The 45,044-nt window shown below is 62.2% G+C and carries 38 protein-coding genes, 1 pseudogene and 1 riboswitch; of the genes and pseudogenes, 13 read left to right on the top strand and 26 right to left on the bottom strand.

Features of this window, described 5'->3' with window-relative positions:
- Positions 1-407 precede the first annotated feature (407 nt).
- Positions 408-1,613: a hypothetical protein gene (locus tag PG887_RS12915; protein WP_270821891.1), complete on the top strand. Its 1,206-nt coding sequence runs from the start codon at positions 408-410 to the stop codon at positions 1,611-1,613.
- A gap of 213 nt (positions 1,614-1,826) precedes the next feature.
- Here the strand turns inward: PG887_RS12915 and PG887_RS12910 are convergent, their stop codons facing one another.
- The 3 genes from PG887_RS12910 to PG887_RS12900 form a co-directional block, all read right to left on the bottom strand.
- Positions 1,827-4,220 carry a YgiQ family radical SAM protein gene (locus PG887_RS12910; protein WP_270821890.1) on the bottom strand — a complete coding sequence of 798 codons (2,394 nt, stop codon included), beginning with the start codon at positions 4,218-4,220 and terminating at the stop codon, positions 1,827-1,829.
- A gap of 196 nt (positions 4,221-4,416) precedes the next feature.
- Positions 4,417-7,563, bottom strand: a complete 3,147-nt coding sequence (locus PG887_RS12905; protein ID WP_270821889.1) for an efflux RND transporter permease subunit — start codon at positions 7,561-7,563, stop codon at positions 4,417-4,419.
- Positions 7,563-8,615: an efflux RND transporter periplasmic adaptor subunit gene (locus tag PG887_RS12900; RefSeq protein WP_270821888.1), complete on the bottom strand. Its 1,053-nt coding sequence runs from the start codon at positions 8,613-8,615 to the stop codon at positions 7,563-7,565. The genes PG887_RS12905 and PG887_RS12900 overlap by 1 nt, the downstream gene beginning before the upstream one ends.
- 210 nt (positions 8,616-8,825) lie before the next feature.
- Here PG887_RS12900 and PG887_RS12895 point away from each other — a divergent pair, with 210 nt between their 5' ends.
- Together PG887_RS12895 and rssA are read left to right on the top strand one after the other, a co-directional pair.
- Complete coding sequence (locus PG887_RS12895; protein WP_270821887.1) at positions 8,826-10,382, top strand: sensor domain-containing diguanylate cyclase; 1,557 nt, start codon at positions 8,826-8,828, stop codon at positions 10,380-10,382.
- A gap of 34 nt (positions 10,383-10,416) precedes the next feature.
- The gene (gene rssA, locus PG887_RS12890) at positions 10,417-11,286 is read left to right on the top strand and encodes a patatin-like phospholipase RssA (RefSeq protein ID WP_029313973.1); all 870 of its coding nucleotides are present in this window, start codon (positions 10,417-10,419) and stop codon (positions 11,284-11,286) included.
- 65 nt (positions 11,287-11,351) lie between these two features.
- Here the strand turns inward: rssA and PG887_RS12885 are convergent, their stop codons facing one another.
- Both PG887_RS12885 and PG887_RS12880 read right to left on the bottom strand, forming a co-directional pair.
- Positions 11,352-12,713 carry a sodium-dependent transporter gene (locus tag PG887_RS12885; protein ID WP_270821886.1) on the bottom strand — a complete coding sequence of 454 codons (1,362 nt, stop codon included), beginning with the start codon at positions 12,711-12,713 and terminating at the stop codon, positions 11,352-11,354.
- Positions 12,714-12,908: 195 nt separating this feature from the next.
- A complete protein-coding gene (locus tag PG887_RS12880) occupies positions 12,909-13,175 on the bottom strand; it encodes a helix-turn-helix domain-containing protein (RefSeq protein WP_010673503.1) in 267 nt (88 codons plus the stop codon).
- 258 nt (positions 13,176-13,433) lie between these two features.
- On the opposite strand from PG887_RS12880, the gene PG887_RS12875 reads away from it, so the two are divergent.
- From PG887_RS12875 to PG887_RS12860, 4 genes are all read left to right on the top strand, one after another.
- On the top strand, positions 13,434-14,021 hold the full coding sequence (locus tag PG887_RS12875) for a hypothetical protein (RefSeq protein ID WP_104454547.1): 588 nt from the start codon (positions 13,434-13,436) through the stop codon (positions 14,019-14,021).
- Between the two features lie 305 nt (positions 14,022-14,326).
- Positions 14,327-15,346, top strand: a complete 1,020-nt coding sequence (gene ompA / locus PG887_RS12870) for a porin OmpA (RefSeq protein WP_010673501.1) — start codon at positions 14,327-14,329, stop codon at positions 15,344-15,346.
- A 413-nt stretch (positions 15,347-15,759) separates the two neighbouring features.
- A complete protein-coding gene (ompA, locus tag PG887_RS12865) occupies positions 15,760-16,761 on the top strand; it encodes a porin OmpA (RefSeq protein ID WP_039039303.1) in 1,002 nt (333 codons plus the stop codon).
- Positions 16,762-16,980: 219 nt separating this feature from the next.
- Positions 16,981-18,039 carry an OmpA family protein gene (locus PG887_RS12860; protein ID WP_048208140.1) on the top strand — a complete coding sequence of 353 codons (1,059 nt, stop codon included), beginning with the start codon at positions 16,981-16,983 and terminating at the stop codon, positions 18,037-18,039.
- Between the two features lie 74 nt (positions 18,040-18,113).
- Here the strand turns inward: PG887_RS12860 and PG887_RS12855 are convergent, their stop codons facing one another.
- Entirely contained in the window at positions 18,114-19,808 is a 1,695-nt protein-coding gene (locus tag PG887_RS12855; protein ID WP_039039301.1) for an NAD-dependent malic enzyme, read from the bottom strand.
- 55 nt (positions 19,809-19,863) lie between these two features.
- Positions 19,864-20,721, bottom strand: coding sequence for a helix-turn-helix transcriptional regulator (locus tag PG887_RS12850; RefSeq protein WP_270821885.1), 858 nt, complete (start codon positions 20,719-20,721; stop codon positions 19,864-19,866).
- 120 nt (positions 20,722-20,841) lie between these two features.
- Here PG887_RS12850 and PG887_RS12845 point away from each other — a divergent pair, with 120 nt between their 5' ends.
- Both PG887_RS12845 and PG887_RS12840 read left to right on the top strand, forming a co-directional pair.
- A complete protein-coding gene (locus PG887_RS12845) occupies positions 20,842-22,221 on the top strand; it encodes an MATE family efflux transporter (RefSeq protein WP_270821883.1) in 1,380 nt (459 codons plus the stop codon).
- Between the two features lie 151 nt (positions 22,222-22,372).
- On the top strand, positions 22,373-22,621 hold the full coding sequence (locus tag PG887_RS12840; protein ID WP_010673495.1) for a YciN family protein: 249 nt from the start codon (positions 22,373-22,375) through the stop codon (positions 22,619-22,621).
- A gap of 30 nt (positions 22,622-22,651) precedes the next feature.
- Here PG887_RS12840 and PG887_RS12835 read toward each other — a convergent pair whose 3' ends face one another.
- Entirely contained in the window at positions 22,652-23,791 is a 1,140-nt protein-coding gene (locus tag PG887_RS12835) for a GGDEF domain-containing protein (protein WP_010673494.1), read from the bottom strand.
- A gap of 243 nt (positions 23,792-24,034) precedes the next feature.
- Here PG887_RS12835 and PG887_RS12830 point away from each other — a divergent pair, with 243 nt between their 5' ends.
- Positions 24,035-25,432: a nucleobase:cation symporter-2 family protein gene (locus PG887_RS12830; RefSeq protein WP_102948784.1), complete on the top strand. Its 1,398-nt coding sequence runs from the start codon at positions 24,035-24,037 to the stop codon at positions 25,430-25,432.
- Between the two features lie 100 nt (positions 25,433-25,532).
- The gene (locus PG887_RS12825) at positions 25,533-26,246 is read left to right on the top strand and encodes a lipoyl protein ligase domain-containing protein (RefSeq protein WP_270821880.1); all 714 of its coding nucleotides are present in this window, start codon (positions 25,533-25,535) and stop codon (positions 26,244-26,246) included.
- Positions 26,247-26,447: 201 nt separating this feature from the next.
- Here PG887_RS12825 and PG887_RS12820 read toward each other — a convergent pair whose 3' ends face one another.
- Positions 26,448-27,824: an alanine/glycine:cation symporter family protein gene (locus PG887_RS12820; RefSeq protein WP_045523510.1), complete on the bottom strand. Its 1,377-nt coding sequence runs from the start codon at positions 27,822-27,824 to the stop codon at positions 26,448-26,450.
- Between the two features lie 250 nt (positions 27,825-28,074).
- Positions 28,075-28,185: riboswitch (glycine riboswitch) on the bottom strand.
- Positions 28,186-28,691: 506 nt separating this feature from the next.
- Between PG887_RS12820 and PG887_RS12815 the strand changes: the two genes are divergently transcribed.
- Entirely contained in the window at positions 28,692-29,840 is a 1,149-nt protein-coding gene (locus PG887_RS12815; protein WP_010673490.1) for a type III PLP-dependent enzyme, read from the top strand.
- A gap of 65 nt (positions 29,841-29,905) precedes the next feature.
- On the opposite strand, the gene PG887_RS12810 is transcribed toward PG887_RS12815, so the two are convergent.
- The 3 genes from PG887_RS12810 to yfcD form a co-directional block, all read right to left on the bottom strand.
- The gene (locus tag PG887_RS12810) at positions 29,906-30,874 is read right to left on the bottom strand and encodes a calcium/sodium antiporter (RefSeq protein WP_010673489.1); all 969 of its coding nucleotides are present in this window, start codon (positions 30,872-30,874) and stop codon (positions 29,906-29,908) included.
- A gap of 124 nt (positions 30,875-30,998) precedes the next feature.
- Positions 30,999-31,469 carry a peroxiredoxin gene (locus PG887_RS12805; RefSeq protein WP_041213349.1) on the bottom strand — a complete coding sequence of 157 codons (471 nt, stop codon included), beginning with the start codon at positions 31,467-31,469 and terminating at the stop codon, positions 30,999-31,001.
- 112 nt (positions 31,470-31,581) lie between these two features.
- Entirely contained in the window at positions 31,582-32,112 is a 531-nt protein-coding gene (gene yfcD / locus PG887_RS12800; RefSeq protein WP_080767893.1) for an NUDIX hydrolase YfcD, read from the bottom strand.
- Positions 32,113-32,289: 177 nt separating this feature from the next.
- Between yfcD and PG887_RS12795 the strand changes: the two genes are divergently transcribed.
- Complete coding sequence (locus PG887_RS12795; protein ID WP_010673486.1) at positions 32,290-32,505, top strand: DUF1107 family protein; 216 nt, start codon at positions 32,290-32,292, stop codon at positions 32,503-32,505.
- 95 nt (positions 32,506-32,600) lie between these two features.
- On the opposite strand, the gene PG887_RS12790 is transcribed toward PG887_RS12795, so the two are convergent.
- From PG887_RS12790 to PG887_RS12725, 14 genes and pseudogenes are all read right to left on the bottom strand, one after another.
- On the bottom strand, positions 32,601-33,344 hold the full coding sequence (locus PG887_RS12790) for an amino acid ABC transporter ATP-binding protein (protein ID WP_010673485.1): 744 nt from the start codon (positions 33,342-33,344) through the stop codon (positions 32,601-32,603).
- Between the two features lie 13 nt (positions 33,345-33,357).
- On the bottom strand, positions 33,358-34,452 hold the full coding sequence (locus PG887_RS12785; RefSeq protein WP_010673484.1) for an amino acid ABC transporter permease: 1,095 nt from the start codon (positions 34,450-34,452) through the stop codon (positions 33,358-33,360).
- 9 nt (positions 34,453-34,461) lie between these two features.
- The gene (locus PG887_RS12780) at positions 34,462-35,649 is read right to left on the bottom strand and encodes an amino acid ABC transporter permease (RefSeq protein WP_241656683.1); all 1,188 of its coding nucleotides are present in this window, start codon (positions 35,647-35,649) and stop codon (positions 34,462-34,464) included.
- A 62-nt stretch (positions 35,650-35,711) separates the two neighbouring features.
- On the bottom strand, positions 35,712-36,731 hold the full coding sequence (locus PG887_RS12775; RefSeq protein ID WP_010673482.1) for an amino acid ABC transporter substrate-binding protein: 1,020 nt from the start codon (positions 36,729-36,731) through the stop codon (positions 35,712-35,714).
- Positions 36,732-37,191: 460 nt separating this feature from the next.
- The gene (locus PG887_RS12770) at positions 37,192-37,503 is read right to left on the bottom strand and encodes a DUF2845 domain-containing protein (RefSeq protein WP_029313965.1); all 312 of its coding nucleotides are present in this window, start codon (positions 37,501-37,503) and stop codon (positions 37,192-37,194) included.
- Positions 37,488-38,501, bottom strand: a complete 1,014-nt coding sequence (locus tag PG887_RS12765) for an ABC transporter permease (RefSeq protein ID WP_201922303.1) — start codon at positions 38,499-38,501, stop codon at positions 37,488-37,490. Before PG887_RS12765 ends, PG887_RS12770 begins: the two co-directional genes overlap by 16 nt.
- Positions 38,502-38,574: 73 nt before the next feature.
- A complete protein-coding gene (locus PG887_RS12760; RefSeq protein ID WP_270821878.1) occupies positions 38,575-39,456 on the bottom strand; it encodes an ABC transporter ATP-binding protein in 882 nt (293 codons plus the stop codon).
- A gap of 137 nt (positions 39,457-39,593) precedes the next feature.
- The gene (locus PG887_RS12755; protein WP_010673478.1) at positions 39,594-40,205 is read right to left on the bottom strand and encodes an FKBP-type peptidyl-prolyl cis-trans isomerase; all 612 of its coding nucleotides are present in this window, start codon (positions 40,203-40,205) and stop codon (positions 39,594-39,596) included.
- 200 nt (positions 40,206-40,405) lie between these two features.
- A pseudogene (locus PG887_RS12750) lies at positions 40,406-40,495 on the bottom strand (copper homeostasis protein CutC); the annotation flags it as partial.
- A gap of 38 nt (positions 40,496-40,533) precedes the next feature.
- On the bottom strand, positions 40,534-41,259 hold the full coding sequence (locus tag PG887_RS12745; RefSeq protein WP_049636301.1) for a copper homeostasis protein CutC: 726 nt from the start codon (positions 41,257-41,259) through the stop codon (positions 40,534-40,536).
- A 41-nt stretch (positions 41,260-41,300) separates the two neighbouring features.
- Positions 41,301-42,203: an ROK family protein gene (locus PG887_RS12740; protein ID WP_045523530.1), complete on the bottom strand. Its 903-nt coding sequence runs from the start codon at positions 42,201-42,203 to the stop codon at positions 41,301-41,303.
- Positions 42,204-42,312: 109 nt separating this feature from the next.
- On the bottom strand, positions 42,313-42,819 hold the full coding sequence (locus PG887_RS12735; RefSeq protein WP_102948792.1) for a GNAT family N-acetyltransferase: 507 nt from the start codon (positions 42,817-42,819) through the stop codon (positions 42,313-42,315).
- The gene (locus PG887_RS12730) at positions 42,807-43,622 is read right to left on the bottom strand and encodes a M48 family metallopeptidase (protein ID WP_010673474.1); all 816 of its coding nucleotides are present in this window, start codon (positions 43,620-43,622) and stop codon (positions 42,807-42,809) included. Before PG887_RS12730 ends, PG887_RS12735 begins: the two co-directional genes overlap by 13 nt.
- A 152-nt stretch (positions 43,623-43,774) precedes the next feature.
- Complete coding sequence (locus tag PG887_RS12725) at positions 43,775-44,749, bottom strand: PstS family phosphate ABC transporter substrate-binding protein (RefSeq protein ID WP_270821877.1); 975 nt, start codon at positions 44,747-44,749, stop codon at positions 43,775-43,777.
- Positions 44,750-45,044: the final 295 nt, after the last annotated feature.

The raw sequence follows: 45,044 nt of genomic DNA, 5'->3' as shown, positions 1-45,044 counted from the left end.
TTGGGGCATGCAGTCGTGGCAAGCCCTCCGATGCCATATCGGCTCTTGAAGCTGGCTGAGGGTCATGGGTAATCAGGAACTGATTTGACGTGAACGGGCAATGGTCATGGCTCACCCCCTGGGCAGTGACACCTCAAGCCAAGTACAGGGCTACGCCGCTGTCAAAAAGGTGGGGGTCCCAGATTTTTATTACGCCTCATACAAAAAGGTGGGTGTCCCAGATCTCGGTGTCCCAGATCTCTAACAGAGCCGCCCCCACCAAGCCGCTTTATCGTCCGCATGCAAGCGCTTTGATGACATGGCTCAAATAACGAAGATTTTCTGATAGTCGTATCAGATTGACTGCTAGCATAAGTGGTTTCATTTGTCTTACGCTACGTATCCAGTGCCTATAGAGAAGACGCTAAGTGTCAATATCCGCCTACAAAGACCACCCGATAAGAGCATCGTTATCTCGCATTCTTCAAATGCAAAGCGAGCCTGAATTCGCAGAGCCGAACATAGCAGAAAACGATCAGTTCGCGTTTGCGCGAGACAAGGTTTTTGCAATGAGCCACGCAATTGATGCTTTACTCCATCACACCCCAGCGGAGCTCACCAGCGTACAAGCACTTAGTCAACTTAACAGCAATATCCAAGCCCCTCTGAGTGAGCTGACTGCATTTCTTTCGAATAAGAATGCAGGTCACTTGATTAATGCAGCCACACAGTTCGAACAGAATATACTTCCCTATCTTTGGGGTTTTGTACCGCAGCTTCAGAGCCTGTCTCTGGACTCGCTCTCTAGTTTGCTCGAAGCTCAAGCTACTGTATCACGCGAATCCGTTAGGCAGCTCGCAGCACAGCGAGATCATCTAGCCAGCAAGCTTCAAGAACTTACTACCAAAACCGAAGAACAAGTGGTTCAGCTTGGTGCGCTTACTGAAGGGGCTGCCAAGGAACGAGCTGAAGCCGCCGCCACTGTTGCGAAGCTTGAGCAGCTTTTTGCTCAGAAGGAAACGGATCGAGCAACCATCTTTGAAACAGCCCTTACTGAACTGAAAAAGGAGTTCAAATCTTTCGAGGCTAACGCCAAAATTGAGAGCGATGCACTAATTGACTACCTAGAGAATCAGCGCAATCAAGCTGCTCGCCTTGTTCAAGTCGTCGGTAATATTGGCGTCACCGGAAACTATCAGCAAATTGCAAATACCGAAGCAACGCAAGCCAATTTCTGGCGCTGGGTTACTGTCGCAATATTTGGTGCCGGTGTTCTTGTCGCTGGCGCAACATTCATTAAATTTTGGGGACAACCTTTCTCGTCCGAAAACGCGTGGTCTGTTGCAATTCGCCTTCTATACGCTATCGCGATCACAGCTCCAGCCTGGTATACGGCTCGTGAATCAGCCCGCCATCGGACTAACTCCGACCGAGCGAGACAAACTGAACTCGAACTTGCATCAATTGGGCCTTTCATTGAACTCATGCCAGAAGATAAAAAGGTAAAAATTCGCGAGCAACTTACCCCCTCATACTTCGGAAAAGCCGTGGAGGCACATACTGCGGATAATCCTTTGGATGCTGCTGCGGTTAAAGACCTTGCTATCGAATTGGCGAAAGCATTAAAAAAATGAATTCATTGAGTTGATGCCCACTCACCATTTTCCTCGCTTGATGATCTTCACCTTCTAGCGAGCTTAATTGTTATGTACTTTCAGGGCAGAAAATGGGGGGACCCCACTTTCTGTGGGTAGACACAACATATCAAGATCAACCAGCAAACCAATAAAACAAAGGCGACCAGCCGGTCGCCTTTTTTATTTCTATCGCTTTCCAATCAGGAAATATTACCGCGCAGGTCGCTTGGCACCATTCCCTTTAGCCGCAGGCTTGCCGCCCTGAGCAGCGGGTTTGGCACCTGGCTTGGCAGAGCCGGCGCGAGTGGGCGCCTTGCCTTTGTGAGCGGGTTTCCCCTGCCCTGCCGGTTTGCCTTGAGCGGCGGACTTGCCGTTGCCCGAACCTTTCTGGAGCTGAGAGCCCAGCGGCTTGCCATTGCCCTTGCCGCTCTTGTTGGCGCTGCTGTTGGCGTGCTGGCCGTTGCTCTGGCCCGCAGCCTTGTTGCCAGCCCCATTGCCACGCTGATGTGTGATAGCGCTATGGCGAGTCAGGGCAGGCTTGAGGCCCTTGTTGCGACTGCGCTCGGCCTTGGCTTCGCCACGGCCTTCCGGCGGCACCAGGCAGTCGGGGCCGTTGCCGATGAGGTGGCCCTTGCCCATCTCCAGCAGGGCTTCGCGGATCATGGGCCAGCCGGCCGGATCGTGATAGCGCAGTAGCGCCTTGTGCAGGCGACGACGACGCTCCCCTTTCACCACGAACACGTCCCCGCCCTGGCGGCTCACCTTGTTGAGCGGGTTTTTCTCCGTGTAATACATGGTGGTGGCGTTGGCGAGCGGCGACGGGTAGAAGTTCTGCACCTGATCGAGCTTGAAGCGGTTGGATTTGATCCAGAGCGCCATGTTCACCATGTCTTCATCGGTCGTGCCCGGGTGGGCGGAGATGAAGTAGGGGATCAGGTACTGCTGCTTGCCCGCCTCTTTGGAGTACTTGTCGAACAGCTCCTTGAAGCTGTAGTAGCTGCCCATGCCCGGCTTCATCATCTTGGAGAGCGGGCCCTCCTCGGTGTGTTCCGGCGCGATCTTGAGGTAGCCGCCGACGTGGTACTTGGCCAGCTCCTTGATGTAGCGCGGATCTTCCACCGCGATGTCGTAACGCACGCCGGAGGCGATCAGGATCTTCTTGATGCCCTTGAGGTCGCGCGCCTTGCGATAGAGGTTGATGGTCGGGCTGTGGTCGGTATCCATGTGCGGGCAGATGGTCGGCCAGACGCAGGAGGCGCGCCGACAGGTCTGCTCGGCCTTGGGGCTCTTGCAGCGTAAGCGGTACATGTTGGCGGTAGGGCCGCCCAGATCCGAGATGACGCCGGTAAAGCCCGGCACCTTGTCGCGGATCTCTTCGATTTCTTTCAAGATCGACTCTTCCGAGCGGCTTTGGATGATGCGCCCCTCATGCTCGGTGATGGAGCAGAAGGAGCAGCCGCCAAAGCAGCCGCGCATGATGTTGACCGAGGTCTTGATCATGTCGTAGGCCGGGATCTTCTCGTTGCCATAGGCCGGGTGCGGCACCCGCTGGTAAGGCAGGCCGAACACCCCGTCCATCTCGTCGGTTTCGAGGGGGAAGGCAGGCGGGTTGACCCAGATGATGCGATCGCCGTGGGCCTGGGAGAGGGCGCGGGCGCAGCCCGGGTTGGTCTCGTGGTGCAGGATGCGGGACGCATGGGCGTAGAGCACCTTGTCCTCCTTCACCCGCTCGAACGCCGGCAGCTTGACGTAGGTCTTCTCCCACGGCTTTTGCTTGGGCGGCTGCACCAGGATGGGCTTGGCCTCCTGCTCCACCGGCGCAGTGCCCTCGTCATCAGAGCAGGGGGCCCCTTCCATATAGGGGTTGGGGATGGGATCGATGCGGCCAATCTGGTCGAGCTTGCTCGAATCCACCCCGCGCCAGCCCGGCAGCGGCTCCTTGCGGATGACGGCGGTGCCGCGAATGTCCTGCATGGTGTCGATGGTCTCGCCGCCTGCGATGCGGTGAGCCACTTCCACCAGGGGGCGCTCGGCGTTGCCGTAGATGAGGATGTCGGCCTTGGCGTCGATCAGGATGGAGCGGCGGATGGTCTCGGACCAGTAGTCGTAGTGGGCGATACGGCGCAGGGACGCCTCGATGCCGCCGATGACCACCGGCACCTCTTTATAGGCCTCCTTGCAGCGCTGGGTATAGACCAGGGTCGCGCGATCCGGCCGCTTGCCGCCCACATCCCCCGGGGTGTAGGCGTCGTCGTGGCGCAGCTTCTTGTCGGCGGTGTAGCGGTTGATCATGGAGTCCATGTTGCCTGCCGTCACCCCGTAGAAGAGGTTGGGCTTGCCCAGGCGCATGAAGTCATCTTTCGATGACCAGTCGGGCTGGGCGATGATGCCGACCCGAAAACCCTGGGATTCGAGCATGCGGCCAATGACCGCCATGCCGAAGCTCGGGTGATCCACGTAGGCATCGCCTGTCACCAGCACGATGTCGCAGCTGTCCCAGCCGAGCTTGTCCATCTCCGCGCGGGACATGGGCAGGAAGGGCGCCGTGCCATAGCACTCGGCCCAGTAACGGGGATAGGAGAAGAGGTTGGTAACCGGCTGCATTTTGACCACCTGGAACAATTCGGGTCGCGCATTATACCGGCAGAGCAAGGCGGGGGCGACGGCTTTTTGCCCCTACAGAACGCGAGGGGAAGGGGCGCCTTCGAGCGGGCGCGACAGGTTGGCGTGTCAGACTCGGATCTCATCAACAAGCAGGGCGCCCATTGGCGCCCTGCTTGCTGTCATCCGAGTCGGCACGCTAGGCCGCCGGTTTGTCACGCCCCTCGGAGGCCCCCGGCACCGGGGAGGGACTGGCCGGGGTTGCCGTGACCAGTACCTCGTCCACCAGTCGATCCCGCGCCCCCGTCATCCCCGCGCGTCTGGCGATCAGGTGATAGATGGCGGGCACCACCAGCAAGGTCACCAGGGTCGCCAAGGACAAGCCGAAGAAGACCACGGTCCCCACGGCCATCCGGCTCTCGTACCCCGCCCCCATGGAGAGCATCAGGGGCACGGCGCCGATGATGGCGGTGAGCGAGGTCATCAAGATGGGGCGCAGGCGGCGCACCGACCCCTTGATGATCGCCTCCTCGAACCCTTCACCCCGCTGGCGCAGCTGGTTGATGAACTCGACGATGAGGATGCCGTTCTTGGTCACCATGCCGATGAGCATGATCATGCCTATCTGGCTGTAAATGCTGAGCTCCTGCCCCGTGAGCCAGAGGCCGAGCAGGCCGCCGAAGATGCCGAGCGGCACCGTCATCATCACCACCGCCGGGGTCAGCAGGCTCTCGAACTGGGCCACCAGCACCAGATAGACCACCAGCAGGGCCAGGCCGAACACCAGTACCATCTCCCCCTGGTTGTCGCGATAGTCCTTGGACTCGCCGGCATAATCCACCGACATGCCGGTGGGCAGGTGATCTGCGGCCCAGCCATCCAGGAAGTCAAGCGCCTCCCCCAGGGTGTGGCCGGGGGCCACGTCCGCGGTGAGGGTGACCGCCTTCTGGCGCTGGTAGTGGTTGAGGCGCTGGGGACTCGCCACCTGGGTGACGGTCGCCAGGGTGGAGAGGCTCACCATCTCGCCGCTCGCGGCTTTCAAATAGATGCGGCTGATGTCGGAGATGCCGTTGAACTGGGTCTGGTTGGCGCGCAGGTAAACGTCATACTCTTCGCCCCTGTCCACATAGGTGGTCTGGCTGACGCCGCCGAGCAGGGCCTGCAGGGAGCTTGCGATGGTGGAGACCGGAATGCCGAGCTGGGTGGCTCGCTCCCGCTCTATGGTCACCTGCAGCTCCGGGGTCTTCTCGGCATAGTCGAGATCCGGGCTCTGCATCAGCCCGCTCCGGGCCGCCGCCTCCTTGAGTGCCAGCCCCTGCTGATTGAGCTCGCCGTAATCGGAGCCTTGCAGCACGAACTGTACCGCCGCGGTGGAGCCGCCTCTGAACCCCGGCTGGAAGGTGCGGATCATCACGTCGGGGATGCCGGCGAGGCGACCGCTCAGGGAGCGGCCAAACTCGGTGGCCGTTTCGTCTCGCACCGCCCAGTCACTGAGCTGGATGATGGCCATGCCGGTCTGATCGCCGCCGCGCCCGAAGGCCGGGGTGCTGAAGCTCATGGCCTGCACCACCCCCTTGCCGAGCAGCGGCAGGATGGCGGCCTCCACCTGCTGCATGTTGCGCTTCATCCGCTCGATGCTGGTGCCCTCCGCCCCTTTCACGAACACATAGAGCACGCCCCTGTCCTCGGTCGGAGTGAGGCTCGCGGGCAGCTTGCCAAAGAGGGCACCAATGCCGCCGAGGCAGAGCAGCAACACCAGGGGCATCCAGACGGCGCGGCGCAGCACGGCCCCCAGCACGCGGCGATAACGCTCCTCCACCCAGCCAAGTCCCTTGTCCAGGGTGGCGGTCAGGGCGTTGGGCTTGTCCACGGCACGCATCAGCCAGGAGCCCATGGCCGGGGTCAGGGTGAGCGCCACCAGGGAGGAGAAGAGCACGGCCAGGGAGAGCAGGATGGCGAACTCGGTGAAGAGGCGCCCCACCATGCCATCCATGAAGGCGATGGGCACGAACACCATCACCAGCACGGCGGTGGTGGCGATGACGGCAAAGCCCACCTCCCGGGTGCCGTGCCAGGCCGCCATCAAGGGGGACTCGCCCCGTTGCAGGTGGTGGTGGATGTTCTCTACCACCACGATGGCGTCATCCACCACCAGGCCGATGGCGAGGATGAGGGCCAGCAAGGTAATGAGGTTGATGGAAAAGCCCAGATACCAGGCACCGATGAAGGCCGAAATCAGGGAGACGGGCACCGTGATGGCGGGGATGAGCGTGGTGCGCCCCTGCCCGAGGAAGAGATAGAGCACGGCCACCACCAGCAGGGCGCAGATGGCGAGTGTCTCGTATACCTCATCGATGGCCTGCTTGATGAAAATGGTGGAGTCGTAGTCGACCTCAAGGGTGGCCCCCTCCGGCAGGAAGCGCTGCATCTCCACGAGCTTCTTCTCGATGCCCTGGGCCACCGCCAGGGGGTTGGCGGTGGACTGAGCGACGATGCCAATCCCCAGGCTCTCGCGGCCGTTGCGCTGATAGGCGCTGTCTTCGTTCTTGGCCCCCACCTCCACATCCGCAATGTCCGCCAGATAGATGCTCTGACCATTGGTGGCGGTTTTCACCGGCAGGGTGCGAAAATCTTCCGCACTGTGATAGAGCCGTGCGATCTGCACCGCCATGGTCATGGTGTTGTTGCGGATCTCGCCGCCCGGCAGCTCGATGTTCTCCCGCTTGAGGGCATCCTGCACGTCGGCCACCGTGATGCCGCGGGCCGCCATGTCGGCGGGGCGCAGCCGCACGTACATCACCTGGGTCAGGTCCCCGGAGAGGGAGACCTCGCTTACCCCGTCCACCAGGCTCAAGGGGTCCACCAGCATGCGATTGGCGTAATCCGTCATGGCGGTACGATCCATCTGGGTGCTGCTGAAGTTGAGCCAGATGGCCACATCCCCGTTGCCGTTGTCCTTGGTCACCATGGGCTCGTCCGCCCCGTCTGGCAGCTTGGGTCTGGCCCGGGAGATGGCGTCACGCACGTCGGAGGTGCCCTCCAGCATGTTCCAGCCGAGCTTGAACTCCACCGTGATGGAGGAGCGCCCCTTGCGGGTCACCGAGTTGATGTTCTTGATGCCGCTGATGCCGGAGAGCTGATCCTCGATGGGCTTGGTGACCTGGCTCTCCATCACCTCGGGGGCCGCCCCCTCATAGGTGGTGGTGATGGAGACGGACGGAGTCTGCACATCCGGCATCTCCCGCACGGTGAGTTTGCTGAAGGCCACCAGGCCGAACACGGTGAGCAGGGCGCTGATGACCACCGCCACCAGGGGACGGCGTACTGAGATATCGGAGAGCCACATCAGCCTTTCACCTCGCCCAGATCACGTACCTGGGCGCCGTCGCGCAGATTGACCAGCCCCTCCACCGCGATGCGATCGCCGACGTTCAACCCCTTGAGCACCCAGACGGCCTCGCCATGGGTGTCGCCAAGCTCCACCGGCACCCGCTTCACCCGTCCGTCCGCCTCCAGGCGATAGACGAAGCGCTGCTCGCCGGCATACTCCACCGACTGGGCGGGGATCAGGGTCATCTTCTGGGGTGGCAGAGAGAGATCCACGTTCATCAGCATGCCGGGACGCAGCTGGCCACCGGTGTTGGACAGGATGACGCGGGCCTTGATGTTCTGGGTGTCGCTGGAGATCCGGCTGTCGAGGGTCTCCAGCACGCCGGAAAAGGATTGATCCGGCCAGGCCGAGCTGGTTGCCGTCACCGCCATGCCGGGGCGCAGCAGGGAGAGGTAGCGCTCGGGCACCGCCAGATCGAGCCGCAGTTTTGCCAGCTCGTCCAGATGCAAGAGCACGTCGCCGCTGTTGACCAGGGCTCCTTCGCTGAGATCGATGAGGCTGACGGTGCCGTCGAAGGGGGCGGCCAGGGTGCGCAGGGAGAGCTCGTAACGGGCCGCATCGACCCGGGCCTGTGCCTGGGCAACAGTCGCCTCTTGCCCCTCCAGCTCCGAGGTGGTGACGGCGCCTCGCGCCACCAGCTTGCGCATGTCCCGCAGCTTGCGAGCCTCGTCGCGCACGCTGGCGCTCTGCTCGGCCAGCTCCGCCTGCTGCTTGCCCGCATCCAGGGCGATCAGGGTCTGCCCCTGTTTGACCTGCTGGCCGGAACTCACCGCGATGGTGGCAATTCGGCCGGTCACCTCGGGGCTGATGGCCACGGAGCGATTGGCCGCAAGCTTGCTCACCAGCTTGATGGAGGGCTCGGCCAGACTCTGCCTGACGGTTTCGGCCCTGATGTTGATCTCTCTTGGTGCTGGCTTGCTGGCGGGTTCAGCCTGCCGCAGATGCCAGGCGCCCGCCGCCAGCAATAGAAGAAGAGGGAAAAGCCACAGCCACACGCGCGTTTTCATCACAAGATCCATGCAGTCAAAGAGAGAGGAAGAAGAGATAGCTTCATCAAGAATGGCACCATGTTACCCCCTGACTATGCCGTGACTATGTATAAATGTGACAAAACGTAACAGTCCGGTGAGAAGATCATCAAAAACGCATCTTGTCGGCACGCGCGTCAGGGTTCTGCCTTACACTGATGCCGACTCTCGCCATCTTCCGGTACGCCCATGTCCATTCCCTCCCCCGCCTTTGCCAGATACCGATTGCAGTGGCTGCTGCTGGGCCTCGGCCTGCTGCTGCTGTTGCTCGCCCTGCAACATGCGTTTCGCCAGGTTACCGAGATCAACAAGCGTGACACCATCAACGCCGCGACCCAGCTCAGCAGCCAGCACCAGCGGATGGAGACCTTCCTTGAGGCCATGCGCGGCCAGGCGGAGGAGCGCCTGCGCAGCAATCCCCAGTCCGTGCTCTCTCGCCAGCTCTATCAGGCGCTGCAATCCGACGGGGAGCACGGCATCAATCTGGATCGCATCCCCGTCGATCTGCCCCCCGCCCTCATCGGCAACCTGACCGGGCAGGGCCCGCTGCCCCATGACGGCAGCGAGCGGCAAGCCAGAATACATCTCGCCCTCAGCCTCTCCCCCCTGCTCGCCACGGCCAGCAAGCTGCTGGACAGGGACGTGGCCTGGATCTACTTCACCGGTACGGACAATTTCATCTACCTCTATCCCTGGGTGCCATCCAGCCAGTTTCGCTTCGATCCCGTGATTTACAGCAAGGCCTACTGGCAGGAGGCGATGGCCAGGCATCCCCACCTGGAGCACGCCATGCTCTCGCGCCCCTACCAGGATTTTGCCGGACGGGGGCAGATGATCACCCTCTCCCAGCCCATTACCCAGGGCGGCCAGATCATTGGCCTGCTCAGCATCGACATCCAGACCGTCACGCTGGCGCAGACCCTGCACCGCCTCGCCCCCCGGATTGGCACCCTGTTCCTGCTCAACGCCCATCAGCAGATCCTCGCCAGCAGCCAGTCCGGTACCGCACCGCCCCCGGTCAGGACGGCGCAGTCAGCGGAATATGAGTGGCAACAGGGCGCCTTGCAGCTCGTCTACCCCATCCCGGAGACACCGCTCTCCCTCATCCATCGCATCCCGCTGCTGCCTCTGCTGCAGACGCTGTTGTGGCAATCGGCGACGGCGCTCATCACCATTCTCTGTCTGGTGGTGGCGACCGTCTCCAGCCTGCGTGCCCAGCGCCTCAACCGCCGCCTCAACTATCTGTCGCGCCACGATGCCCTGACCGGCGCCTTCAACCGCCACTACTTCGATGCCTTCGAACACCGCCAGGCCCTGGCAGGCCGCCAACGCATCGGCGCCATCATGTTTGACTGCGATCACTTCAAACAAGTCAACGACCGTTTCGGCCACGGGGTGGGCGATCAGGTCCTCATCCGTCTGGTGCAGCTCTGCCAGTCCCTGCTGACACGGGAGTGCCACCTGATCCGCTGGGGCGGCGAGGAGTTCCTGCTGCTCGTCGCCGATGAAGCGATCCCTCTGGCCCCCTTGGCCGAGCGGCTTCGTCTGTGCATAGCAGAGCATCCCTGGAGCGCCATCGCGGCCGAGCTGAAGGTGACCGTCAGCCTGGGCCACTGTCGCCAGTCACCGGCCATCTCCTTGCAGGAGGTGATCCGCCGCGCCGATATCGCCCTCTATCAGGCCAAGGCCAACGGCCGCAATCGCAGCGAAGCGTGGCAGGATGACGGGCAGGAGAAGCCGGAGTAAGCTGGACTCCCACTTCATGTCAGGAGACGCAACTGTGTCACGAAAACCCCGTCTGGGATTGGCCCTGGGCAGCGGTGCGGCCCGAGGATGGGCCCACATCGGCATCATCCGTGCCCTGGAGCGACTGGGCGTCAAGCCGGATCTGGTGGCTGGCTGCTCCATCGGCAGCTTTGTCGGCGCAGCCTATGCCGCTGGTGAACTGGACAAGCTGGAGAGCTGGGTGCGCGGCTTCAGCCGCCTGCAGGTCATGGGGCTGCTCGATCCTGCCCTCTCAGGCGGCCTGTTTCGCGGTGACAAGGTGTTTGGCATCGCCGCCGGCCATCTGGGGGATCCCGCCATCGAAAGCCTGCCGCTGCCCTTTGCCTGCGTCGCCACCGAACTCGATACCGGTCGCGAGATCTGGTTGCAGGAAGGGCCGCTTCGCCAGTGTGTGCGCGCCTCCTGCGGCATGCCCGGCCTGCTCACCCCGACCCGGGTGGAGGATCGCTGGCTGGTGGACGGGGCCGTGGTCAACCCGGTCCCCATCTCCCTGGCCCGCGCCATGGGAGCCGAGGTGGTGATCGCCGTCAACCTCAACACCGACATGCACCAGCCCTGGACCGACGAACCGGACGAGCCCGTGCAGGGGGGGCTGCTCAGCCAGTGGTTGAACCGGGGCGAGCGCGAACCCAGTACCCCCGGCATGTGGGGGGTGATGACGGGCTCCATCAACATCATGCAGGAGCGCATCACCCGTGCCCGGATGGCCGGGGATCCCCCCGAGATCCAGCTCTGCCCGCGCCTTGGCAACCTCTCCATCATGGATTTCCACCGCGCGAGCGACGCCATCAACGAGGGGGAAGCCTGTGTCGAGCGCAACCTGGAGCAGCTCAAGGAGGAGCTGTCACGACTCTGCCTGATATGAAGACATATCGGGGTAAAAGACAAAAAGAGCGCCAATAGGCGCTTTTTTGTTTCTGGCGACGCGGCTCAGAACAGCCCCAGCCCCTTGAGCATCACTACCAGGATCAGCAGCGGCGACACATAGCGGATGATGAAAAACAGGGGCCTGAGGATGGGCAGCGATAGCTTGCCTCCATTGGTCAGCGCCGTCGTCACCCGCTCGAATCCCCATACCCAGCCCACAAAGAGGCAGAGGAAGATGCCGCCAAGGGGCATCAGCACGTTGGAAGAGACGAAGTCGAACAGATCGAAGAAGGTTTTCCCGCCAACCTGCACATCCGCCAGCGTGCTGCTCGAGAGCGCACAGGTCGAGCCGACCGCCCCTAGTACCAGCAGGTTGATCAAGGTTGCCCTTATGCGGCTCATGTGAAAGCGCTCGGAGAGCACCGAGACCGGCACCTCCAGGATGGAGAGCATGGCCCCGGTGGCTGCGATGGCGGAGAGCACGAAGAAGAGCACCATGAAGAGGTGTCCAAACGGGATGCTGGCAAAGACCGCGGGTATGGTGATGAACAGCAGGGAGGGGCCTGCGCTCGGCTCGAAGCCAAAGGCAAACACCGCCGGGAAGATGGCGATCCCCGCCAGCATGGAGACGAAGAGATCCGCGCACATCACCCGTACCGTGGTGAGAGGGATGTGCTGATCGTCCCGAAAGTAGCTGCCATAGGTCATCATGCAGCCCATCCCGATGGAGAGCTTGAAGAACGCCAGCCCCATGGCCGTCAGCACGACGCCTGCGGTCACCTTGGAGAAATCCAGCGAGAACAGGAAATGCAGTCCTTCGCTCGCTCCGGGCAGAGTCAGGCTGCGCACGCCTATCACCAGCAGCAGGATGAAGAGCAGTGGCATCAACCGCTTGGTGACCGCTTCGATCCCCCTGGAGACCCCCATTAGCAAGATCCCCCCCATCAGGGCCAGCACCAGCCACTGCCAGAGCAGACTCTGCAAGGGATCCGTGATGAGCGAATTGAAGGCAGCCCCCGTGACGGCGGGATCGGTGGAGAGGATCTCGCCGCTGGCCGCCTTGAAGATGTAGGCAAACACCCAGGCCGCCACCTCGGAGTAGAACGACATGATGAGGAAGGCCGCGCTCACCCCCATGGCGGCGATCAGCCACCAGGGTTGCCCCTTCGGAGCCAGCTTGATGAGCCCGCTGACCGCATCCGTCCTGGCCTCGCGCCCCAGCATGATCTCGGAGATCATCACCGGCAATCCCACCAGCAGGGTGGCGATGACATAGACCAGCAGAAAACCGGCGCCACCGTTCTCACCGGTCAGATAGGGAAACTTCCAGATATTCCCGAGCCCGACGGCAGACCCCAGGGTCGCGGCCAGCACGCCAAAGATGCTGGTAAACCCATCTCTGGCTTTGGTAATGGATTGGCTCATCGTTGTCTCGCTGTGTGGATCACCGCCTGAATTAAAAGGGTCGGAGTGTTCCGTGGATTAATCCAGCCCGACAAGATGATTTAGTGAAAATCGCCGTTGACCGCACACAACGCATTATTTAATTGAATAATCATCCATTTTGATAAATAAAAAATGCCGCCTCGAGGGCGGCATTTTTATCAAGGTTGAACCGAATCAAGCCTTGGCAATATCGTCCGGACCGATCTGGCCGATTTCGGCGACTTTCTTGTCAGCCAGCAGCCAGAGGGTGAACTTGTGCAGATCGGGGTGGTGGGCCAGGGCAACCAGGAAGGCGCCTCCAACTTCACGGTAACCCAGTTCATAGTTCTTCAGGGTGGTTGGGGGGACGCCCAGCAGATCGGCAAACTTGGGACGGCTCAGGCCTACCGCTTCGCGGATCTGACGGATCTTCTTGCCAACAGTTACGATATTTGAATTCATGTGTTCCATACTCCGTTCGGCGGATTGACTCCACCTTTATTTTTCGCGACGACTCGTAGTCAAGTGTATCAGTTTTGAACGGACTCGTTATGGTCGAGCCTCTATCTATAATCAGCGTCTTTCGACGACAACCCTTCACAAACCTCGGGGATGGTAATCGCTGCGTCGCCTCAGGTAAACAGTCTCGAAAAGAAACCTTTCTTGTTGCCCGGCCATCCCTCGTATAATTCGCCGGTTATTTCCAAGAGAGTCATCAACATGGCATTTCCCGGCATCATTTCCCGTCTTCATTCCGACCCGGACTCCCTCCCCCGTCAGCTCGCCCAGGGTCTGCAGACCCGGGCCGAAGCGTTCTGGCTGCCTATGGCCATGCAGGGGGACGCTGCCACCGTGCTGGCGGCCCTCCCGGACAGCTGCAGCCTCTATCTTGAAGGCCAGACGACGCTTCCCCTGCGCAGCCACGACGGCGTCGTGGCAGAAAACGGCACCCTGGCACTGGGCAATGGTCACACGATGACGCTGGCCAGGGAGAAAGGCGATGGCGGCATCGTGCCGGAAGAAAGCCTCGCCGAGATGGCCCAATGGCTGGAAGCGGGTCATCGGCACTTCATCTGCTCCACTGCCGTCCAGCCCGTGGCGCGGGCCATCCTCAACATCTGGCCTCTCGATCCCTACCTCGCCCGTCACTTCTTGCTCAGTTTCACACCCTTGCTGTGCGAAGCAACCGAGGCGGACTATCTTGCGGTCCTCTCGGTCAGGGCGGGTGACGCCATCCCGCGGCACGCTTGGGCTGAGGCTTATATGAAGCTTGAGAAGAAACTGCATCGCGCCTACTTGGATCACTAATAAATCCCAAGAAACAGCCAGTTATCCCTACGACACAATTTGCCCCATCCCTTATCTGTGAGCTTGATCATGTTTTGAAATGGGCATAAAGTGCGCCACGTCATCGGAATGACGTCGGCTGTTCGTGGCGGAGTATGCATTGTCGACAGTGCAACCCGCACACTTGTGCACCCAGATACGTGCCTCCTGGATGGATCTAGGATCCCTGTTCGCACCAACGTCGTTGGTCGACAGAGCCAGCAGCTTACATAAATTACAAAGTGCGAAGCACGTGAACAACGTGCCATCTCAACGAGGATTATTTTATGATGAAAATGGCTCCTTCCCTGATCGCCATCGCTATGGCCACCATGGGTGCAACTGCAGCTCACGCCGCTGACGACATCTACTTCGGCGCCGGTGTTGGTGCAACTCACTTCAACGGTCTGAACAAGATCGAAGGCGTGAACGTTGGCGAAGAAGATGCGGCTGCTGCCAATGCCTTCGTTGGTTACAACTTCAACGAATACTTCGGTTCCGAGCTGGGCTACCAGTACACCGGCCGTGGCAACACCGACGGCAACCGTTACGAGAGCCAGGGTGCCACCCTGTCCGGTATCGCTCGTCTGCCGCTGGGCAACGATTTCTCCCTGTTCGGTGAAGCTGGCGCCTACTGGGGCCACACCGACGGTCTGGGTACCAGCGATACCAAAGTATCCCCGCTGGCCGGTGCCGGTGTGACCTACAAGGTCAACGACGCGCTGGATCTGCAAGCTCGCTACCGCTACATGTGGGACGTGGCTGACCTGCACGCCGACAACGTACGCTACAAGTCCAACCAGAGCGTTGCGACCCTGGAAGCCGTTTACCACCCGTTCCGTACTTCCTACGTAGCGCCTGCTCCGGCCCCGGTTGTTGAAGAAGCACCGGCCCCGGCTCCGCAAATCGTTGAGAAGAACTTTGCCCTGAACTCCGACGTGCTGTTCGCCTTTGGCAAAGACAGCCTGAAGGCCGAAGGTGTGCAAGCCCTGAACGCTCTGTACCAGCAAATCGTTGAGTTCCAGCCGAAAGACGGCAACGCCGTTGTTGTTGGTTACACCGACCGTATCGGTTCCGACGCTTACAACCAGAAGCTGTCTGAAGCTCGTGCCCGCACCGTTGCCAACTTCTTGGTCAGCAAGGGTATGGCTGCCAGCAAGGTTGCCATCGAAGGTCGCGGCGAAGCCAACCCGGTCACCGGCACCAAGTGTGACGGCGTCAAGGCCAAGGCTCAGCTGATCTCCTGCCTGGCTCCGGACCGTCGCGTAGAAGTTCGCGTATCCGGCGTACAAGAAGTTCAAAAGTAATCTGACTTCGCTCAGGTAACGTAAAAAAGGGGATGCCACGGCATCCCCTTTTGCTGTCTCTCTCCTCCCCCCAGCGACACTCTCTGTCTCACCTTTTCTCCCCTTTGCCCCCCGTATTGCGGCCCCGCGACACCGGTGTCGGCGCTGCATATCTGTGCAGAAACTTGATCACGCTGATTCAAAAGAATACAGTAGCAACGCTTGTAAGACATTGGATGAACTATTAAAAGTGCTCAGTGCCCGGTTAGTTGTCCATGGAGAAACAGCTTCATGAGAATCCAGGTTTCCATCCATTTTTTATTCAAGCCGTCCGTGATCCGCTCACGGTGTCGCACATGAAGTGTCATCTGCGACCGGTATAACAAAGAGTGCGCAGTACGCCCATAGCACGGCAACTCAACGAGGATAAAACGATGAAAATGAAAATGGCACCAACCCTGATTGCTCTGGCCATTGCAGCAATGGGAACCACCACCGCTCAAGCGGCCGACGACTGGTACACGGGTATGGGTGCAGGTTGGGCCTATGGCCACGACCTGGATACCTTCGGCCAGGATGCTGACAAGGACGCCACCGCGCTCTCCCTGTTCGGCGGTTACAACTTCACCGAGAACTTTGCCGCCGAGCTCGGCTATCTCTATGCCGGCAAGGCTGGCGTCGATGGCGTCGACTTCAAAACCCAGGGTGCCACCCTGTCCGGTATCGCACGCCTGCCCATGAATGACATCTTCTCCGTCTTCGCCGAAGGGGGTGCCTATTTCAACCACGTCAACGGCAATGGCCAGAGCGACAACGGGACCTCGCCGCTGGCGGGTCTGGGTCTGACTGCCAAGCTCTCCGACCTTATCGACCTGCAGGCCCGCTACCGCTACATGTGGGATCTGGGTGACGATCAGAAAACCTGGAAAACCGACATGAGCGTCGCCACCCTGGAACTGGTGATGCACCCGAACCGCACCACCTATGTGGCACCGGCCCCGGCACCGGCTCCCGAGCCGGTTCCCGAGCCCGTCATGGTCGACAAGAACTTCTCCCTGAGTTCGGACGTGCTGTTTGCCTTCGGCAAATCCACCCTGAAGCCGGAAGGGGCTGCTGCGCTCAACACCCTGTATCAGCAGATCGTCGACGTCCAGCCGAAAGATGGCAGCGCCGTGGTGGTGGGTTACACCGACCGCATCGGCTCCGATGCCTACAACCTGAAGCTGTCTGAAGCCCGTGCCCGCACCGTGGCCGACTTCCTGGTTGGCAAGGGTCTGCCGGCTGGCAAGGTTTCCATCGAAGGTCGTGGTGAAGCCAACCCGGTCACCGGCACCCAGTGTGACGGCATCAAGGCCAAGGCTCAGCTGATCGCCTGCCTGGCACCGGATCGCCGCGTCGAAGTGCGCGTCACCGGCGTACAGGAAGTGCAGCAATAAGGGGACAACCACCTGTTAAAAAAAGGGGCCATTCCGGCCCCTTTTTTAATGCCCGAACGGCACCGCCAGCGCGGGCAGCCCACCTGCCTGTCTCACCGATTTTCCATACAGATGCGTCACTTAAATGGTTAATGCGCTCACATCGCCTATACATAATGTTGGCTATACATAGCAAAGGGCTGGGAGCCCTATAACACCCAACATCGACGAGGATACGCGATGAACATAAGACTGAAACCTGTGTGGATTGCATTGGCATTGGCGACGAGTGCCGCCCAGGCGGCACCTGTTCACGACTGGTATGTGGGGGCTGGGGGTGGCTGGGCCTTTGCCCATGACATCGATGATTTCAGCCAGGACGTCGGCAAGGACGCAACCGCCATCAACGCCTTTGTCGGCTACAACTACAACGAGAATCTGGGGGCAGAGCTCGGCTACCTCTCCACCGGTGACTGGGATATTGCCGGCCAGGACTTCAACAGCAAGGGGGCCACCCTGTCGGTCATTGGCCGTTTGCCCCTGGGGGACATCTTCTCTGTCTTTGCCGAAGGGGGTGGTTATCTCTATCACGTCGACTCCGTCAACGGGGGAGATGACAACCTGGCTCCCCTGGCGGGTCTGGGACTGACCGCCAGACTGAGCGACTGGGTAGACATCCAGACCCGCTACCGCTACATGGTGCGAGTCGGGGACGATCCTGACAACGACAAGGTGGGCAGCGGCACCAAACGCTGGGTCAGCGACATCAGTACCGCCACCATCGAGCTGGTGCTTCACCCCAATCGCACCGTCGCCGCAGTGCCGGTGGCCGCGCCTCTGGTCGTGGCACCGCCGCCCCCGGCTCCCGAGCCGGTGGATCAGACCTTCAACCTGAGTTCGGATGTGCTGTTTGCCTTTGGCAAGGCGGAGCTCAAACCGGAGGGGATGCAGGCACTCGACGCCCTCTACCAGCAGATCGTCGACGTCAAACCCAAGGATGGCAACGCCATGGTGATGGGCTACACCGACCGCATCGGCTCGGATGCCAACAACCAGGCACTGTCGGAGGCCCGTGCAAGCACGGTCGCCAACTTCCTGATTGGCAAGGGGCTGCCCGCAGACAAGGTGAGCATCCAGGGCAATGGCGAGAGCAACCCGGTCACCGGCACCCAGTGTGATGCCATCAAAGCCAGGGCTGCCCTCATCGACTGCCTGGCCCCGGATCGCCGGGTCGAAATCCGGGTCACCGGTGTCAGCAATCCCGCCGAGCCCGCCCCCGCCGAGCAACCGGCACAATAACCTCCTCTTCCTTCACAGCCGTGCACAAAAAAGGGATGCCGAGGCATCCCTTCTGCGTGTCTGTCCCCTTGGGATCAGAAGGAAGTACGACGATAGCGGCGGTACTCGGGGCGCCAGAAGTTCGCCTCGATGGCCTGATCGATCACATCATCGGGGGTCTGCACCGCCTTGCCCTGCAACATGGCGGTCTTGGCCACCATCTTGGCGATGTAGCGGGAGACCTGATGGATGTCCGCCAGATCCGGCAGCAAGGAGCCCTCTTCCCCCTTCACCAGGGGTGAACAATCCGCCAGGGCACGGCTGGCCGACATCAGCATGGCATCGGTCACCCGGTTGGCACCGGAGGCGATCACCCCAAGGCCGATCCCCGGGAAGATGAAGGAGTTGTTGCACTGGGCGATGACGTAGCGCTTGCCCTTGTACTCCACCGGTGCGAACGGGCTGCCGGTGGCGACCAGCACCTGGCCGTCGGTCCAGCGAATGAGATCCGCCGGGGTGGCTTCCACCCGGGAAGTGGGGTTGGAGAGCGGGAAGATGATGGGACGGGCACAGTGCTTGTGCATGGTCTTGACCACCTCTTCGGTGAAGAGGCCGGGCTGGCCGGAGACCCCGATCAGGATGTCCGGGCGACCGTGCTCCATCACCTCCAGCAGGGAGATGTTGTCCCCCACCGGCCACTCCTTGATCCGCTCGACCGGCTGGGAGAGCTTGCGCTGGAAGTCGAGCTGGTTGGGGATCTTGTCGGTGATGAGACCGAATCGGTCCACCATGAAGACCCGGCCCCGCGCCTCGGCGTCGGTCAGCCCTTCGGCCTTCATCTGCGCCACGATCTGCTCGGCGATGCCACACCCGGCACTGCCCGCCCCGAGGAAGGCGACCCGCTTCTCGGAGAGCTTGGCACCGGAGGCCTTGCAGGCGGCGATGAGGCTGCCCAGGGTCACCGCGGCGGTCCCCTGAATGTCATCGTTGAAGCAGCACAGCTCATCCTTGTAGCGGTTGAGCAGTGGGGTGGCATTGCCCTGGGCGAAATCCTCGAACTGCAGCAGGATGTCCGGCCAGCGGCGCTTGACCGCCTGGATGAAGGCATCGACGAACTCGTCGTACTCTTCGCCGGAGATGCGCGGATGGCGCCACCCCATGTAGAAGGGGTCGTTCAGCAACTGCTGGTTGTTGGTGCCCACGTCCAGCACCACCGGCAGGCAGTAGGCCGGGGAGATGCCGCCACAGGCGGTGTAGAGGGAGAGCTTGCCGATGGGAATGCCCATGCCGCCGATGCCCTGATCCCCGAGGCCCAGGATGCGTTCGCCATCGGTGACCACGATCACCTTGACGTTCTGCTTGGTGGCGTTTTGCAGCATGTCATCGATCCTGTCCTTGTCCGGATAGGAGATGAAGAGGCCGCGAGCACGACGATAGATGTTGGAGAACTCCTCGCACGCCTTGCCGACCGTCGGGGTGTAGATGACCGGCAGCATTTCGGTGAGGTGGTTGTTCAGCAGGCGGTAGAACAACGTTTCGTTGGTATCCTGGATGTTGCGCAAATAGATGTGCTTGTCCATGTCGTTGCCAAACGCCATGAACTGGCGATAGGCACGCTCTGCCTGCTCTTCGATGGTTTCGATGTTCTGGGGCAGCAGACCCTCCAGATTGAAGCTGCTGCGTTCTTCGCTGGTGAAGGCGCTGCCCTTGTTGAGCAACGGCGTCTCCAGCAGGGCTGGACCTGCGTAGGGAATGTAGAGGGGACGTTTCTGATTATTATCTTCAAACATGGATCTGTACCTTGACTGTGTAGCCCGTCGATCCTATGGGCTTGAGCCAACAATTTCAAAGGGTTTGCACCTCCCTTGCGAAAGGTTTGCGACCCAGTCGACGAAAGGCCCCCGGAGTCTGACCCGTCAGGCGGCGAAAACGGTTGGCAAAGTTGGCGCCGTCGCTGTATCCGACCCGGGCCGCCAGCTCGGCCAGCGGCCAGTTGGTGTAGAGCAGCAACTGGCGCGCCTTGTTCATGCGAAGCCCGGTGAGCCAAGCCATGGGGCCCATGCCGAACACCTGCTGGCAGAGCCGGTGCAGATGGGGCACCGAGCAGGCCATCTGGTCGGCCAACAGGGCCACGCTCCAGGGCTCGTCCAGACGTGCCTCCACCCGCCGAAACAGCGCCTGCAGCCGCAGCTCCGGCGTGCCGCGCACCTCCCCCTGCAGGGTTCGCTCCAAGAGCGCCAGCAGCAGGCTCAGCAGCTGGGGCTGGAGTGGCGAACGTATTCCCTCCCCCTGCATCAGGCTGAGCAGATGGTAGAGCTGCTCCCCCTCCTCCCCCTGCCAGATGCGATGGCCAAGCCGGTGCAGATGCTGCCAGCGAGGCACGTCGTCCAGCAGGATCCAGCTGGTATGCCAGGCTTCCCCCACCAGCCTGAGGCCCCCCGGTACGGCGGCCGGGAGAAAGACCAGGGCTCCCGCCGGGATAGGCTGCTCCCCGCCATCGGTGAGCAGGGCGCCCCCCTCGTCATGGCTCACCATCAGGATGTGAAACTCCGGTCGGTTGCGGCGGATAAGGTAGTGCTCCCGTATCGTCGAGAGACCGGTCAGGAAGACGCCCGCCTCCCCAAGCAGGGGCAGCCCTTCGCGTCCCAGCATCCGCTCTTCGCAGGCCGGGGCGATTTCCAGACACTCGTTGGTAAATGGCATAGCACCTCAACAGGATATTTTTGCACAAGAAAGCCGAGAGGGGATCACAGTGAAGCCTCCCGATATCACCCCTATCATACCCACGACAAACCCTGATTTTCACCAACCAGGTTAACATAAATGAATTATTGGCAAGCGATTTTAAAACAAACCACCGATCGCGAGTTCATGACGCGACTGTGGCGACTGGCCCTGCCGGTTTCGCTGCAATCCATGATGTTCTCCCTGCTCGGCCTCATCGACATCATGATGGTGAGCCAGCTCGGCACCACGGCTGTGGCGGCGGTCGGCTTGGGCAACCGGGTCTTCTTCTTCAATCTGCTGGTGATAGCGGGGCTCTCGGGCGGGGTCTCGGTGTTGGCGGCACAATATTTCGGCCGTGGCGAGATGGCCGGGGTGCGCCGCTCCCTGGCCCTGGCCCTGGTGGGCGCCCTGGCGGTGAGCCTGCCCTTTGCCCTCGTCTATGTGCTCTCACCGGGCAGCGTGCTCGGCTTTGCCAGCCAGGAGCCCGCGCTGCGCGAGCTGGCCGACGAGTTCCTGATGATCACCGGCGCCACCATCCTCTGCACCGCCGTGGTGGTGCCCCTGGAGTCGGCCCTGCGCTCGGTGGGCAATGCCGCGGCGCCGATCCGCATCGGTATCATCGCCATCATCGCCAACGTCATCCTCAACTATGCCCTCATCTTCGGCCATTTCGGCGCCGAGGCCATGGGAGTAGCCGGCTCCGCCTGGGGCACCACCCTTTCGCGCCTGCTGCAGACCGCGCTGCTGCTTGCCTATGTGTGGCGTGCAGAGCCCCGTCTCATCCCGCGCAAGCAAGACTGGCTCGCCGCCTTCAGGCGCAAGGAGGTGGTGCGCTTCACCCTGATCGCCCTGCCGCTGTTGCTGCACGACGGGCTCTGGGCCTTCGGCATGCTGCTCTACGGCTTCCTCTACGCGCACCTCGGCACCGACGCCCTGGCCATCATGACCACCCTCGGCACGCTGGAGAGCATCCTCATCTCCCTCTTCTTCGGGCTGGCGGTGGCCTGCTCCACCCTGCTCGGCCACCGGCTCGGGGCAGAGGAGTATGACGAGGCCTGGCAGCACTCCCAGCTCTTCCTGCTGCTGGCCCCCGTCGGCGCCCTGCTGGTGGGGACCGCCGTCTGGCTGATGCAGGGCAGCCTGCTGCAATGGGTCGGCAACCTGCCGGGCGAGCTGATGACTGAGGCCGGCCAGGTGCTCGCCATCCTGTGTCTGGGCATGCTGCTCAAGGTGTTCAACATGGTGGGGATCGTCGGGGTGCTGCGCTCGGGGGGGGACGTCAACTACAGCATCTTCATCGACATCGTCGGCATGTGGTGCATCGGCCTGCCGCTGGCCTGGGTGGCGGTCAGCCTGCTGGGCTGGCCCCTCTCCTGGGTGGTGGCGGTGGTCCTGCTGGAGGAGCTCTCCAAGGTGCTGCTGGTGCAGCGCCGCATTCGCCAGCGGCGCTGGCTGCGCAATCTGGTGCTGGGATAAGGGAAGAGCGCAAAGCGGGAAAATGCGGGGTCATATCAATGACAGAAAATCCCGCTTTGCAGTATGCTGGCCCCCTCTTCAATCAGAGGCGGGGTGCGCCGGCCATGCCGACCCTTGTGCCCCTGCCCAGTAGTCGTTTAAGGAGACGAGCATGCAACCACAAAAAGAGCGGATCACCGAGACTGCCCTGCTGGAGATGGCCAACAAGATCATTCGTGAACACGAGGACTTCATCCACGGCATGCGCGCCGACTCGGTGGAGCAGAAGGGGGACATTCTGGTGTTCAAGGGGGAGTTCTTCCTGGCAGAGGACGGCACCCCGACCGGCAAGACCATGGCGGTGTTCAACATGTTCAAGCTGCTGGCCCAGCAGCTCTCCGGCAAATACACCCTGGCCTGACGCCAGCCCCGTCATCACCGGATGCCGCCCTCAGGCGGCATCCGTTTTTGTGCGCCCTGCATCGCCAGCGGGTTTGCCGGCCTCGGCCACCACGCAGTTGCGACCCGCCATCTTGGCCATGTAGAGGCACTCGTCCGCCCGGTTGAGCAGATCCTCCACCCCCTCGCCACGCTGGGCCAGGGTCAGACCGATGCTCACCGTCACCTCCAGCAGCTCGTCGGAGGTGGGGCTTTTCACCAACCTCGCTTCCACCGCGACCCGCAGCCGCTCCGCCACCCGCTTGGCTTGTGCCAGATCCGTGCAACCGGGCAACAGGATGGCAAACTCCTCCCCGCCGTAACGCCCGAGCACCATGCCGGGCTCCAGTTGTTCCGACAGGGTGGCCGCCACCTCCTTGAGCACCGCATCCCCCGCCAGATGGCCGAAGGTGTCGTTGATGCGCTTGAAGCGGTCCAGATCCAGCAGCAGCACCGCGAAGGGAGCCTGTTTGCGGATCATGGCGGCCCTCGCCTTCTCGAGCTGCTTCATCAGCAGGCGGCGGTTCATCATGCCGGTCAGCTCGTCCGTGGTGGATTCCCGATAGAGTTGCAGCAGCATGTTGAGCTGGCCGCACTGCACCCAGGCGCTGGCGATGGCAAAGAGCCCCAGCAGCCAGACCTGGTTGAGGGTCTGCACGCTCCAAAGAGGCTGGCCCACCAGCAACCAGTTGCCCGCCAGCATGGTGGCCAGAATGCCCCCCGCCAGTTGCAGGCTGAGGGAGAGGGGAATGGGGAAGATGGCGAACAGGCTGATGAGCAGATAGGGGAAGGCCATGTAGCCCGCCTGCATCTCCTGATCCGCGCCGAAGCTGTGCAGGCAGATGAGGGAGAAGAGCATCATCACCGCCATCAGGTAGCCCAGCGCCAGCTTCATGCGCTCGCGCTTGAAGTGGATGAGATAGGAGAGGGGGATGAGGGGCGAGAGGGCCAGCAGGCAGAAGATCCTGACTTGGAACAGCGCCTCGAACTGGATGGCTGGCAGGGTCAGCCAGTCCACCAGAGCCCAGCTCGGGAGCCCCGCCATCAGCAGACAGGTGAGCAGCCGCAGCCGCACCGTCATGAAGCCCATCCGGGTCAGGGTAAAATCTTCGGAGTGGGCGCGGGCACTCCAGAACTCCGACAGCTTCAGCATCCAGAGTCTCCATCTTCGAACCGAGGGCTCATTCTACACCGTCCCCATCCTGATGCATCAGCCTCCCTCCCCTTTGTGAGGGATCGGTCTCACACAAACCGGCGGATCTTAATCGCCACAGGAAAACGTTTCAACCCATCAGGAAATAAACGAGTTTGCGCTCAATTAGCGCTGGAAAGCGCGATGCCAATCACTAAAATAGCGCCCAATTTTCTCCCCTCCCCCCACACATTCGAGGTATTTATGGAACAGGCTGCCGCCCCAAGCGCCATCCGAGAGGCCCATCCCCCCAGGCGAGCCCACAGCGAACTGGTCTACGGCATCGAGGATGTCCCCCCCCTGCCCCAGACCCTGTTCGCCGCCCTGCAGCATATGCTCGCCATGTTTGTCGCCATCATCACCCCGCCCCTCATCATCGCCAATGCCCTCGGCCTCCCCGCCGACGACACCCGCTACATCGTCTCCATGTCCCTGGTCATGTCCGGCATCGCCTCCTTCATCCAGACCCGCCGTTTCGGCCCCCTCGGTTCCGGCCTGCTCTCGGTACAGGGCACCAGCTTCAACTTCCTCGGCCCCATCATCGCCTCCGGCCTCGCCCTCAAGCAGGCGGCCATGCCCACCGACGATCTGCTGGGCACCCTGTTCGGCACCATGCTGGCAGCGGCCCTCACCATCGTCGTCATGAGCCGCTTCCTGCACCTGGTCAAACGGATCATCACCCCGCTGGTGACCGGCATCGTGGTATTGCTCATCGGCCTGACCCTCATCAAGGTAGGGCTCATCAGCATGGGGGGCGGCTATGGCGCGCTGGCGGACGGCAGCTTCGCCAGCCACACCAACCTCTTTCTCTCCCTGCTGGTGCTCGGCCTCATCGTGCTGATGCAGCGCAGTCGCAACCCCTGGCTGCGCCTCTCCGCCATCATGATCGCCATGCTGGCGGGCTATGCGGTGGCGCTGCTGCTGGGCAAGGTGGCAGCCCCCACCTTCGACGGCCCCCTGGTGATGGTGCCTGTTCCGCTCCACTACGGGCTCGGCTTTGACTGGCAGCTGTTCGTGCCGCTCGCCATCATCTTCGTGGTGACGGCGCTGGAAGCCATCGGCGACATGACCGCCACCTCCGACATCTCCGGCGAGCCGCTGGAAGGGCCGGTCTACATGGCGCGGATCAAGGGGGGCGTGCTGGCCGACGGCGCCAACTCCATGCTGGCGGCGGTCTTCTCCACCTTCCCCATGTCCACCTTCGCCCAGAACAACGGCGTCATCCAGCTGACCGGGGTGGCCAGCCGCCATGTCGGCCTCTTCATCGCCGCCATGCTGGCCCTGCTCGGCCTGTTCCCGGCGGTGGCGAGCCTGGTGCAACAAATACCTGAACCCGTGCTCGGCGGCGCCACCATCGTCATGTTCGGCACCATCGCCGCCGCCGGGGTGCGCATCATCTCCCGGGAGGAGCTGGACCGCCGCGCCCTGATGATCCTGGCGGTGTCGCTCGCCATGGGCCTCGGAGTGGCCCAGGTGCCCGAGGTGCTGCAACACCTGCCGGAGCTGGCCAGGAGCGTGCTCTCCTACGGCGTCGCCACCGGCGGCCTCACCGCCATCCTGCTCAATCTGCTGCTGCCCAGGCGCGCCGCCGCACAGGCCTGACACTCCGCCATCCTTGCACCAAAGCCCCGCCATGCGGGGCTTTACCTTGTTTGCCCCCGCGCGTACTGTGCTTGGCAGCCTCTGCCAAAGGATGCCTCTCATGCCTTATACCCTGCTGCCCCCGCCGCCCGCCCACCAGACACCCGACCAGATCCTGGCCGAGGAGCAGCGCTGGCTGCGGGAGTGCGCCGGTGACGGCGAGCCCAGAGCCCTCCTCTGGCAGGGCCCCCAATGCCTCATCGTCACCCGCAAGGACACCCGTTTGCCCCGCTACCAGGCCGCCTGCGAGCAGCTTGCCGCCGAGGGCTGGCCGGTGTTCGTGCGCGACAGCGGCGGCACCGCCGTGCCCCACGGCGCCGGCATCCTCAACCTCTCCCTCATGCTGCCCCGCACCACCACGGATCTGGCCCATTACTACCGGCTGCTGGGGGCGCCCCTGCTCGCCCTGCTGGAGGAACACGGTCTTGCGGGCAGCTACGACTTCGTGCCCGGCTCGTTTTGCGACGGCCAGTACAACCTGGTGATCGGGGGGCGCAAGGTGACCGGCACCGCCCAGCGCTGGCTGGCGCCGGGCCGGGATCACGACGGCGCCGTGCTGGCCCAGGCCATGCTGCTGGTGGCGGGGGATGTGGACGAGGGCACCCGGATGGCGAGCCGCTTCTACGAACTGGCCGGGGGCGAGCTGCGCTTTGCTCGGGGCACCTCCACCACCCTGGCCCACGCCATTGGCTGGCAGGGGGATGAGGCGGCCCTGGTGAGCCGGGTGAGCAGGGCGCTGGCGCAGCGGCTCACCGGAGATATTCCCTCCCCCTGACCCCCTGGGGGCAACAAGCGCTGCCATTCATTGCGTAAAATGCAAAAAAGCCACGATGAGCGTCGTGGCTTTTGCGTATTTCGCACAGATATTGTCAGAGGATCCGGGATCAAGCCCCGGGTTTTGCCATCCCAGCCCGGATCCCGGTTGACGCCATGGACAGGGGCCCGGCGACAGGGCACCCCGCAGGCCCGCTTCTCATCAGGCCGTCTGCGGCTCGGGCTCGGATTCCGTATCCCGGTCCCGACTGAAGTAGGCACGGGTCTCGGCAATCACCACGTGACGCAGGCCGATGAGACCGATGAGGTTGGGCACCGCCATCAGGCCGTTGACGATGTCGGCCAAGAGCCAGATCAGGTCCAGATGGAGGAAGGCACCGCTCGCCACCAGCACCAGATAGATGAGGCGGTAGGGTTTGATCGCCTTCACCCCGAACAGGTACTCGGTGCAGCGCTCGCCGTAGTAGTTCCAGCCAAGGATGGTGGTAAAGGCGAAGAACAGGAGGCCGATGCTCACCAGATACTGACCCACATGGGCATCCAGCCCCTGGGCAAAGGCCAGACTGGTCATGGCCGCACCGCTTGCATCGCCGCTCCACACCCCGGTCACCACCAGCGTCAGGCCGGTCATGGTGCAGATGATGATGGTGTCGATGAAGGTACCGGTCATGGAGACCAGCCCCTGCTCCACGCAGGAATCGGTCTTGGCCGCCGCCGCCGCGATGGGGGCCGAACCCAGCCCCGACTCGTTGGAGAAGACCCCGCGCGCCACCCCGGACTGGATCGCCAGCATGATGCCGGCGCCGACGAAACCGCCGGTGGCCGCATGGCCGGTGAAGGCGCTCCCGATCACCAGCATGACCGCATCGGGCAGGGCGCCTGCATTGTTCACCAGCACCCCGGCACAGGCGACGATGTAGAAGATGGCCATGAAGGGCACCACCTTGCTCGACACACTGGAGATAGACTGGATACCCCCCAGGGTCACCAGCGCCACGATCAGGGTCAGCACCACGGCGGTCACTTCACGGGGTACCGAGAAGGAGAGGCTCATGGCATCACTGATGGCGTTGACCTGGGGGAAGGTACCGATGCCGAAAAAGGCGACGCCGATGCCGAACAGGGCAAACAGCTTGGCGAGCGGCCTGGAGCCGAGCCCCTTCTCCAGATAGTACATGGGGCCACCTGCCATCTGGCCGTTGGCGTCCTGCTGGCGATATTTCACCGCCAGCAGGCACTCGGCGTACTTGGTGGCCATGCCGAACAGGGCGGCCATCCACATCCAGAACAGGGCGCCCGGGCCGCCGAGCTTGATGGCGGTGGCGACCCCGACGATGTTGCCGGTGCCGATGGTGGCGGAGAGGGCGGTGCACAGGGCACCAAAGCTGGAGACATCCCCTTGCTTGCCCTGCCCCTGATCGCGGCCAAAGACCAGCTTGAGGGCCAGCGGCAAACGCACGATCTGAAGCAGACCCAATCGCCAGGTGAGATAGATACCGGTCCCGACCAGCAGGATCAGCAGGGGGGGACCCCAGATAAAGCTATCGATGGCGGCGAGCGCCGATTGAATTGATGACATGCATCCTCCTTAAAAAACAACGATTAAGGAGGAGAAGGATGATCTTCCCATAGGTATCGCGATCGGCCAGAGGCGATCGGATGCGGGCCAAAAACGTGTTCACACTCTTGCTGCGAGGCCGTGATCAAGGCTCATGCGCTGCTCGAAAGCCTCATGTATTTACATACACTCCGGTTCCTGCGCTGCTCTTTACCTTGCTGACGACCTCTCGTGACAGACCGTGAACAGTTTCAAGCTCAGGTACAACCATCCCATCCCCTCTGTCCTTTTGCCTGAGAGTTTCCGGCGCCAGATTGCGATGCAATCACGGTGCCTTGCTCCTTCGGCGCCCGATTCAACGGGTCTCTCCAGAGTATCGTCCAGTAGCAGTCCACACCGGTTGCCCGGTACCTGAAAGATTCACTTCTTCGGTGGATGGTTGCCCATCGCTCTCCTGCTACCTTCATCCGAACTAGTTTGGATCAGGAAGCGGGCATGGTAATCCAAAAAATGTGAGCTGTCTCGCACTCCCTGGCCCCGGCGCCCCCTTTTTACCTGGCCTCAACCCCCGGGCCTGATGTTATTAGTTCGTTAACTATCAACAGCTTATCAAGCTCCCTTCGGAGGTGCTCCCCATCACGGCCCTGATCGCTCCCCGTATCAAGAGCCTGTTTCGTCTCGACCAGAAAAACTTGCCGACATATCCAATCAAAATGCTTGCACACAAACTCAATAAGCCGATAATCCCGCGCATAACTAAGCACTTTGCAAGGGAGTTATGCAATGTGCCTGGTGGGTCCCTCCGGACCGCTCGCCTGAGCCGGCCGTCGCCGGTTCAATCGCATATGGCTTGGGCATATCACGCCCCCTAAGGACTATCAAAAGAGAATGAACGAGACCCTGGTCGCACAAGATTACCGTCAGTTGGTTGAACAATTCGGCTCCCCCCTGCTGCTGCTCGACAAGGCAGCCGTCCGCAAACAGTATCGGGCCCTGGCGGCCGCCCTGCCCGATGTGCGCTTGCATTATGCACTCAAGCCCCTGCCCCACGAGGCGGTGGTCTCTGTCTTGAAGGAAGAGGGGGCCTGTTTCGATCTGGCCACCAATGGCGAAGTGGATCTGGTGCGCAGCCAAGGGGTTCGCCCGGGACGCTGCATCCATACCCATCCCATCAAGCGTGACAGCGACATCCGTTATGCCCTGGAATTCGGCTGCACCGTGTTTGTCTATGACAACCCGCTGGAGCTGGAAAAGTTCCTGCCCTACAAGGATGAAGTGAAACTGCTGCTGCGGGTCAGCTTCCCGAACCCCGAGACCAAGGTCGATCTTTCCAAGAAGTTCGGCTGCACCCCGGAGCAGGCACTGCCGTTGCTGCAACTGGCCCAGGCCAAGGGGATCAAGGTGATGGGGCTGTCGTTCCACGTCGGCTCCCAGGTGCCCCACGCCCGTCGCCACGTGCAGGCCATCGACGCCTGCCGCGAGATCATGGAGCAGGCCTGGGAGCTAGGGCTCAAGCCCTGGGTGCTGGATATCGGCGGCGGCTTCCCGGTGGACTATGACGGCGGCGAGTTCGACATCGACGGTTTCTGCGCCCCGATCCGCGAGGCCCTGGCCAAGCTGCCCGCCACGGTGCAGAAGATTGCCGAGCCGGGCCGCTTCATCAGCGCGCCGGCCATGACCTCGGTCTCCAGCGTGATGGGCAAGGCCCACCGCGGCGACAAGATCTGGTACTACCTGGATGACGGTCTCTACGGCAGCTACAACGGCCAGCTCTACGACCACGTCACCTACCCGGTGAGCACGCCCTATGCCCACGGCGAACTGCACAATGCGGTGCTCTCCGGCCCCACCTGCGACAGCGTGGACGTCATCCGCGACAGCATCATGCTGCCGGATCTCGAGATCGGCGAGCTGGTGGTGGGTCGGGTGATGGGGGCCTACACCTGGGCCTCCGCGTCCACCTTCAACTTCTTCCCCAAGGCGAGCATCCTGATCCTGGACAGCGCCCAGAAGCAGAAGCTGGTTGCCGTGGCCTGAGACCAGGCCCCGCGCACAAAAAAGAGGGGACGCCGCGGCGTCCCCTCTTTCATTTCATCACCAGACTAGATGAACTGGCTCGTCAGCAGCCAGCCGGTGTAGGCGACGAAGCAGGCGAGCAGCACGCCCCCCTCCAGCCGGTTGATGCGCCCCTGCCCCTTGCGGCCCAGACACATCACCAGCAGCAACAGGGTCAGCCCCATCATGATGCTCCAGTCGCGGGAAAGCACTTCGGGCGCCACCTCGAGCGGGTGGATGCCAGCGGCGATGCCCACCACGGCCAGGGTGTTGAACAGGTTGGAACCCAGCACGTTGCCAAGGGCCAGATCGTGCTCGTTCTTGCGGATGGCGATGAGGGACGATGCCAGCTCCGGCAGGGAGGTCCCCACCGCGACTATGGTCAGGCCAATCACCAGATCGCTGATGCCAAAGCCCTGGGCGATGGTCACCGCCCCCCACACCAGCAGACGGGAAGCCCCGATCAGCAGCACCAGGCCGACGATGAGCCAGAGGATGGCGCTCTTGAGAGACATACCCTCGGAGACGATGTCCTCCTCGGTATCCGTATCCAGCGCATCCCCCTTGCCGTTCATGCCGGCCCAGATGGACCAGCCCATCAGCACTGCGAATACGGCCCCCAGAATGGCGGCATCCATCCGGCCCAGATTGCCATCGATGAGCAGGGCGCCGGAGAGCAGGGTGATGCCGAGCAGGATGGGGATCTCCTTGCGCACCACCTGGGAGGCGACGGCGATGGGGCTGATCAGGGCGGTCAGACCCAGGATCAGGGCAATATTGGTGATGTTGGAGCCATAGGCATTGCCGAGCGCGAGCCCGGGATTGCCCTGGGAGGCCGCCAGCGCGGAGACCACCATCTCGGGGGCCGAGGTACCAAAACCGATGATCACCATGCCGATCAGCAGCGGCGGCATACCGGCGTAACGGGCAGTGGCGGCGGCGCCGTCCACGAACTTGTCGGCACTCCAGACCAGCAACGCCAGTCCGGCAATCAGGGCAACAAAAGCCAGGGTCATATTGTTCTATCTCATCCACGGCAAACACGAGAGCCAGGCAAGTTGCCTGGCTCCATCCAAACGCGGCCTCAGTGTAACGGGGCCGCTTGCTATTTCAAGGTGTAATCAAACGCCGATTAATCTTTCACAGCGCCGCCAGCAGGCTCTGGGCATCCGACACCTCGAACTTGCCCGGCGCCTCCACGAAGAGCCGCTCCACCACACCATCGTTGGCGATGAGGGCAAAACGCTGGGCCCGCACGCCGCCGAAGGCCCCGGTCTCCTTGGCAAGACCCAGTGCCCGGGTCCAGCTGCCGTCGCCGTCCGCCAGCATGGTGATGTCAGCGGCGTTCTGTGCCTCCTGCCACGCCTTCATCACGAAGGCGTCGTTGACCGACAGACAGCACAGTTCCACCCCCTTGGCCCTGAACTGATCGGCCAGCACCACGTAGCCCGGCAGGTGGGCGTTGGAGCAGGTGGGGGTGAAGGCGCCGGGCACCGCAAAGAGCACCACCCGCTTGTCGGCAAACAGGGCCCGGGTATCCTTCACCTGCTTGCCCTCGGCGGTGATAAAGGTAAATTCCCCTGCGGGCAGGGATTGACCGACCGTGATCATGATGACGCATCCTTCTGTGGTTCAAAGAGGCCCAGTCTACCCCATTCCACCAGAAGGCGAAGGGGTCCATCGAGCAGCAACAAAGCGATTGGGGAGCGAACGCCTGTCGCCCCTATTTCTGGCCTGATGGCAGGCGCCTTGCCTGCCAGGTGGCGATGGCGAGCAGGGAGTCAGGCGTGAACTCGTCCGCCCGATCGGCTATCTCGCCCAGGCTCATCCAGTGCACCTCGCTCACCTCTTCGGCCTGCAGTTGCAGCGGCCCCTGATAGTGACAGCTGAACAGGCCGCCCCAGACCCGGTAGCGGCTGCCGCTCGCCTCCCCTTCGGCATAGAAGGTGCCGTAATCCTGCAGGGGCACGTCGCGGATCCCCAGCTCCTCGGCCAGCTCACGCCGTGCGGAAAGGGCCATGGCCTCCCCCGTGGTCACCACGCCACCGGCGCAGGCATCCAGCATGCCGGGGCAAAAATCCTTGCTCGGGGTGCGCCGCTGCACCAGGATGCGCTCAGCCTCATCCAGCACCAGGATGTAGCTGGCACGATGGCGCAGGTTTTCCTGACGCACCCTGGCGCGCTCGGCCACCCCGATCACCCTGTCCTGCTCGTCTACTATGTCCACCCACTCCACGTGCGGCACCTTTGTCATGTCTGCAATGGCCGCAGTATATCGGGCCCCGGACCCGGACTCTCACTACTTTTTCAACGCCGGGGCTGCACGCCAGTCGATCACAAGACAGATTCATACAAATCTTTATCAAGTGTCACATCAGTGTCACGGTCCGTCGGCATAGTGTGCCCTGTCCAAACAACAGGGTCTCTTGCCATGAAGGTGTTCAAGCAGTGGTCTCCCCGTCGAATTGCTCGCTATATCAAGAGCTTCCATCATGGAAGCTTCATGGTTGAAGCACTGGGGCGGTTTGAGTTTCAAGGGGGGATCATCGATGTGAAGCCGTTGAGCTGTCATCAGGCGCTGAGCCTGGCCCGGCAGATCAACCTGGCCGTGCGCGATCTGCGCACCACCACCCTGTTGCCGGGCTGACATACTCCTTTCTGTCTGTCGTCGACTTCCATGTACACATTTGCCCGCCGCTCATTCGAGCGTGCGGGCTGTTTTTCTGAAGGTTGTGCCCTGCCTCAGTGCTGCAGGATCTGGGAGAGGAAGAGCTTGGTCCGATCGGACTGGGGGTTGTCAAAGAACTGATCCGGCACGTTCTCTTCGATGATTTGCCCCCGGTCCATGAAGATCACCCTGTCCGCCACCTGCTTGGCAAACCCCATCTCGTGGGTGACGCAGAGCATGGTCATCCCCTCGTGGGCCAGCTCCACCATCACATCCAGCACCTCCCGCACCATCTCGGGATCCAGCGCAGACGTCGGCTCGTCAAACAGCATGACCTGGGGATTCATGCACAGACTGCGGGCGATGGCGACCCGCTGCTGCTGGCCACCGGAGAGCTGCCCCGGATACTTGAGCGCCTGTTCGGGGATCCGCACCCGGCGCAGGAAGTTCATGGCGATCTCCTCGGCCTCCTTGCGCGGCAACTGCTTGACCCAGATGGGCGCCAGGCAACAGTTCTCCAGCACGGTCAGATGGGGGAAGAGGTTGAAGTGCTGGAACACCATGCCCACCTCCCGGCGCACCGTCTCGATGTTCTTGAGATCCGAGGTCAGGGCCGTGCCCTTGACCAGGATGTCTCCGCTCTGGTGCTCTTCCAGCCGGTTGATGCAGCGGATCATGGTGGACTTGCCCGACCCCGATGGTCCGCAGATGACGATCTTCTCCCCTCTGCCCACCTGCAGGTTGATGTTGCGCAGCACGTGAAACTCACCGTACCACTTGTTGACCTCTTTCAGTTCGACAACTGCGTCCGTTTTCATATCAGAACGACTCCTAATGCTTGTGGCCCGTGTTGAGTTTGCGCTCCAGATAGATGGAGTAGCGGGACATGCCAAAACAGAACATCCAGAAGATCATGGCGATAAAGACATAAGCTTCGGTGGAATACCCCAGCCAGGCCGGATCCGCCAGGGCCACCTTGGAGATGGCCAGCAGATCGAACAGCCCGATGATCAGCACCAGGCTGGTGTCCTTGAACAGGGAAATAAAGGTGTTCACCAGGGAAGGAATGGTGATCTTGAGGGCCTGGGGCATGATGATGAGGCCCATCACCTTCCAGTAGGAGAGCCCGAGGGCATCCCCCGCCTCATATTGCCCCTTGGGGATCGCCTGCAGCCCCCCTCTCACCACCTCGGCCACATAGGCCGCCTGGAACAGGATGATGCCGATGAGCGCCCGCAGCAGCTTGTCGAGCTCCACCTCGGTACTCATGAACAGTGGCAGCATGACGGACGCCATGAAGAGCACAGTAATGAGCGGCACCGCCCGCCAGAACTCGATGTAGACGGTACAGAGGCTGGAGATGACCGGCATGTGGGAGCGACGCCCCAGTGCCAGCAGGATGCCGAACGGCAGTGCTACGACTATGCCCACCACCGCCAGCACCAGGGTGAGCATCAGCCCGCCCCAGCGGTTCGTTTCCACCACCTCCAGCCCCGCTCCCCCATGGATGAGGAAGAAGGCGATGACAGGGAACACCAGCAGGGTGAAGAGCGCCAGCCACCCCTTGCGCGGGGTCTTTGGCCAGATGAGCAGGGCCAGCAGCGCCGCCAGACCGGCGAAGGTCAGGTTGATGCGCCAGTACTGATCAGCCGGGTAGAAGCCATAGAGATACTGCCCCAGCCGGCTCTCGATGAAGATCCAGCAGGCACCGCCCTGGACGCAGGCCTCGCGGCTGCTCCCCTGCCAGGTGGCCGAGAACAGCGCCCAGTCCAGTGCAGACCAGATGAGTGGCAGCAACAGATAGGCCAGCACCAGGGTCAGCAGGCCGTTCCACCAGTTGGGGAAAAGGTTCTGCCTGATCCAGGCGAGCGGCCCCCGACGGTGGTTGGGAGGCGGCAGCGCCTCCTGCAATTCATTCACGAACATGACAGCTCCCTAGCGCTCAACCAGCGTCATTCTGCGGTTGTAGATGTTCATCAGCACCGAGGTGGTGATACTGATGACGAGATAGACCCCCATGGTCATGGCGATGACCTCGATGGCCTGCCCTGTCTGGTTGAGAGTCGTCCCCATGAACACCGAGACCAGATCCGGGTAGCCGATGGCGGTCGCCAGGGAGGAGTTCTTGGTGAGGTTCAGATACTGGCTGGTCAAGGGAGGAATGATGACCCGCATGGCCTGGGGAATGATCACCAGCCGCAGCGTCTTGGTGGGCGAGAGCCCGAGGGCGGAAGCCGCCTCCGTCTGCCCCTTGCTGATGGCCAGGATGCCGGATCGCACTATCTCGGCGATGAAGGCCGCCGTATAGATGGTGAGCGCCAGCAAGAGGGCCGCGAGCTCCGGCAGCACCGTCAGCCCGCCCCGGAAGTTGAACCCCTGCAGCGCAGGCACGCTCCAGCTGAGCGGGCTGCCCGCCAGCAGGAAGGTGATACCCGGGAGCAGCATGACCAGGGCGGCCACACAGCGCCAGAACGGGAAGATCCTGCCGGTCAGGACCTGACGGCGGCGAGCCCAGCGGCCCAGCCCCCAGCTCAGCAGCACCGCGAGCACCAGTGCCCAGAGCACGTAGCCGAATCCCTCTTCGAACAGGGGCTTGGGCAGATAGAAGCCCCGCACGTTGAGGAAGGCGAGCCCGCCAATATCCACGCTCTGACGCGGGGAAGGCAGGGTACGCAGCACCGAGAAATACCAGAAGAAGATCTGCAGCAGCAGCGGGATGTTGCGAAACGTCTCTATGTAGACGGCCGCTATCTTGGCCACCAGCCAGTTGCGCGACAGGCGCGCGACCCCGAGTGCGAACCCGAGCAGGGTGGCAAACAGGATGCCGAGCACGGAGACCAGCAGGGTGTTGAGCAGACCCACCACGAAGGTGCGACCGAAGGTATAGGTCTCGTCATAGGGGATGAGGCTCTGCAAGATGCCGAAACCGGCCGTGTTGCCCAGAAAATCAAAGCCTGTGGTGATGCCACGGGTGGCCAGATTGGTCAGGGCATTGTTGACGATGTAGAACAGAAACCCGATAACCGCCGCGATGGCCAGGCACTGGAAGAGCAGCGCCCGCACCTTGGCGTCATACCACCAGCGGCCCTGTTCTTTCCTATGGTTTGATGCGTGTAACGCCATGAGGATGACTCCGACAAAGCCAGGGAAAACATGGGGGGCCAGGCCCCCCGGTGACTGTCGACTCAGCGGATGGGTGGCGCGTACATCAGACCGCCCTTGTTCCAGAGGGCATTGATGCCGCGATCAATCTTGAGGGGGGAACCGGCACCGACGTTGCGATCGAAGGATTCACCGTAGTTGCCGACCTGTTTGACGATGTTGTAGGCCCATTTGTCATCCAGCCCCAGCACAGTCCCTTTGGGCTCTTCCAGCCCCAGCAGGCGACGGATGTCAGGGTTGGTGGACTTGAGCATCTCGTCCACGTTGGCACTGGTGACCCCGGCCTCCTCGGCATTGAGCATGGCGTTGAGGCTCCAGCGCACCACCTTGAACCACTGATCGTCACCCTGACGCACGGCTGGGCCCAGCGGCTCCTTGGAGATGACCTCCGGCAGCACCACGGCTTCCTCTGGCTTGGTGAGCTTGATCTTGAGGGCATAGAGCTGGGACTGATCCGAGGTCAGCACGTCACAGCGGCCAGCTTCGAAGCCCTTGACGGTTTGATCCGAGGTATCGAACACCACTGGGGTGTACTTCATGCCGCCATTGGCGCGGAAATAGTCGGCCAGGTTGAGCTCGGTGGTGGTACCGGACTGGATACAGACGGCGGCACCGTCAAGCTCCTTGGCGCTCTTGACCCCGAGGGACTGCTTGACCAGGAACCCCTGCCCGTCGTAGTAGTTCACCCCGGCGAACGTGAGGCCCAGCGACCCATCCCGGGTCAGGGTCCAGGTGGTGTTGCGCGAGAGCAGATCCACCTCCCCGGACTGCAGGGCAGTAAAGCGCTCCTTGGCGGTGAGGGAGACATACTTGACCTTGCTGGCGTCCCCCAGTACCGCGGCGGCCACGGCGCGGCACACGTCCACGTCGAGCCCGGTCCAGGTTCCCTTGGCATCCGGGTTGGAGAACCCGGGCAGGCCGTCACCGACCCCGCACTGCACGAATCCCTTCTTCTTGACGGCATCCAGCGTACCGTCCGCCCACGCATTGGCTGCCATCAGCGACAGCGCCATCACCATACCTGCCTTGTGTATCTGCTTCATGTCACTCTTCCCTGTGGTTTGATTCGAACAGGCATCAAAATCTAGCGAGATGCCATCGTTTCCCTGCTTTTTGGCAGCTTATCCAGCCGCAGAAAAACCTGTCAATCGGTGCAATCCGGCCCAACCATGGTGCAACAGAACAAAATATCTGAACGGGGGAATATGCACTCTCAGAATCAAAAGTAGACCCTTATTTGCCAAATAGCCTGCTGCTTAAAACCCTTCTTGGCATGAGGATTATTTTTCGAAAATAAATCGGCTGCACCGCATTGGGGCAGCCATTTCTGCTGACAACTGACTCATCAGATTCGGTTTTATGCCAAAAGCACCAGAGTGAGGCAGCATGACCCCATATGGAAAAATGGCGATAACAGGCAGGTAAAAGCAACAGAAAAGGAAGTAAAAGGCGGGGAAATGGCGACCTTATCTCCCGCAGGCTGGGCTTCAGAAAACCAGGAGGTCATCCTCCCCGTGGACCATCCGCAATGTCGGTGATCACGCCGTTTTCGACGGTGACAAACTGCATGAATTCCCGCTTGCCGAAGTTGTAGGTCCAGCGCTCGGCATACTTGACCGTCACTCTCGCCCCGAAGCCGTTCTCCTCGAAGCGGGTGAGATCTTCCTTGAGCATCGGCTGGCCGCAGCGAACCAGCAGCTCTGCCGTGGTGTCTCCCTCAGTCAGCAAGGCGTTCTTGCAACGCAGGGTGCCTGCCTGCACAGGCAAGGCCGCCACCAGCAACAACCACAGAACAGGTTTCATTTTGCACTCCATTTGAACAGCATGGCGCCCAGCGAGATGCACACCAGGGCGAACACCATGACCTGACCCAGAGGGCCTGCCACCTCCTGCCATCCCGCCCCTTCCAGCATCACGGCGCGGGCTGCTTCGATGATCTGGCTGAGGGGCAGCCTGGCCGCAAGCTGCTGCAGCCAGGTGGGCGCGCCTTCCAGTGAGAACCAGACACCGGATAAAAACATCATGGGCAAGCTGATGAGATTGAGCAAACCGCTCGCCAGCTCCTCGTTCTGCAGGCGAGCGGCGATGAGCAGGCCAAGGGAGGCCATGGCCGTTCCTCCCGCCAGGGCGATCACCAGCAGCAGCCACCCCGACCCGATGAGGGGCACATCCAGCAGCCAGTAGGCCGCGCAGAAGACCAGCAGGCTCACCACCAGGGTGATCAGCACCCGTGACAGCAACTGGGCGAAGAGAAACTCCAGCGCGCCGAGCGGCGTGGCTCGCAGCCGCTTGAGCACCCCGTTCTTGCGGTAACGGACGATGACGAAGCCCACCCCGAACAGGCCGGAGAACATCAGATTCATGCCGATCACCCCGGGCAGCAGCCAGTCACCGTAGCGAATGGCGCGCCCGCTCAGGGTTTCCCGCACCAACTGCACCGGCACGGCCTGGCGCAGCAGGTACTCGGCCATGGCGCCCTGAGGGGCGTCCGGGTTGATCCAGTAACGGCCCGTGCCGGGCGAGAGCAGCAGATCGAGTTGGTGGTGGCGCACTTTGAGCCGGCCCTTCTCCTCCTCGTCATAGGGGATGATCTTGAGCAGCGGCACGGCGCGCAGCGGGGCATAGGCTGCGGGCAGCTCCCCCACCACGCCCATCTGCACCAGCGGCTTGGGCGGGCCGGAGAAGATGAGGGTAAACCCCAGCACCAGCAGCAGCGGAAAGGCCAGGTTCCAGATCAGCGCGGCCCGATCCCGCACGAACTCCAGGTTACGGGCATAGAAGAGCGCGCCGATGCGTTTGAGGGATCCCGTCATCTGGTGCTCCTTGGGCTGGCAGGCGGGGGCGACATGCAGGCTGGCGTCGTTGCGAGGCACCGCGGGGCCGCGTTCATGCGCCGCTCCGCAGGCTGTGGCCGGTCAGGTGCAAGAAGAGATCCTCCAGATTGGGGGAGCGTACCTGCATGCCGGTGAGCGGCACGCCCAGACTCAGCAGCCGTGGCAGCAAGTCCGCCACGTCAGGGCAGCTCAGCTCCACCTGTTCGCCCAGCGGGCGCAGGGGATAGCCGAGCCCAGCCAGGGCCGGGTGACCCCCGAGACGCACCAGCACGCCATCGAAGTGTCGCGCCAGCAAGGCAGCCGGCGTATCCAGACTGAGCAGGTGGCCGTGATCGACGATGGCAATCAAATCGCACAGCTGCTGCGCTTCGTCCATGTAGTGGGTGGTGAGCACCACCGTCTTGCCCTGGGCCTTGATCGCCTCTATTCGCTGCCAGAAGTGGTGGCGCGCCTGGGGATCCAGTCCTGTGGTGGGCTCATCCAGAAACAGCAGTTCGGGATCCCCGAGCAGGGCCAGAGCCAGCAGCAGGCGCTGACGCTGGCCCCCCGAGAGCTTGCGACTGTCCCTGTCGATGAACTCGCCCAAGGCGCACAGATCGATGAGCAGCTCCCGTGGCAAGGGATTGGGGTAGAGGCTGGCGAACAGGCGCAGGGTATCGCGCACCGTCAGGAAATCCTGCAGCGCCGTGTGCTGGAACTGGATGCCGATGCGGGAGCGATAATCCGGGCCGCGCGGGGCGCCGTGAAACAGGATCTGGCCGCTGTCCGGGGTGAGGATCCCCTCCAGCATTTCTATGGTCGTGGTCTTGCCCGCCCCGTTCGGGCCGAGCAGGCCGAAGCAGCTGCCGGCGGGAATGGCAAAACTGAGCCCGTCCACCGCCTTGACGCCGGGGAAGTGCTTGACGAGATCGACGACCTCGATGATGGCTGCCATGGCGTGTCTCCCTCACATGGCCGGAATGGACGACGCTCTGACTATATCCAAATCCCCGCCGAAGGCACATGGCCCGTTTGGGCGGTCCAAAAACAAACGGCGACCTCAGGGTCGCCGTTTGCATCACGCCAGCCGGATCACAGGATGTCCAGCAGCTCCACTTCGAATACCAGAGCGGAGTACGGCGGGATGGAGCCGGCACCACGGGCACCGTAGGCCAGATCCTGCGGAATGTAGAGCTTCCACTTGGAGCCAACCGGCATCATCTGCAGCGCTTCCACCCAACCGGCGATCACGCCGGTCACCGGGAACTCGGCCGGTTGGCCGCGAGCAACGGAGCTGTCGAACACGCCACCGTGGGTGAAGGTACCGTGGTAGTGCACACGCACGGACTGACCGGCAACCGGCACGGCGCCATTGCCTTCGACCATGACTTCATATTGCAGACCGGAGTCGGTGGTCTTCACTTCGGCGCGCTTGGCGTTGTCGGCCAGGAAGGCTTCGCCTTCGGCGGCAGCGGCCTTGGCGGCAGCTTCCTGCTCTTCCTGCATGCGGGCGGTGATCACCTGGAAGGCATCGTTGATATCGTCACGGCTGACCGCGAACTCCAGGCCGTTCAGGGCATCTGCCAGACCTTGTTGCAGGGCCGGGATATCCAGACCGGCGAAGGCTTGCTGAGCCAGTTGGTCGCCCATGTTGCGGCCGATGCCGTAGCTGGCCTTCTGTTCGATAGAGTCGTATTGGGACATTGAGAGGTTGCTCCGGGTCCTGATGGTAAAAGAGTCGGGATGATAACAGACTTTTTCGCACCATGCTGCCAAGATGCCCCTCAATTGCCCGCCGGTGGGAGACGCCTCACATCGGCCCCCTCATCCCCGCCCCTTCTCCCGCATAGAGGAGAAGGGAGGAAAAAAACAGCACCATCACCCCTGCTCACATTCAAGCCGTATCAGGCCCTGTCCAGCAGTGCCCGCACCGCCGCGACCTTGGCGCCGTCGGTGATGTTGACCCGGCCATCGTCCGAGGTGCCCATGTTGACGTCACAGAGAGAGGCACCATGGCGCCGCACGGTCTGCATCAGGCCTTGTCCAGCAGAGCCCGCACCGCCGCGACCTTGGCGCCGTCGGTGATGTTGACCCGGCCATCGTCAGAGGTGCCCATGTTCACACCATGGGGCACCATGCCACCGCGCCAGCCCATGCCGGACATGTGCACTTCATTGACGCCGGTGAATTCGATGATGGTGCGCACGTTGTCGGCGTTGACCCCGGCCCCCGGCATCAGGCTGGCCCGTCCCGCCAGCGCCTGGTGCATGGCCTGCAGGGTTTCGAGCCCCGCCAGCGCGGTCGGCGCATGGCCGGAGCTCAGAATGCGCTCGCAACCCGCCGCGACGATCGTCTCGAGATCCAGCCGCCAGTCGGAGGAGAGATCGATGGCCCGGTGGAAGGTGACGCCGAGCGGCCCCGCCGCCTCGACCAGTTGCCGGAGCTTGCCTTCGGGTACCCGTCCATCTTCATCCAGCAGACCGACCACCACCCCTTGCAGGCCCGCAGCACGAGCGGCCGCGATATCCAAGAGCATCATCTCGAACTCGCCGTCGTTGAAGCAAAAATCTCCGGCGCGTGGACGGATCATGGCGTACACCGGCACAGTGGCGTGGCGGGCAGCCAGCTGCATAAAGCCATAGGAGGGAGTGAGGCCACCCAGCCCCAGCGCAGAGCAGAGCTCGATGCGATCGGCGCCGGCCGCCTGGGCGGTGAACAGGGATTCGAGGTTGTCGATACAGATTTCAAGACGGGTCATGATGACTCCTTGTTCGGGGAGATCAGACCCTCTGTCCGATCTCACAGATTGAGCAGGGCTGCACCGCGCACACCGCCGGCTCCACCGAAGCGGGCCTCGCGGATCGCCGGCAGGGCGACACCGGGCAGCAGGTGGCCGGGCAGACGTTTGGGCAACTCCTCATAGAGGGCTGGCAGGGCGCTCAGGCCGCCCCCCAGCACCACCACATCGGGATCAATCACCGAGATGGCGGTGGCGAGGCCGGCGGCGATGATCTCGAGCCAGCAGTCGATGGTCGAGAGGGCCGCCGCCTCACGGGCATCGGCACGGGCGACGATCTGGTGGCCGCTCACCCGTTCCCCATGAACATGGTGGTATAGCCGCTCCAGGCCCGTGCCCGACGCATAGGTTTCGAAACAGACCAGGCGCCCGCAGCCACAGCGGGGACGGGGCAAATCCGGGTATTTCATCAGGATGGTGGCGGGCAGCGGGTAGTGACCTATCTCCCCCGCCAGCCAGTTGCGCCCCTGGATGAGCTTGCCCGCCAGGTAGACGGCGCCGCCGATGCCGGTGCCTATGGTGACGCCGAGGGCGCTGCCAGCACCGTCTGCGGCCCCCTGATGTACTTCCGACCAGAGGAAACAGTTGGCGTCATTGTCGACCTTGACCGGTCGGCCCAGCAGTTCGGCCAGATCCGCCCCCAGATGGCGGCCATGGATGGCGGGCAGGTTGGCCGCCACTATGCTCCCGTCGAGGCGATTGAGGATCCCCGGAAACCCGATGCCGACGGCCCCTTTCACCCCGAAGCGCGCATCCGCCGCCTCGACCCGCTCGCGGATCAGCTGCTGCAACCCTTCGTAATCATTGCCGGGAGTGCTCATGCGCTCCTCGTGACAGAGATTCAAGGCGCCGTCATACACAGCGAACGCTATCTTGGTGCCGCCAATGTCAAATCCGTAGTACATGCCACACTCCCTTGCGGTGGACCCGGCCACCTCAGTCTGTCCAGATGGGGCACATTGTATTAATTCGCAAAAAAAATAAAGTGACCGAGGGCGAAAAACGGGAGCCAGCTCAAAGCAAACGGAACATTTGTCGCTGTTGGCAAGGTTGTCCGAGGCTCATCAGGGTGCGCTCCTGACCGTCGAACATGAAGCCGCGGCGCAGGTAGAATCCCTCGCCGATGTGATTGCCATCCAGCAGCCAGAGCCTGACGCACTCGCAACCGGCCCGGCGCATCTGTACCGCCACCGCCTGCCACAGCCGTTTGCCATGACCCTGACGCCAATGATCGGGATGAAGGTAGAGCGCCCGGATCCGCGCCGTCATCAAGCCTTCCTCCAGGGAGGGCTGCCAGTAGAGCAGGCCGATGACCACGTCGTCCTGGCAGACCAGCATGGGAACGGGGCCGGGCTCGGCGAGCCGATGTCGCCAGATCTGCAGGTGGTCGGTCACCGCCAGCTGGGCCAGCATGTCGGCCCCCAGCACCTCCCCGTAGGCCGCCAGCCAGCTCGCCCGCTGCATCACCGTCATGGCGGCGGCATCGGTGGGACGCGCCAGGCGCAGGCTTACGCCTTGCACTGGGGAACCAGCCCTGATGCTTTCGCCTGCTGGTACAGGGGCTGCACTTCGGCCTGCTGGGCCTGCAGGTTGGCGATCCGGCTCTGGTCGCTGGGGTGGGTGGAGAGCAGCTGGGGCGGTGCCTTGCCACCGGAGGCGGCGCTCATGTTCTGCCACAGGGTGACGGCTTCGGCCGGGTTGAACCCGGCGCGGGCCATCAGCTCGAGGCCGAGCCGGTCCGCTTCGCTCTCCTGGGTTCTGCCATAAGGCAGGGCTATCCCCACCTGGACCCCGAGGCCCAGGGCGGCCATGGTGGCAGCGCCCCCGAGGCTGTCGCTGCTACCGATGGCGGCGTCGGCCACCGCCAGACCGATACCGGTCAGCTGATCCCGGGAGAGGCGCTCGTTGGAGTGCTGGGCCAGCACGTGGGTCAGCTCGTGACCGATGACGGTGGCGAGCTGGTCCTGATTCTTGGCGACTTTCAGCAGGCCGCTGTACACGCCTATCTTGCCGCCGGGTAGGGCGAAGGCGTTGATCTCCTTGGAGTCGAACACCACTACCTCCCAGCTGGTGATGCCATAGCTGGCAGGCACCTGGGCGGTCACCGCCTTGGCCACACAGCCCACATAGGCATTCATCCTGGCATCCGTGCTCACCTTCTCCTGCTGCTTCATCTGGGTGAAGGAGTCGGCGCCCAGCTGGTTCATCTGCTGGGGGGAGAAGAGCAGCATCTGGTTGCGACCGGTCGGTGACTGGGCGCAGCCGGCCAGCAGGGCGCTGCACAAGGCCGTCAGGGCCAGTCTGGAGAGGGAAGATGCGCGCATGAGAGGGTCCTTTGCCGTGAAGTTGCCCTATTCTCGGAAATGCCGCCGCCCGGCGCAAGCCGGGCGCTGCGCCCTGCGACCAAAAAGATCCTGGGGCGCACCAATGAAAACGAGCCCGCATGGGGCTCGTTTTTCTGCAAGGGCATGTTCTGTTACATGATGCCCAGCTTCTTCAGGTCGGCCTGAACCACCTTGGCCGGGACCGGCACATAGCCGTCCTTGGCAACGATGGTCTGGCCCGCCTTGGAGAGCATCATCTTCACAAACTCCTGCTCCATCGGGGAGAGCGGCTTGTTCGGATGCTTGTTCACGTAGACGTACAGGAAGCGCGACAGCGGGTACTTGCCGGTGATGGCGTTGTCGGAGGTCGCCTCGATAAAGGTCTTGCCATCCTTGGAGAGCGGAACGGCGCGCACGCCGGAGGTGACGTAGCCGATACCGGAGTAACCGATGCCGTTCAGGGAGGAGGAGACGGACTGTACCACGGAGGCGGAGCCCGGCTGCTCGTTCACGCCGCTCTTGAAGTCACCGTTGCACAGGGCGTGTTCCTTGAAGTAACCGTAGGTACCGGACACGGAGTTGCGACCGAACAGTTGCAGATCCTTGCCGGACCAGCTGCCGTCCAGACCCAGATCAGACCACTTGGTGGCCGCCTTGGCTTCGCCGCACTTGAGGGTGCTGGAGAAGATGGCGTCGATCTGCGACATGGTCAGCCCCTTGATGGGGTTGTCCTTGTTGACGAACACCGCCAGGGCATCGACGGCGACGCGGATGGCGGTCGGCTTGTAGCCGTAGCGCTTCTCGAATGCCTCCTCTTCACCGGCCTTCATGGCACGGCTCATGGGGCCAAACTGGGCGACGCCCTCGGTCAGGGCAGTCGGTGCGGTGGAAGAACCGGCGGCCTGGATCTGCACGTTGACGTTGGGATACATGCGCTTAAATTCTTCGGCCCACAGGGTCATCATGTTGGCCAGGGTGTCTGAGCCGACAGAGGACAGGTTGCCCGAGATGCCGCTGGTCGGTGTGTATTCCGGCAGGTCTTTATCCACACCGGCAGCCAGAGCGCTGACAGAAAACAGGGTTGCTGCGGTGAATCCGATGACACCAGCCAGTTTGTTGAGTTTCATCCAATCTCTCCAAGTCCAAGGTTGCAGAAGGCAATCGTCAGGTTGACGTCTAAACGTGGTTGACACCCGATCGCAATGATCCGTGGGCCAGCACCACTCCTTCTCCAGTGTTACAGAAGGTCCGTTCTTTAAGACGGCGCCAGTATCTGGCCTGGCAGTGACAAATTTATGGAATTTATATGACACTTTGATGACATGGGCCGAGAGTGGCCCGGATGAAAAAAGGTTCTTCGCGGGATCTTGGGGAAGTGGAAGTTGACAGACAGGGTGCTGGTAAACTGGCTGTCTCCAAACA

The organism is Aeromonas sp. QDB14 (assembly GCF_027707845.1).
In the GTDB taxonomy this organism is placed as follows: Bacteria; Pseudomonadota; Gammaproteobacteria; order Enterobacterales; family Aeromonadaceae; genus Aeromonas; species Aeromonas caviae.
This window is presented reverse-complemented; position numbering and strand designations above follow the sequence as displayed.

What these genes read in the sequence shown, in the direction of transcription:
- PG887_RS12770 (WP_029313965.1), bottom strand. Translation starts at nt 37,503, where the DNA reads ATGGAGTGCAAAATGAAACCTGTTCTGTGGTTGTTGCTGGTGGCGGCC.
- PG887_RS12875 (WP_104454547.1), top strand. Translation starts at nt 13,434, where the DNA reads ATGGCATTTCCCGGCATCATTTCCCGTCTTCATTCCGACCCGGACTCC.
- PG887_RS12805 (WP_041213349.1), bottom strand. Translation starts at nt 31,469, where the DNA reads ATGATCACGGTCGGTCAATCCCTGCCCGCAGGGGAATTTACCTTTATC.
- ompA (WP_010673501.1), top strand. Translation starts at nt 14,327, where the DNA reads ATGATGAAAATGGCTCCTTCCCTGATCGCCATCGCTATGGCCACCATG.
- PG887_RS12810 (WP_010673489.1), bottom strand. Translation starts at nt 30,874, where the DNA reads ATGACCCTGGCTTTTGTTGCCCTGATTGCCGGACTGGCGTTGCTGGTC.
- PG887_RS12885 (WP_270821886.1), bottom strand. Translation starts at nt 12,713, where the DNA reads ATGAGCCAATCCATTACCAAAGCCAGAGATGGGTTTACCAGCATCTTT.
- PG887_RS12775 (WP_010673482.1), bottom strand. Translation starts at nt 36,731, where the DNA reads ATGAAGCAGATACACAAGGCAGGTATGGTGATGGCGCTGTCGCTGATG.
- PG887_RS12835 (WP_010673494.1), bottom strand. Translation starts at nt 23,791, where the DNA reads ATGCTGAAGCTGTCGGAGTTCTGGAGTGCCCGCGCCCACTCCGAAGAT.
- PG887_RS12760 (WP_270821878.1), bottom strand. Translation starts at nt 39,456, where the DNA reads ATGGCAGCCATCATCGAGGTCGTCGATCTCGTCAAGCACTTCCCCGGC.
- PG887_RS12850 (WP_270821885.1), bottom strand. Translation starts at nt 20,721, where the DNA reads ATGCCATTTACCAACGAGTGTCTGGAAATCGCCCCGGCCTGCGAAGAG.
- ompA (WP_039039303.1), top strand. Translation starts at nt 15,760, where the DNA reads ATGAAAATGAAAATGGCACCAACCCTGATTGCTCTGGCCATTGCAGCA.
- PG887_RS12880 (WP_010673503.1), bottom strand. Translation starts at nt 13,175, where the DNA reads ATGAATTCAAATATCGTAACTGTTGGCAAGAAGATCCGTCAGATCCGC.
- PG887_RS12795 (WP_010673486.1), top strand. Translation starts at nt 32,290, where the DNA reads ATGAAGGTGTTCAAGCAGTGGTCTCCCCGTCGAATTGCTCGCTATATC.
- PG887_RS12900 (WP_270821888.1), bottom strand. Translation starts at nt 8,615, where the DNA reads ATGAAAACGCGCGTGTGGCTGTGGCTTTTCCCTCTTCTTCTATTGCTG.
- PG887_RS12840 (WP_010673495.1), top strand. Translation starts at nt 22,373, where the DNA reads ATGCAACCACAAAAAGAGCGGATCACCGAGACTGCCCTGCTGGAGATG.
- PG887_RS12820 (WP_045523510.1), bottom strand. Translation starts at nt 27,824, where the DNA reads ATGTCATCAATTCAATCGGCGCTCGCCGCCATCGATAGCTTTATCTGG.
- PG887_RS12745 (WP_049636301.1), bottom strand. Translation starts at nt 41,259, where the DNA reads ATGACCCGTCTTGAAATCTGTATCGACAACCTCGAATCCCTGTTCACC.
- PG887_RS12905 (WP_270821889.1), bottom strand. Translation starts at nt 7,563, where the DNA reads ATGTGGCTCTCCGATATCTCAGTACGCCGTCCCCTGGTGGCGGTGGTC.
- PG887_RS12755 (WP_010673478.1), bottom strand. Translation starts at nt 40,205, where the DNA reads ATGTCCCAATACGACTCTATCGAACAGAAGGCCAGCTACGGCATCGGC.
- PG887_RS12815 (WP_010673490.1), top strand. Translation starts at nt 28,692, where the DNA reads ATGAACGAGACCCTGGTCGCACAAGATTACCGTCAGTTGGTTGAACAA.
- PG887_RS12845 (WP_270821883.1), top strand. Translation starts at nt 20,842, where the DNA reads ATGAATTATTGGCAAGCGATTTTAAAACAAACCACCGATCGCGAGTTC.
- PG887_RS12725 (WP_270821877.1), bottom strand. Translation starts at nt 44,749, where the DNA reads ATGAAACTCAACAAACTGGCTGGTGTCATCGGATTCACCGCAGCAACC.
- PG887_RS12825 (WP_270821880.1), top strand. Translation starts at nt 25,533, where the DNA reads ATGCCTTATACCCTGCTGCCCCCGCCGCCCGCCCACCAGACACCCGAC.
- PG887_RS12785 (WP_010673484.1), bottom strand. Translation starts at nt 34,452, where the DNA reads ATGTTCGTGAATGAATTGCAGGAGGCGCTGCCGCCTCCCAACCACCGT.
- yfcD (WP_080767893.1), bottom strand. Translation starts at nt 32,112, where the DNA reads ATGACAAAGGTGCCGCACGTGGAGTGGGTGGACATAGTAGACGAGCAG.
- PG887_RS12860 (WP_048208140.1), top strand. Translation starts at nt 16,981, where the DNA reads ATGAACATAAGACTGAAACCTGTGTGGATTGCATTGGCATTGGCGACG.
- PG887_RS12765 (WP_201922303.1), bottom strand. Translation starts at nt 38,501, where the DNA reads ATGACGGGATCCCTCAAACGCATCGGCGCGCTCTTCTATGCCCGTAAC.
- PG887_RS12730 (WP_010673474.1), bottom strand. Translation starts at nt 43,622, where the DNA reads ATGCGCGCATCTTCCCTCTCCAGACTGGCCCTGACGGCCTTGTGCAGC.
- PG887_RS12855 (WP_039039301.1), bottom strand. Translation starts at nt 19,808, where the DNA reads ATGTTTGAAGATAATAATCAGAAACGTCCCCTCTACATTCCCTACGCA.
- PG887_RS12740 (WP_045523530.1), bottom strand. Translation starts at nt 42,203, where the DNA reads ATGTACTACGGATTTGACATTGGCGGCACCAAGATAGCGTTCGCTGTG.
- PG887_RS12830 (WP_102948784.1), top strand. Translation starts at nt 24,035, where the DNA reads ATGGAACAGGCTGCCGCCCCAAGCGCCATCCGAGAGGCCCATCCCCCC.
- PG887_RS12895 (WP_270821887.1), top strand. Translation starts at nt 8,826, where the DNA reads ATGTCCATTCCCTCCCCCGCCTTTGCCAGATACCGATTGCAGTGGCTG.
- PG887_RS12780 (WP_241656683.1), bottom strand. Translation starts at nt 35,649, where the DNA reads ATGGCGTTACACGCATCAAACCATAGGAAAGAACAGGGCCGCTGGTGG.
- PG887_RS12910 (WP_270821890.1), bottom strand. Translation starts at nt 4,220, where the DNA reads ATGCAGCCGGTTACCAACCTCTTCTCCTATCCCCGTTACTGGGCCGAG.
- PG887_RS12790 (WP_010673485.1), bottom strand. Translation starts at nt 33,344, where the DNA reads ATGAAAACGGACGCAGTTGTCGAACTGAAAGAGGTCAACAAGTGGTAC.